Source organism: Psychrobacter immobilis (assembly GCF_904846225.1).
In the GTDB taxonomy this organism is placed as follows: Bacteria; Pseudomonadota; Gammaproteobacteria; order Pseudomonadales; family Moraxellaceae; genus Psychrobacter; species Psychrobacter immobilis_F.
The window spans coordinates 1-57,671 of record NZ_CAJGZJ010000008.1 but is presented as its reverse complement, the minus strand read 5'-3'; the positions used below and the strand labels follow the sequence as shown (position 1 = coordinate 57,671).

Sequence of the window (57,671 nt, the reverse complement as noted above, 5' to 3'; positions counted from 1 at the left end):
TTATATGGCAGGTAGTGGCGACGATACTATGTTTGTCACTCAGTGTGAGCCAGAAGGCTTTCGTAAAATTACGTTTTATCCAGACCGTCCTGATGTGTTAGCGATATTTACGACACGTCTTGAGGCGGATAAGCGCTATCCAACTCTATTGGCCAATGGTAACTTGGTCGAGGCGGGTGAAGTGGCAGACGAACCAAGCCGTCATTATGCTATTTGGCATGATCCAACGAATAAGCCAAGCTATTTATTTGCCTGTGTGGTCGCTGATTTAGATGTATTGACCGATTCTTATACAACGAGCGAAGGTCGAGATGTCCTACTTGAAATATACGCAAAGCCTGCTGATATCGATAAATGTGATGTCGGCATGCAGGCGCTAAAAGATGCTATGAAATGGGATGAGGTCAATTATGGCCGACCCTATGATTTAGATCGTTATATGATTGTCGCGGTCAGTCAGTTTAATATGGGCGCGATGGAGAATAAAGGTCTTAATATTTTCAATACCGCCTGCGTGTTATCTAGCCCTGAAACCACAACTGATAGCCGTAGTTTTAGTGTGAAAGCCATCATCGCCCATGAGTATTTTCATAATTGGACAGGCAATCGCATCACTTGTCGTGATTGGTTCCAGCTATGCTTAAAAGAGGGTTTTACCGTCTACCGTGATCAGTCGTTTTCAGCTGATCAGCAGTCGAGTGCCGTACAGCGAATTGATGATGTAGCCACCTTGCGTGCGCATCAGTTTAGCGAAGATGCAGGACCATTGGCGCATCCTGTGCGTCCTGAGAGTTTCGTTGAGATTAATAATTTTTATACGACAACCGTCTATGAAAAAGGCGCAGAAATCGTCCGTATGATTGCTAATACCTTAGGGCCAGATAATTTTCGTAAAGGGACTGATGAGTACTTCCGCCGCTATGACGGGCAAGCCGTGACGGTTGAGGACTTTTTGTCTGCGCTCAGTATCACTGATGATAAAATCGAAAACTTCATCGATTGGTATCGTCAACCGGGCACGCCAGTCGTATCTGGTCACCAAAATTACGATAGTGCAGCGCAAACGCTGACCATTACTCTGAATCAACAAACACGCCATGTCAGCGGTTTTGATGCACCAAAACCCTTACCAATTCCAGTAGCGACGGCGCTGTTTGACAAAGACACAGGTAACATCATCACCGAACGTATGCTGCTGTTAGATAAAGCAATGCAGACCTTTGTTTTTGAAGGGGTTGCTAGCGAGCCTGTCGTGTCTTTATTACGTGACTTTAGCGCACCCGTACAGCTCAACTATGATTATCAAGATGCAGATTTGGCATTTTTACTCAAGCACGAAACCAATGGTTTTAATCGCTGGCAAGTGACACAAATGCTGGTAAATCGTATTTTACTGCAATCTCAAGGCTCCAAGAGCAGCCCTGAAATCTATCTGCAAGCATTGGCGCAATCGTTACCAGTGCTAGCCGCCGATGATGCGATGTTGGCAGCGCGCTTGCTTGATATTCCATCAGCGCAGGAGTTGGCTTCTGCCATTCCTAAAGATTACGATCCACAGTTGGTTAAAGTACAGCGTGAAGGCTTGTATCAACAAGTGGCAAATACACTAAAAGATCAGTGGGCAACGCTTTATAAACAGCTGCCTATGCAGTCTTATGAAGATAGCGCTGAAGCTCGCGGCAAACGTGCTTTGCGTAACGTTGTACTAGACATGGCATTGACTGCTAACGTTGATGGTGCAGTAGAATGGGCCGAGCAGCAGTATGACAATGCCAGCTGTATGACTGAACGTTTTGGCGCATTAAAAGCAATGGTCAATCATCAAGTGGCAAAAGCGAATGATTATTTGACAGATTTTTATCAGCGCTTTCAAGCGAATGATTTGGTTATTGACTTGTGGTTCAGTGTGCAAGCGTCTGCCGATGACGTGAGTGTTGGGGCTATCCAGTCATTGCTTAATCATGAGGACTTTGATTGGAATACGCCAAATCGTGTGCGCTCAGTGATTAGTGCCTTTAGCGCACAGCCGACAGTATTGTGGACCCAAGACGGTCTCGATATCTATACTGGGGTGATTAAAAAACTGGACGATGCCAATCCTGTATTGGCCTCACGCTTATTGCAAGTGTTGGCACGATGGAACACATTGGCTGAGCCGCGTCGTCAAATGGCGCATGACAGTCTTTTAGATCTGCAAAAGCATGCCGCTTCTAAACATGTACTTGAAAGTTTAGATAGCGTACTAAAGGCCGAAAATAGTTAATGGTAGATAGACTTACTTATAAATGAGTAGATAATAAAAAGCCCGCCTAACATTAATCATGTCAGGCGGGCTTTTTGCGATTGACGTAGAATCAATTCATGATAGCCAATATCTACTAGCGGTTAGGCAATACGTCTTTGACCATATCACGTAAACTATGTATAGCAGTAACCGTGCTTTCCCAATCTAGACAACCATCAGTGATTGATACACCGTATTCGAGTGCTTCTAAATCAGCGGTTAATTCTTGACGACCACCTTTTAGATGACTCTCAATCATCATGCCGATAATAGACTTATTACCGTTTTTGATTTGTTCGGCCACGTTATTGATGACCATTGGCTGTAAATAAGGGTCTTTGCCTGAATTGGCATGACTTGAATCGATCATAATCTTGCTATTGGTTTTGCCTTTTGCCAGCTCATTTTCAACCTGAGCAACAGCTGTTTCGTCATAGTTCGGTTTACCGTTACCACCGCGTAGTACCACATGGGCGTAAGGGTTGCCTTTAGATTTGATGATACAGACTTTGCCATCTGATGACAGACCTAAAAAGCTATGACCGGCTTTTACTGCTTGCATGGCGTTGACAGCGACTGTCATACCGCCGTCAGTACCATTTTTAAAACCAACAGGACACGATAGGCCAGAGCTCATTTCGCGATGCGTTTGGCTTTCAGTGGTGCGTGCGCCAATGGCTGACCAGCTGATTAAATCCTGCATGTATTGCGGGGTATTTGGATCCAATGCTTCGGTCGCACAAGGCAAACCTTTTTCATTCAAATCAAGCAGTAGCTTACGAGCCGTACGTAGACCTTTTTCGATATCGAAGCTATCATTCATATCAGGGTCATTGATCATACCCTTCCAGCCAACGGTCGTACGCGGTTTTTCAAAATAAACGCGCATCACGACAAACACGCTGTCTTCGATCTCTTTTGCCAACACGGCCAAACGATCGGCATATTCGTGGGCGGCTTTAATGTCATGAATAGAGCATGGGCCGATGACCACAAACAGGCGCTTATCTTTACCATCTAAGATATCTTGGATGGTATTGCGACCTTTTAGTACCGTGTCATACGCTTTTTTTGATAAAGGCAGCTCGGTTTTTAGCTCATCGGGGGTGATCAAAGGAATAAATTTTTCAATATTCACGTCATCAATATCTGCATTATGGGTAGCTGGTGTTGTCATGATTATATGTCGTCTAGCTAATGTATGGGAATATTCATTATGAGGACAAAAATGCTGATTGACAAGGGTTGTCGCGCAGTTAATTGATTCATAACTGGAATATCTAAAACAAAACATCGTTATAATGTTGATTCAAAATAAAAGAAATCGCTCTGATTTCGCTATTTGTATCTGCGTCAAGTATGATGGCAACATAAGTAGTATGACGTTGTAGTTAATTTTAAATAAATAGTGCGCCTTTTGTAATTCTTATTATTAATATTGAGAGCTTGTCATGACAGATTCTGCTACGCCTGATGAATATACTGATTTAACACAGCAGACGGCGACTAACCATCGATTGCTTGAATCAAAAAGTGCATCGCTTATTATAGGCATAGTCGCAGGCGAGGTGTCAGGGGATAGCCTGGGCGCAGACTTTATGAGACAGATGAATAATCTACGTGATGATATTGTTTGGGTGGGCGTTGGTGGTAGCAATATGCAAGCGCAAGGATTACAAAGCATTTTTCCATTAGAGCGTTTGGCAGTGATGGGATTGGTGGAAGTCATGGCGCAGCTGCCCGATTTGCTCAAAGCCCGCCGTGAGTTATTAACCGCATTTAAGGCAGCTAATATTGATTGGTTTATTGGGATTGATGCGCCCGACTTTAACCTAAGAGTCTCCAAAAAACTGAAGCCTCAAGGCATCTTTTGTGTGCAGTATGTCAGCCCCTCTATTTGGGCATGGCGTGAGTCGCGTATTCATAATATTAAAGCCGCGACCAATCTAGTATTGTGCTTATTCCCATTTGAGCTGCCCGTTTATGAGCGCCATAATCATCCGGCAATATGTGTCGGTCATCCGCTACTTCGCACCATTGATCAAACGTTATTAGATACGCCAATCAATCAGCGACGTAGCGAGCTTGTTTGGCACAATGATGGTTTGCAGCAGTTTTTTATCGAACGATTTGACGACGTCAGCCAGCTCATTTGTGTGATGCCAGGTTCTAGACGTGGTGAAATCACAGCGATCTTGCCACTGATGTTGGATGGTATCCAAAAACTCATATTATTAGATCCTAAGCTGTGCTTTATCATTCCAACTGTTGATCAAAACCATCAATATATTGTTCAAGATGTCATTGATCAACGCTCAGAGCAGCTGCGAGCCGCTATCGTCGTGGTTTATGATGACAGCCAGCCAGATTTTAGTCAGCAAGCGATGGCAGCATCCGATGTCATTATGCTTGCCTCTGGTACAGCAACTTTAGAGGCGATGCTACTTGAGCGGCCCATGGTAGTGGTTTATCAATTAAACCAAATGACCTATCAAATTGCCAAGCGTTTGGTAAAAGTACCGTATGTGGCATTACCCAATATTTTAGCGAATACCGCGATCGTACCTGAGCTTATTCAAGAGCAGGCAAGTGGCGATAATATTTGCCGTACAGTCATGCGGCTCATGCAGCCCAGAGCCTACGCTGAGCAATTAAAAGATTTGGTAGCCACTAAGCAGGCGTTAGAACAGCAAAGCAATCATGAGCCTGCCAACAGTGTGATTGAACAGTGGTTTGTTCAAGACAGTCGTAAAATCTAATTAACAGTTGCTCAAAATTATCCTTATCTTCTTAATAAAAAGACATTTTAACGCTATGAGTAATCCGCATTTTATAAAAAACTGCATGACACCGATTGAACTCAGTATTGAGCAAGTTGATATCAAAGGGCAATACATTCAACTGGCTGAGTCCGTCCATTTATTTGGTCAACTGAATGTTTCTGAATTACTCACTCAATACTCGAAAAATAGAAGTGAAGATCTGCAACCAACAACGCTACAGATTGGCGTTGACGAAGCAGGGCGCGGACCACTATTGGGCAGTGTCAATGTCGCTGCTGCGATATTACCAGCGGCTTGGTCAGGCCTGATTGAGAATCAGCCACTCAAGGACACTCCATTATCTATATTGACGGACTCAAAGCAGCTGAGTGAAAAAAAACGCGATGTTTTATATCCGTTGGTTCAGCGCTATGCCATTGGTTATGTTGTCGCTGAAATCCCAGCCGCAGTCATCGATCAAGTCAACATCTTACAAGCGACGATGCTTGGCATGCGTTTATGTGCTGAAGCATTGTTGGAGGATATTGCCAAGCATTTGATTACTGATACGATTGAAACGAACTATATAGCCTCTCAGGTGAGCTATGATTCGCACTTTCAACTATTATTTGATGGTAATCGCTGTCCTAATTTAGACTATGTCATGCTTGAGAAAGTAGGTATCGAAAAATCAGCTATTGACTCTCAAGCTTGGGTAAAGGGCGATGCGCGTCATACCAGTATCGCGGCAGCCAGTATATTGGCAAAAGTGAGTCGTGATGAAGCCATGTATGCTCTTGATGTCAAGCACCCAGAATACGGTATCGCCAAACACAAAGGTTATCCAACCAAGGCGCATATGGCAGCGATTGAGACGTACGGTGTATTATCTGCCCATAGACGCAGTTTTGCACCCGTTAGAAAAGTACTTGAGAACGAATGCTAAATTAGTAGTAGTCTCTTTTACAAATAGCCTAAGTAAAAATAAAAACTATAAAATAAGCAATAAAAAACATCTACTCATAAATGATAAGCAGATGTTTTTTTAAAGATTATAACGAGAATTTAAATTTAAAATGCCCTAAAACGACGAGTTTGGCTCCTGCAAAAAAGCTTCTTCTTTATCAGTTGACTCGCGATCTAACGTATCGTTACGATGAGGATAACGGCCAAACTGTTCAATGATATCCTTGTGGCGTTGTTCAAAATCTAATGTTTCCGCATCATTCAATTGTTCAAACAGTGGCAGATACCGCTCGTGAATCATCAATGATTCTGAATGCATAAATGGCATGATTATAAACTTGCGCCACTCTACTGGCAGGGCGCCAAAATGTGGTTGCTGAATGGCTTCTTGTGCCAATACCACTGACATACTGTCTTGCGCAAAGGCACGCGCTTGCCCGCGGCATAAATTACGTGAAAACTGATCTAAAACAATAATTTCTGCTAAACGCCCCGCTAAAGAAGTGATTGAGCTATTGCTATCTTTTGGTGTATTTGCATTTCGCCACGTCACGCATTCACCTCGTCTTGCCATCTGCCAAATTTTGCCAAACTTGTCATTTATTTGTTGATCAAAATTATCATTTTTTGCAAACCAATATTGTTCATTGTCTTTATCAAACCAAAAAGCCAAAACGGCACAAGCATCAGGATCAAGATGCTCTAAACTAATATTTTGTGAATCAAGTTGCGATAATTTGGTTTGGCTACGAGCAGTAGAATAATCGGTTGATAATGACATAAGATATTCTAATTATAATGAATTTAGTCTACTATAGCGCAAATATTTACATCTGTCATGATGCCAATAGCGGCTATTAGGTAACCTCTTATGAATTCAAAAAACTCAGTAAAAAACACACGATTATCACTGCCGCCGACGCCATATTATCTCCTTGACGAAGCGGCAATCGTTGCAAATATGCAGATTATTGCACGACTGTGCGAGCTGTCTGGTGCAAAAGCATTGTTAGCACTTAAATGCTTTGCCACGTGGGGTGTGTTTGATGTTATGCAGCCTTATTTGCATGGTACTACCTCGTCTTCGTTGAATGAAGTGCGTTTGGGCTATGAGACTTTTGGCAATAATAAAGAAGATAGCAAAACAGAAGAAAATGCCGAAAATAAAAAAGAAACCCATGCTTATAGCGTGGCCTATAGCGCCAATGAGATTGCTGAAGTATTGAGTTATGCGGATAAGATTATTTTTAACTCAATCTCGCAGCTAAATGCTTTTAAAGATCAAGCGGTGGCAAAAAATGTTCCAGTCGGATTGCGTTTTAATCCTAAAACTAGCAATTCATCGTTTATTATTGCAGATCCCGCTCGTCCTTTTAGCCGCCTTGGTGAGCATGATAAGGATAAGATTATAGCAGTACTGGATGACATTACCGGCGTAATGATTCATAACAATTGCGAAAATGACAGTTTTGAGGCGTTCAGTGAAAGCCTGGCTGACATCGAGTTGCGATTCGGAGATATTTTGCAGCAGCTTGAGTGGGTCAGTTTGGGTGGTGGTATTCATTTTATTGCGCCTGATTATCCACTAGAAAAACTTGCCGACAGATTAAAAGTATTTAGCGAAACTTATGGTGTACAAGTCTATCTTGAGCCAGGTGAAGCGAGTATCCACGGTGCTGGCTCGTTAGTCACAACGGTGTTAGATACCATGCACAATGAAAAAAACCTTGCCGTCGTTGACGCCTCCATTGAGGCGCATATGCTTGATTTGCTTATTTACCGTGAGTCCGCACCCATTGCAGCTATCAATGAATCCACCCTTGATATTACTCCTGTTATTTCTTCTGTCAATGCCTCAGAGTTGCAGGAGCAAGTAACAGGCACACCAGAAGAAGCGACAGAAAACACGATTATTTATGGTCGTTCCTGTTTAGCAGGCGATATATTTGGTGAGTATGTGTTGTCAGACAACTTAAAAGTAGGAGATACCGTTACCTTTGGTAATGCCGCAGGTTATACCATGGTCAAGAAAAATTGGTTTAACGGTGTCAATATGCCAGCCATTGTTATTCGTCGTCTGGACGGCAATATCGATGTGCAACGCGAGTTTGATTATCAAGATTATAAGGCAAGCTTATCGTAATTTCAGTCTTATGATTTTTGATAGATAAAACTATTGGTTATCTTATCTGTTAATTATTGCCGAAAGGCATGTAAAAATTGTTATAATCTCCACGGGCAAAAATAGTGATATTTGTCCGACGGGTGCGTGGGTTTTCCTCGGTCTTCCTTTTTAATTCACGCATATCATTCACTCGTTTCTGTTTTGCATAGCCACTATTGATGGTATCGACAGGGGCACAAAGGAGGATTGTTCATTGAACACAAACCAAAAAACTAAGCACAACAAAAAAGACGTACTCATCATCGGAGCTGGCGGTGTCGCTCAAGTGGTTGCGCATAAATGTGCAATGCATAATGATGTGCTCGGCAACATCCATATTGCCTCGCGCACTTTAGATAAATGTGTCGCCATTGCCCAAAATGTAATAGACAAAGATAGCTTTAAAATGCCTGCGGTATTTCACACGCACCAAGTCGATGCAATGGATACCCAAGCGTTGATAGAACTGATAGAAGCTACAGGCGTTCAAATCGTTATTAATGTTGGCTCGGCATTTATTAATATGACTGTGCTTGAAGCTTGTATCGAGACCGGCGCGGCATACATCGATACCGCTATTCACGAAGATCCACGCAAAATCTGCGAGACGCCGCCATGGTATGGTAATTATGAATGGCAACGCCGCGATCGCTGTGCAGACAATAATGTCACGGCTATTTTAGGTGCAGGATTCGATCCCGGAATGGTCAATGCCTATGCGCGTCTTAGCTATGACATGATGGATGCAGGCTCAGTGACTGATATTGATATCATTGATATCAACGCTGGCAGCCATGGCAAGTACTTCGCTACCAACTTTGACCCTGAGATTAACTTCCGTGAATTTACCGGTACAGTTTACTCGTGGCAGGATAGCACGTGGCAGTCTAATGAGATGTTCGAAGTGAAGCGTACTGACGATCTACCTGTTGTTGGCGTGCAAAACAGCTACTTAAGCGGCCACGATGAAGTTCATTCGTTATCTGCTAACTTAGATGTGCCAAACATTCGCTTTTGGATGGGCTTTGGTGAGCATTATATTAATGTCTTCACTGTCTTGCAGAGTTTAGGTTTGTTGTCTGAGCAACCTGTCATGACAGCCGAAGGTCAAGAAGTAATCCCGCTAAAAGTGGTCAAAGCAGTACTACCAGATCCAAGCTCGTTGGCACCTAACTATACAGGTAAGACCTGCATTGGTGACAAGGTCAAAGGCAAAATCAATGGCGTCGAGACCGAGTTATTTATCTATAATATCTCAGATCATAAAGACGCTTATAACGAAGTGGGCAGTCAAGGTATCTCTTATACCGCAGGCGTGCCACCTGTCGCGGCTGCCATGTTAGTCGCTACTGGTGAATGGGATGCGGGCAAGATGGTCAATATCGAAGAGTTGGATGCCAAACCATTTATCAATCTACTAAATAAGATTGGTTTGCCAACACGTATCAAGGATAGCGAAGGTGATAGAGCGCTTGAGTTTGATATTTAGTCAGCGAGTTTAATTTAATAAAAAAGCTTATCTTTTATAGATAGGCTTTTTTTATGTTTGACTATATTAGGAATGAGGATAGCTACTAATCCTAGCGGTAACATCATGTTCTTGCTACTATCTATCGTGGTTTGAATTAAAGTTGCTATATCAGCTACTAAACTACCTCCGCTATAGATAACCTAAGTTTGGTGGTAATAAATGAATCTAAATAGTATAAAAAAATTAAAGAAAGGAGAGCTTCACGTTCATTTGAACGGTTTAGTAAGCACTGAAGTAATTAAAATGCTAATTCGGCATGAACATTGTGATATTCCTAACGATTTTGATTTGAACACAGACTTGACTATTTTGAAACCAGCTAATTCTCTTATTGAATATCTAAAGCCATGGCAAGTGTTGAGATTAATACCAAACAACAGAGAAAGTCTTAAACTTATTGTAAAAAGTGCATTCATAAATCTAAAAGCAGATAATGTTGATTTTGTTGAAATCCGTAACAGTGTAATTTATATAGCTTTACTGAACAAAATTACAGTAAAGGAAGCTTTGCTTTGGTTAATTACAGAGATAGAAGATGCATCTTATAGATATGATATTAAAGCAGGTTTAATCCTAACGGTATCTAGAGGTGACTATGCTTTAGAACATCTTAGAGCCTTATTGAAAGCATATAAATATCTTGGACTACATAAGTGTATTGTAGGACTAGATCTGGCAGGTAATGAAGACATTGATTCTCCAAAAGGAACAGGTCAATTATTTCAAAAGGCTAAGGCTGATTTTGGACTTAATGTTACCATTCATGCTGGTGAAACGGGAAACTGTGAAAATATAAAAAAAGCTATAATAGACTTTGGAGCAGATCGAATTGGACATGGAACAGCTGCATCAAAATCAAATGAAGTAATGGATCTACTTAAAGAGCGAAATATATGCCTTGAGATATGCCCTATTAGTAATAGACTTACAAAAGCAGTTGCTGAGCATGAGCATCATCCAGTAAAAGATTTCATTGATAACGATATACCATTTGTAATTTGTTCTGATAATCCGGCAATTCACTCTTCTTCTCTTAGCTTTGATTATTATGAATTTTTGCTTGAAACTAAAAATACACTATATCTGAGTAATATGTATTCAAATCAAAAAAAGTATAGTTTTCTCAAGGGGTTGTCATGAAGATCAGATTTATTACTAAAAATAATCATAAAATTTATGAAATAAATAAAATCCTTTCGGAAACGGGCTTCGAGGTTATAGCGGTCAATTATGCTATCAATGAAATTCAAACCGAAGATGTTGATATGCTAGTTAAAGACAAACTCTTGAAAGCTTTTAAGCTCGTTGGACGCCCAGTATTTGTTGAACATACTGGATTGTATATTGAAAACTTGAACGGGTTTCCAGGTGGTCTAACCCAAATATTTTGGGATAAATTACAAGCAGACAAATTTACAAGATTTTTTGGCTCAGATAACAATAATAAGCTCTCAGCGAAAACAGTTATTGGCTACTGTGATTCAATGCAAGTATACATGTTCGAAGGAAGTGTAAGCGGAAAAATAGCGCCCGAACCAAGAGGCAATCGTGACTTTCAATGGGATTGTGTTTTTATTCCTGATGGCGAGACAGAAACATTTGCTGAAATGGGTGATAGAAAAAATGAGATTTCAATGAGAAGAATTGCTTTTGAAAAATTTAAGGACTTTTTAAAGGGAGATTTGAGGTAATGGAGCAGCTTTTATCTTCATTTAGACAAGGAAATGTAATACTTTTTGTTGGCGCAGGAGTCTCTATGAATCTTGGCTTACCTTCATGGAAGTCATTGATAGATAAAATTTCGGAAGATTTAGGTTACGATCCTGAGATATATCAGACCTTTGGAGAAAGTCTATCTTTAGCTGAGTATTATATACTCCAGAAGGGTAATATTGGTCAGTTGAGAAGCTGGATGGACAGGAAATGGCATGCGGATCATATCGATATATCTAAATCAAAAATCCATGAATATATTGCAAAAGCTAAATTTCCTATTATCTACACAACAAACTACGATAGATGGATAGAATATGCTTTAGACCATCATAGTATGCCATACACCAAAATATCCTCTGTTTCAGATATGACAAAAATAAGAAATGGTAGCACGCAGGTGATTAAATTCCATGGTGATTTCGATGATGATGAATCAATAGTATTAGGTGAAACAAGCTACTTTGAGCGTTTAGAGTTCGAGTCGCCATTAGACATAAAACTACGAGCGGATATACTGGGAAAATCGGTTTTGTTCATAGGGTATAGTTTGAACGATATAAATTTGAGGTTTTTATTTTATAAACTATCTAAACTATGGAAAGATAATCCAAAGGGAGATGGGCAGCCAAAATCATATATTTTCTCTTCTAAACCGAACCCTATTCAGGAAAAAATACTTGAACAGTGGGGAATAAGTATGATTTCTTCAGAGATAGATAATGCAGGCGAAGCACTAAAAGAATTTCTCAGTGAGTTTCAACGAATTTAGTAAAATGACAAAGCTCATTAACGAGAGTAAGCGCTAAGTTATTTGATTTTAAATGACAATGACCTTAAAGGCACTGTCAATAGAAACAAAAGAACAATTAAAAAGAGAACATCACATGCAATTAGAGATAAACGTTGTTGACGCCTTCACTGATACTTTGTTTAAAGGTAACTCCGCTGCAGTCATCATTACCGATGATTGGCTGGCTAACGATTTGATGCAATCAATTGCTTTCGAGAATAATTTATCTGAGACGGCATTTATCGTCTCAGATGACAAAGGTATTTATCACATACGATGGTTTACACCTTTCACTGAGGTTGCTTTTTGCGGGCATGGTACATTGGCCTCAGCGTTTGTTTTATTCAAGAAAAATCCTACGTTAACATCGATCAAATTTTCGGCCAAAGCTGTTGGAACTTTTACTGTCATAAAAACTGACTTTGGCAAAATTCAAATGGATTTTCCAAACACAAAGCCTAAAAAAGTTGATGATATTCCGGACAGTTTATTAGCGGGTCTCTCTATTGTACCTATTGAAGTTTACCGCAACGAAAAAGCCTATTTCGTCGTTTATGACTCTGAGTCTGATGTATTCAATGTCAGTCGTGATAATGAGAAATTAAAAGAGCTGTTACCATTAAATGTGGTGGTGACTTGTCAGGCTGAGTCGGATATTTATCATCAGTATGATTTTATATCACGCTATTTTTGGTCAAATAATGGTGGCGGGGAAGATCTAGTAACTGGTTCGGTGCATACTGGTCTTGCGCCTTTATGGGCGGAGCGTTTAGCTAAAAATGAATTGGTTGCTTATCAAGCGTCAAGTCGAGGCGGAGTTCTAGACTGTGCGGTTGTAGATGATAGAGTACTTATTTCTGGCAATGCCGTGCAATATTTGACTGGATTTATTACGATCGAGGAGTGATGCGCGTTGACTGAATTAAAGACAGTTGGGCTTTTTGCCCTTACTGCACTAGCAGAAATTATCGGTTGTTATTTGCCATATCTATGGCTGCGAGAAGGTAAGTCAATTTGGCTGCTTATTCCCAGTATAATTAGTTTGGCAGTATTCGTATGGCTGCTAACGCTACATCCAACGGCTGTAGGTAGAGTCTATGCCGCTTATGGTGGGGTATACGTCGTTATGGCAATTATTTGGCTATGGACGGTAAATGGTATTCGGCCAACCACGTGGGACATGTTAGGTTCTGCGGTGGCACTACTCGGAATGGCGATTATTATGTTTGCGCCGCGTAGTACGTGATTATATGATATGAAAATGCCAATCAAACCGTGAGGTCGATTGGCATAGATTCAATTAGCGTATATTCAATTAAGATAGTAACGCACTTAATCTTTGAGTCTTCAACAGACCTTAGTGTTTGCCTAAGATACTGCCATTGTCATCTTTTTTTGCTTGTTTGGCAGCTTTTTTCTCTTTTGCGGTTAAAAGTGGTTTCTTCTTAACGTTCTTCTTACTATCTTGACCTTTGCTCATTATTTTTTCCTCTTGAGGTAACATATACTGCCGTTTTTTAAGTTAGATTGAAATGACTTAAAGACGGTATATTGATACAGTTAATGCAGACACTGCGTATTGAATTGAGTATAGGCTTAAGACCGCACAATAGATAGCGCTGGCACAATTTACCTACGATGCAGATAAATTTTTTTTGCTAAAATTTATTTATCTACTACTTTATAGACAATCTTCATATTGATATTTAATCTATAGTCGATACTGAATAAAATGGATACATAACACTATATTGCGTGACTGGGATAAATTTTTCTTGCCTGCTTGCCTGCTTGCCTGCTTGCCTGCTTGCCTGCTTGCCTGGGCAGACAGAAGCGACAAACAACTTATCTCAGCCCCGTTGTCTCTTCTTTATATTGACCTGACTATATCTCGTTTAGGTTTTTTAGCCAACATCGCGTCTAGAAACTGTCTCTGAAAACCGCCTTTGAAAATAGCCTTAGTTGATTCGTTCAATAAATATGAGTATTCATAAGTCCTTACTTACGGATACACGGCAATTTGCTATAATGATCAACAAGCCGATGAGTAGACGCGGCAAACTCTTATTTAGCACAAAGATGCTTACTGTTTTGGTTGATGAATTATTATGCGTATCCGTAAATTATTTAAATTTGAAAATGCTCACATCGTTCGTAACTGTAGCTCTGAGCGCTGCAAACACTCTATCCATGGCCACAGCTATCAGATCGAATTGATTCTTGAGGCTAAGCGCTTAGACCACGGACAGATGGTTTATGATTTTGGTCTGTTAAAGTCTTCGATTAAAGACATTATTGATAGTTTTGATCATGCTATTTGTTTTTGGAGTAAAGACGATCCTGAATATATTGCCGCTTGTAAAAAGTTCAGTGCGCGCTGGATAAGTTTGCCAGTGTCACCATCAGCAGAGCAGTTTTCGCGAGTGATATTCTTTTGGGCGCAAGAGATTTTGAAGCAAACTCAAATGCAAAACGGTGAGACAGACGTTAGTGTTTACTCAGTAATTGCGCATGAAACGGCAACGGGTTATGCGCAGTGTTTTGCTGATGATGTTGCTAATGAGCAAATGGGTAAACTTGTTTTAGACGCGTTTGAATTCAGCGAGCAAGTTCGCGCTGAGTGGGACGATTCGGAGCTGTATGCCAAGCTGATTCGCGGTGAAAATTTCGTGAATCCATCGGTAACGATGCAAGTAAAGGCAGATTAAGCCCGATGTCTAATGACAATAGTATAAAAGATAATAAAAACGCGAAAATGTTGATACTACATTCCGAAGCAGATACGCAAGCTTTAGCCACGCAATTGGCTGCTTTGCCAATCGTTGGTAGTGTCTGGCTATCAGGGGATTTGGGTGCTGGCAAAACCACGTTGACTCGCTATTGGTTGCAGGCGCTGGGTCACAAAGGCGCAGTGAAAAGTCCGACTTATACCTTGGTTGAACCTTATAGTATTCAACAAGAAAATGGGTCAACTAAGCCTGTCTATCATGCTGATTTGTATCGCTTGCAAGATCCAGAAGAACTGTCTTTTATCGGCTTTGATGAGTATTTGGATGAGCCAAATGCGCTGGTTATTATCGAATGGGCCAGTCGTGCTGACAGCTATTTACCACCGCCGTCCCTGTTTATTGATATGACTCAAATTGACAACGGCAATAATGATAAAGCAGCGCGTCAAATTGAGTTGCAATTATCCAGTGTAGGACAAGCGCAAGGGTTAGATTTGTCTGCACTTCACATTTAGTTTTTATCAAACACACTGCAAACAACACTAAAGATTCATGATATTTATCCATGTCCAATAACCACTCTGATATACGCATCAAAAAACTATCGCCGCTGCTGATCAATCAATTAGCAGCTGGCGAGGTTGTCACACGTCCAGCTTCTGTGGTCAAAGAATTGCTTGAGAATGCTATCGATGCGGGTGCGACTAATATTGAGGTGCATATCACTCAAGGTGGTATGGGCATGATTGAAGTGATCGACAACGGTATCGGTATCCACCCTGATGATATGGTGATGGCAATTACCCGTCATGCGACCAGTAAAGTCGCTGATGTGGCCAATCTGCACGGTATTATGACGTTGGGTTTTCGCGGTGAAGCACTGGCAGCTACGGCTGCTGTTTCTCGTCTGACACTGACCAGTAGCCATGACTACAGTGGTATCGGTCGCCAATTACAAGTTGCTGGTGTATTGGATGATATACCGAATCTGCTACCTGTTGTGCATAATCGTGGTACGACGATTACAGTAAGAGATTTATACTTTAACGTGCCAGCCCGTCGCGGCAATTTAAAATCTATTGCAACCGAGTTTGGCCATGCTGAGACGATCATTCGTGAGGTAGCATTAGCACGAGCAGACATTACGCTGACGCTTTTTCACGACAATAAAAAACGGTTATCATTATTTGCAAGTGACATTGACAACAGTAATAACAACCGTCTGCCTTTATCGCGTCTTGAGCAAGCTATTGGTACCTCGTTGACGAAGAATGCAGTTGATGTAGCGGTGAATTTATCTAGCTTAATACAGCAGTCAATCGAATATGGCGATAACAAAAAGGCTAACAGTCATGCAGGTATTAGTGGTTGGTTATGGCCTACGCATAATCAAAAAGAGCTATTGCCAAAGCTGATTTATGTGAATGGACGGCTGGTCAAAGAGGCGTTAATCAGCAATCAGCTTCGCCAGCTGGCTCAAGGTACGCAGCTTACGGGCATCGGTTATGCACTCTATTTTGATTTGCCAACGCAGTGGCTTAATATCAATGTACACCCGTCCAAACAGCGTATTAAAATCAGTCCATTAAATAATATCATGGCACATCTAAGCCATGCGCTTCGTGCAAAGCTAAAAACGGTTAATACAACGGAAATTGCTGGCGAGCAAAATACAAAAATACCAAACCGTCCTATTTCTATAAGCGAATCCCTCGATACAACATTGCCTCAGACATCTTCTGCCCATGATTTCACACAGAGCAGGCAAGTGCAGTCAACTAAACAATCTTATCAGCTGTCAGCAGCTGCGCAGTCATTCGAAAATGAAGCAGAATTCCATTTTGATAGGCAATCAGATCAAGAGATTAACACGCTGAGTTTTTCTTCAACAGATACCATTAGGCCTTTGAATAATGCGCCTGTATCGACATCAATAAAAATTTTACCGTACTGTTTAGATATCATTGCTCGCTTAGATGAATCAATATTTGAGTCTTCTGTTATGCAGTATCGTGAGGATAAAGCGTTGCCTTGGTTACTTTTTTATCATCAAGGACAGTGTTTACTTGTTAGTGCAGATGATTGGTGGTTAAAGGTCAGCTTGTTATTTGAATCACATACACTTAACGACCAGACATTTGGCAACGAGATAATTAACAAAGATAAAATGCTCAACAATGTTAATAATGCTAGTAATATTAATCAGAAACTTGCCAGCGTAATCGCTCAAATGTCAGTGCAAGATTCGGCGACATTTATAGCAAATATCGAGGAATTACTGATCAAAAATGCCATGAAAGTCGTAGACAGCAATCGACTGGTCACCTTGATGCTCTCATCTGCACACTAACCGCGCTTAAGCCAGTCTATGTGCTAGGCTCTAATGACTCACCATATAAATACTATAAAAGGCAATTTCATGAAAAATTCGTCTGATACCGTAACTGATCATCTGGCGGATAATAGTGTGGTGTGCTTGATGGCGCCAACAGCCAGTGGCAAAACGGCGCTCGCGTATGAGTTATACGATACAGGACGTTATGAGCTAATATCAGTAGATTCAGCGCTGATATATCGCGATATGAATGTCGGCACGGCTAAGCCGACGGCTTCTGAGCTTGTGCGTTATCCCCATCATTTAGTTGACATCGTTGATCCCATGCAAAGCTATAGTGTCGCTGAGTTCGTCAATGATGTTGCGCGCCTGATTGATTGCTGCCATAAAAATGGCAAAATACCGTTGCTTGTGGGTGGCACCATGATGTATTACATGGCGTTACTTGATGGCTTGTCTCCGGTGCCTGATAGTGACGACACTGTTCGCGCGCGCGTAGAGCAATGGCGACAAGATGAAGGTATTGGGGCATTGTATGATTATCTTGGCAAAGTGGATTCGATTAGTCATCAGCGTCTTAATGCCACTGATACCCAGCGCATTACTCGTGCAGTTGAAGTTTATCTACAAACAGACATTCCAATCAGCGATTGGCAGCGTCAACCCAAACAAGCTTTAGCCCACAATCCAAATCAGCAATGGCATGTATTAGCGGTCATGCCTGATCGTCCATGGCTGCACGAGCGTATAGAGCAGCGTTTAGATATCATGTGGTCTGAAGGTTTGGTGGCCGAGGTAATCAGTTTGCTTGAGCGCTATCCGCTGACACCTAACTTACCTTCTATGCGTTGCGTTGGCTATCGGCAAGTATTAGAATATTTGGTACAGATCAAACGCCCTATATTTGAAAAACCACATCTCGATAAAGCACAATTTTATAATGCTTTTGAAGTACTTGAAGACACCGCTCATAAAAATTCAGAACGAAATGATACGCTTTCGCCGCAAGTACAATCAGGTATGGCTGATAGCCAAAACGAGGCACTTGCTTGTCAGCAAATGCGAAATAAGGCATTATATGCGACAAGGCAATTAGCAAAGCGTCAGTACACTTGGTTGCGAAAAATAGTGCAACTGCCTTCTGCTTCAAGCGAGGCGTCAATAACATCTGGTTTATTGATTGATAACGAGTATCCTGTCAATAATGATATAAAAATAAAAACATGTGATACGATGGCGCAGGCAAGAAATTATTTACTATAAAAGCGGTGGCTTGTTAGATATTTGGTCATAGCAATCGACAATGATTGTCATAAATATTCGATATTTAAGAATACGTTAAAAACAAGTTACATAAAAAGCTAAATTTATTAACAATACAGTTAGCGAAAAGCTTTATAAGTATATAAGAAAGCAATGACAATTAGTTTCAAAGTATAATGTAGATAGCTGTTATAATTTGTAATTATTAGAATAATATACCTCTCATTATTATTGCTGTTTCTTAGTCATTCTATTGACTTTTGTTTATAAAAATACTATTGAAACAAGTGGTTACTTAATGATTTACAATAATAATGAATTCACAGTAAAGTATAATCAGTTAAGAACAATAAGTATGTATTTGGATACGTTTTAAAAAGAAAGCTTATTATTGTATCTACTTTTAGCCATTATAATTAAAGCAACACTTAAAATAATTGGCACTTAAAATATAACTATATAGAATTTAGGAGAGATTTCATGTCAAAAGGACAAACTTTACAAGATCCGTTCTTGAACTCGCTGCGCAAAGATCGTATTCCCGTTTCTATTTTTTTGGTCAACGGTATCAAACTGCAAGGTCAGATTGAGTCGTTTGATCAGTATGTTGTATTGCTTAAAAATACAGTCAGTCAAATGGTATACAAGCATGCCATTTCAACGGTAGTCCCAGCACGTAACCCGCGTACTAGTACGACAACAGGAGCGACTACCCAAACGCCAAGCACAGCGCCCACTGGTTATCAGGGTAGCGGTTTTGAGCGTGGCAGCAATCCAGCCAACGCTGGCGGCGGTTTTGAAGAACGTGGTTTTGCCTCTAACCGTAGTGGTTTTAATCGTGGCGGCTTTAGCCAAGGTCAGGAACGCGGTTTTGAGCGTGGCAGCTTTGGTCAAAGTCAGGAACGCGGTTTTGAGCGCGGTGGTTTTGGTCAAGATCGTGGGTTTGAAGCGCCAGCAGATGGCACAGGCTTTGAAAACAAATCAAATGATGGATCTAACGATAACAATGAGTAAACGCTTAAATATATAATTGAAAGTGCATCATTGAGACATGATTGATTCGATCAAAACCTGCTATTATAGTGGGTTTTTTTTGTCTAAATAAACGTATACATAATAGGGCGTATTGAACATTTAGCATAGCCTCTACGACTGTGATAGTCGAATGTTCCGCATGGCTTAATGATCTAACAGTAAGCACTGGATCAGCAGCTATGGTTTATATAGATTATTATTATGAGACTATTATTATTGTGAGAGTATTATTAATATGAGTCATAGTATAGTAAAATACTATATTGATTTATTAAAATAATAGAGTGGATTCATGAGTAATACCCAAGTCAATTTGACCCATGAGAAATTTACAAGTAATGCGATCGAAGCAATTAATACAGAAATTCTTGCGTTATCGCTATTGATAGAGCAGATAGACGATAGGTTTGCGCAAGCTTGTGATGTTATTTTGGCATGTAAGGGCCGAGTGGTTGTCACTGGCATGGGTAAGTCAGGATTGATTGGGCGTAAGATAGCAGCGACTTTTGCCTCTACTGGTACGCCAGCCTTTTTTATGCATCCTGGTGAAGCAGGGCACGGCGATTTGGGGATGTTGGTGAAGGGCGATGTATTGCTTGCCATCTCTAATTCTGGTGAGTCGGATGAGATTAAAATGCTGCTGCCTGTGGTCAAGCGTTTAAATATACCGCTGATTAGTATCAGCCGTGATAAGCGTGGCATGCTACCACATGCCGCTGACATTATATTGACGCTTGGCAAATCGCAAGAAGCTTGCCCACTTAACCTTGCTCCTACTTCAAGTACCACGGCGACTTTAGCGCTTGGAGATGCACTGGCCGTCGCATTGGTGCATGCACGCAACTTTACTTCAGAAGATTTTGCTTTATCGCATCCAGCAGGCGCGCTAGGTCGTCAGCTGCTCACTCGAGTTGAGGATTTGATGCACAACAAGTCTGAATATTTACCGCTGATTCATCAGCACGCGCCTTTACAAGAAGCACTATTCACCATGTCTGCTGGGCGCTTAGGTATGACAGTGGTGACCGATGATAGTGACAAAGTCGTCGGCGTGTTCACGGATGGTGATCTACGCCGTAGTTTGGAAAAAGGCATTGATCTACAAACGCCAATGCGTGAAATGATGGTTAGCAATCCGCGCCATGTTAATAAGACCATGCGTGCCTCAGATGCCCTTAGTGTGATGAACGAAAATGGTATCAGTCAATTGTTAATTATTGATGACGAAGGTCGTTTAGAAGCCGTTATTACCGTACATGATTTGCTACAAGCGGGTGTAAAGTAAACGTCACATTAAACATAGCTATTAATTAATAAGAGATAAGTGATGCAAGATTTAATTAAAAAAGCGGGACAAGTAAAGCTGCTAGTCATGGACGTCGATGGCATTTTATCAAATGGTCAAATTATTTATGATGCCAATGGTATCGAGACCAAAGCATTTTCAGTTCATGACGGCGTTGGTGTCAAATCTTTAGCGCGTTATGGTATTTTGACAGCAATTATTACCGGTCGTAGCAGCGCCATGGTTGATAAACGCGCCACAGAAATGGGTGTCAATTATGTTGTACAAGGCCGTGATGACAAATTAATTGCCCTAAATGAGTTGTTATCTATTCTTGATCCAGCCCTTAATATTACGGCGGCTGATTGCGCTTATATGGGTGATGATTTGCCAGATATTAAAGCGATGCAAACGGTAGGTTTTGCGGCAACAGTGCCTAATGCACATGCGGAGGTCATCAACCGCAGTGATATGGTAACGACGCGTGCTGGCGGTACTGGCGCTGTACGCGAAATATGTGACCTCATTTTAAAAGGTCATGGACATTATCAAGACTTTATCGCGCATTACACGCTTGATGAAGCCAAAAATCAGGATAACTTGTCGTGAATACTCGTGTTTTAATAGTCCTTGCATTGATTATCGCTGGTGTTGCAGGCTGGTTCTTTCAGCAGCAAGGAGAAGTATCACCGCCAGTGAGTATGGAAGCGACTGACGTTGATTATGAAGCAACAGAAATAAAGGCTGTGCAGACTAACGATAAAGGTGAAACTGAATATGAGCTGACTGCTGAATCTTTAACGCATAATCCTGAAACCAATAAAGATGAGATGTTGGGAATCAAAATGAATTGGGAGCCGTCAACAGAACAGCGCTACCATATTGAAGCGGGTAGTGCTGCTATTAGTCAGGAGACAGGAGATCTCAGCTTGTCAGGTGGTTTTTCATTGGTCAGTGAAGGCAATAAAGACAAGTCTGATATTGAGCCAATCAAGGTGACTGGTAGTGCTCTTAAGGGCAATACTAAATCAGGGCAAGTATATAGTGATGCACCTGTTAAGATTGAACAAGGGCTGAATCGGTTTGAGGCCTCTAGTATGAAAGCCAATCTTGAGACAGGTGAGTATGAGTTTGGACAAGTTGCTGTCGGTTTTACACCCGCTGATCGCAAAGATAAAGCGTTGTTCTGATTATAATTGTTTTCAGCCACTATATTTTAGCCTCTAAAAACAGTGGCTAGCACGAAGTTTGCAAATCCTACTACCCATTATAAAACGAGTAATTTTATGACATCTACATTTTTGCCTACTTTGCGCTCATCATTGATACGCTTTAACCTAACCTCGAATAGCTTACGTCAATGGCACAAATTACCGATGGTTATGTTGTTAGCGCTACCCATTTATAGTCATGCGCTTCCATCAGATGCCAATCAGGAAATCAAACTGTTGGCTGATAAAGCGACTTATAGCGAGCGTACAGGCGTTACCAGTTACTCAGGCGGTGTCATTATTACTCAGGGCACGTTTAAGATGACGGCTGATAATATCACGGTCAATTTGTCACAGCAGCGTAGTATTAATTCAGCGGTAGCGACTGGACGCCCAGCGACCATGCAGCAGATTGTCACGCAAGAAAAAGGTGTAGCAAAAGGTCAAGCTAACAAAATTGATTATAATGCGGTCACAGGTATTATTACTTTAACAGGTAATGCCAAGCTGGTTCAAAATGGTGCCAGTTTTGCAGGTAATGTCATTCGCTATAGCCTAAAAGCAGGTGATGTTGAAGCGACTGCTGGTGGCAATCAGCGAGTAGAATTGGTATTTCCGCCGAGTAATAGCGGTAGCCAAAGTGGCATACGCTAAAAATATTGACAGTTAACTCATCAATATGAAAATAAGTCCTTATTAATGTATCGGTCCTTGAATGACGCAACAGTAAGAGTAAGTTATGAGTGTTAATAAAAATATAGAGTCTTTAGCAGCAAGCAATAACACAGCACCCGTCGCACGCTTAACGATGCAAAACCTAGGCAAACGCTACGGTAAGCGCTGGGTCGTTAAAGACGTCTCTTTTTCTGTTGAGCAAGGTCAAGTTGTTGGATTGTTAGGCCCAAATGGTGCCGGTAAAACGACCAGCTTTTATATGGTAGTAGGGCTGGTTAATATGGATAAGGGGCGTGTGACCTTAGGAAAAATGGACTTGTCTAAATATGCGATGCATGAGCGCGCTCGTGCGGGTATTGGCTACTTGCCGCAAGAAGCGTCTATTTTTCGCAAATTGTCTATCGAAGACAATATTTTGGCTATTTTGCAAACGCGTAAAGAATTGAGTGCAAGCGAGCAAAAACAAGAGCTTGAAAAGTTAATCGGTGAGTTCCATTTAGAACATGTCAGAAAATCATTGGGTATGAGTGTGTCAGGTGGTGAGCGTCGTCGTTGTGAGATTGCACGCGCTTTGGCAGCCGATCCCAAGTTCATTCTATTAGATGAGCCTTTTGCAGGAGTTGACCCGATCTCTGTTGGCGATATTAAAGACGTTATTTTGTCGTTAAAAAACCGTGGTATTGGTGTGTTAATTACGGATCACAACGTCCGTGACACGTTGGCCATTTGCGAAAAAGCTTATATTGTGTCAGAAGGTGCTATCATTGCTGAAGGTACTGCATCCGAAGTCTTAGAAAATGAATTGGTTAAGTCCGTTTATCTAGGTAAAGACTTTCAAGTATAAATCAGCACTTCAATATTTTTTTTACGCTTATATTTACGCGGGATGCTGGCATCAGATTTTTGCAAATCCCTGAGCCAGCTATCGTTCGCTTTCTTGTATCTAGACTTTCCTTACTGACATTTAGTTTTACCTCTCCTATAAAACACTGCCTGTTACATTGACAGCAGGTTTGTCTTAAAATAATTTTCAAATTAACGCTTATCAAAGCATCACAATACTCTATTCATTATTCTCGATTAATCATCTGAATAAGGCTGTATGTTATGGCAAAAAATAAAAGCAGTTATGTCTGTCAACATTGCGGGGCGCATTTTGGTAAATGGGCAGGGCAGTGTACAGATTGCGGAGAGTGGAACAGCTTAGTTGAAGCGCCAAACGTCAGTATGCCGCATCATAATAAGAGTACGAGCAAACCCAATGCCAGTCGAGCCACACCTCGTAGTAATGGTGCGCCCGCTGGTAATTATTCTGGTACTCATAGTGCGGTCATGCCTCTAAACGCGGTTAGCGTAACGTTGGATGCTCGCTTGCCAACGGGAATAAGTGAGTTTGATCGCGTATTGGGTGGTGGATTGGTCGCCGGTTCTGTCGTGCTGATAGGCGGTGATCCTGGTATTGGTAAATCAACCATATTATTGCAGACAGCGACTAATATGGCACGTGCGGATTCACTGGCAGGTAGCGCGTTATATGTGACTGGCGAAGAGTCGCTCGCACAGGTGGCCATGCGTGCTAAACGCTTGGATTTGCCCGCTGATAGGCTGCGAGTGCTGGCCGAAACCAATGTTGAGACTATTTGTGCGGCCTTGACTCAAGAGCAGCCCGCCATTGCTATTATTGACTCTATTCAAACTATTTATACCGACGCAATTAATTCGGCACCAGGTGGGGTCAGCCAAATTAGAGAGTCAGCTGCAATTTTGACCCGCTATGCTAAGCAAACGGGGACTGCGCTATTTTTAGTGGGTCATGTCACCAAAGAAGGTACACTGGCGGGGCCTCGCGTACTTGAACATATGGTTGATACGGTGTTGTACTTTGAAGGTCAATCTGACTCGCGTTTTAGGATGATTCGTGCGGTCAAAAACCGTTTTGGTGCGGTTAACGAGTTAGGAATTTTTGGTATGACGGATATGGGGCTCAAAGAAGTCGCCAATCCGTCGGCTATATTTTTGAGCCGTTATGACAAACCTGTTGCTGGATCCGTTGTTATGGTTAGCCGCGAAGGTACAAGACCGTTATTGGTCGAAGTACAAGCGTTGGTTGATGATTCCCAAGGACAACCGAGGCGGATGGCGCTAGGACTGGATTTTCAACGCTTATCCATGCTACTGGCAGTAATGCATCGCCATGGTGGTATTCATACTAGTGGTCAGGATGTCTATGTCAACGTAGTTGGCGGGGTCAAAGTTATAGAGACAGGCTCTGACTTAGCAGTGCTATTGGCATGCGCCTCCAGTATTAAAGAAAAAGCATTGCCATCTTCATTGGCCGTGTTCGGTGAAGTAGGGCTATCTGGTGAGATTCGCCCTGTCCCTAATGGGCAGGAACGTCTAAAAGAAGCCATGAAACATGGATTTAAACATGCCATTATCCCAAAGGCCAATGCACCCGCTAAGGATTCTCCTCAGTTTAAAGGCATCAATGTGATTGCCGTTGAGCGTCTTGATGATGCGATTGAAAGTGCATTTGAGTTATAGAAAATTATATTTACAATGTTAACTTTTGGCGTAGTAAAGAGACTTACTATAGTCAAAACGCCCTAAAAAACGATAGAGTACTGCTGATGTCAATTTTTTGCTGCCTCTGTCTGCGAAGGCACAGCAAGCAAAAAAAATTGATATCAGCAGTGCGTAATGTATTGATATTATTTTTCACTAACGATACTTTAATAAAATCGATAAAATTAAGTCATAAAAAAAGCGCTTAACTATGGAAAGAGTTAGGCGCTTTTTTTATTTGATCTGACTAAACTAAGCTCTGATTAAATTAGCTAATGACTGGTTTAAAACTATGGGCCTGAAACACGCTCGATAGAAACGTTACCAACACCTTTACTGGTAATGCCTAGGCGTTTGGCAGCACCATAAGATAAATCCATAACGCGGTTACCATGGAATGGACCACGATCATTAACTTTTACTACAACGCTTTTACCATTAGTTTTGTTGGTCACTTTAACATAACAGTTTAATGGTAACGAGCGATGCGCTGCAGTCAAAGCATTCATATCGAATGTCTCACCACTGGCAGTTTTACGACCGTGAAACTTGCGACCGTACCAAGAGGCCAGTCCTGTTTGCTTAAACTTGCTTACTGAATTAGAAGCTACTGCTGTCAGACGCTCTAATACATCTTCGTCATCGGTTACTTGCGCCGTGTCACTGGCTAACAATGAGCTACTAAGCGCTAATGAAGTAGGTTGACGTGCTGATTTAACTAAACTTGATGCACCATCATGCTGACGGCTGAGCTCGCTGAGTACACGATCGATATGGGAGGTGTTATCTTGTGAGATCATCGCAAGAGAGGTTTTTGCTTCTACAGCATTTACATTAGTAGCGATTGCAGAGCCAGCAAAAAATACTGCTGACATAGTAAGTAGACCAGATAAACGCTTGTTCATAGATACCTCTATAACTTATACATTAAAATCTAATTCTAATAATTCTAGATTGAGTGTGATCGCATTAGACCAATCTAACTGCGTCAAAAACTCTAAAGTCTCACCATCAATCTGCCGTTCATATAACAATTGATGTAAAACCGAAACTTTTATAGATTTTAATATATGGTAATTTTTCATTTCATAATCATAAGCGGGTAACGGTAATATGACCGACAGTACTTATGAAACGCTTAAATGATAGTTAATAATATTCGTAAAGCACATTATCTAAAGTTAAAAACTGAGTACTGATTCAACTATATATCGTATTTACAAAATTTCATTCATTGCTAAATTAATAAAGGTTTTAAAGAGTGTTACGTGTTTCTTTGTTGTTAAACCGTTAATTAAGTAGTGTATTTGAAATCTCGGAATCTGTAAGCTGCTAACTATACGTAAGGGCTATAACCAAAATATAATTAAATGCAAAGTTATTTAGCAGCTATGTAGGGGTTATGTATCAAACTACATTCAAACGAGGTTAACGCAATTATTTGTAAAAAACAAGGATTAAAAGTTTTCAGAACTAAATAACAGCGACTTAGTTCTAATGATATAGCTACCGATCTTCTTTAAAAACAAGCGATATATGAGTAATTATTCGTAATAATAATTGAGTAGATAGAGAGTTGTAGATACTTCTGATTATAGAAAAATATTAGCTATATTCGATCCACTATAAGACAAACTCAGTAATACGGGGATAGGTTTTTTGTCGCCTCTAGCAGCAACGGCACAGCAAGCAAAGAAAATTGATACCAGTCGCGCGTGATAATATTTGACTTTAATTTGGCATTATTTTATTTAGAATTAACTATATCAGGAAAATAGCCTAAGCAAAAAAAATACATCTATTAGCGTATTTTAAACATTAGAATGTTGTCAATAATAGAGTAAGGCATTGATTTAAAATTTAATTTTATTTTAACAGCTATCTACCTTTATGGGTATGAATGGACATAAGCAGGCCAAATCCAGCCATTAAGGTGACGACCGCAGTACCACCATAGCTGATAAAAGGTAAAGGAACCCCAACGACAGGCAAAATACCACCCACCATCCCAACATTGACGAATACATAAACAAAGAATGACATCGCAATAGCACCTGCTAACAATCTGCTATAGACATCAGGATGAGTAAAAGCAATATACAAGGCGCGCATCAGTAAACAGGAATAAATAAATATCAATAAAATCACGCCTAGCAGACCAAACTCTTCTGAAAAAGCAGCGATAATAAAGTCAGTGTGGCCTTCTGGTAGGAAATGTAGATGTGATTGTGTGCCATCTAAATAGCCTTTTCCAGTGAGACCACCAGCACCAATTGCTATCTTTGACTGAATTATATTCCACCCAGCACCCTGTACATCCGCTTCTGGATTGAGTAGTGTTAGTACACGCATACGCTGGTAATCATGCAACAGAAAATTCCAAGCAATGGCGATCAAAGGTATTGCTAAAATTACGGCCGCTGAAATTAATCGCCAAGATAAACCTGCTAAAAAAAGCACAAAAATGCCACTGGCTGCTACCAGCAGCGATGTACCAAGATCCGGTTCTTTAGCAATCAATAACACAGGAACAACGATTAAGGCCAAGGTTATGGCGATACTGGATAATGAGGGCGGCAAATCACGCTTTGATAAAAACCACGCGCACATCATTGGCATACCGAGTTTCATAAACTCTGAAGGCTGCACGCTGCCAAATCCTGGCAAATTAATCCAGCGCTGAGCACCCATACGTACTTCACCGATGATATCAACCAACAGCAATAAGATTAATCCTAGTACATAAAATATAGGCGTAAAGGTGCGATAGATATTAGGCGGTATCTGCGCCATAGCGAACATAACTGCGAAGGCCACACCATAGCTGACCATTTGGCGTAAGACCATATTCACATCTTGGCCGGCAGCACTATATAAAATAGTCAATCCAATACAGCAAACTGTTAGTAAAAGAAGGGTCAACCATGGATCTATATGGATACGTTGCCACAGCGTCGGTGCATGGTCTTGACCCAAATGGTGGCTTTGGCGTGAGAAACGATACTGCGGGTTAAAAGACATAAGCAAATGTGGCTGGCAATTGATGTAAAAGTGAGGTTTTATCTAAAAATATAGTTCTAGACGTGATTTTGCTACGGCTATTCTAATGGAATTGTGCTGACAAAGTAACATGTAAGTAATAAACTCACGTAATTATAAAAATTGTGAGGATAAGTGTTAATTACGAATATCATGACTAAAATTAGAGGCGATAGTTTAGCCTGCCTATCAAAAATTTGATAGTATCGATAAAACCTTTTTAGTGGTAGTTTCTTGCAATGATGAATACAAAAAACCATAGCTACAGGCAAATCCACAAGCCTATTATTGCACTGCTTGTATATACCAGCAGTATCTCAGTTCATGCCGCTATTATCAGTGATAATAGTGAGCGCCGTGTCCAAGTACGTCAGGATAGTAGCAATGCTTATATTGCGCCTTCTACCAATACCTCGAGTTATCGGGCTGGTGCGACGATATTGAACGATACAAATGCCGATAGTATGCAAGGACTAATTGCCCAAAAACAGCGCGATTATCCACTCGATGCCAGCGTATCTATCAAAGAAAATAAACAGGTAAGTATCACTCGACGTGCTCCTATTTATAAAACGACTGATAGTAATAACCGATATAACACAGCCAATAATACTTATAACAGCACGAATAATGACTCTAATAATATGGATTTCAACGCGTGGCTAAATAGCAATAGCTACCGTGCTAAACAAGTAGGAGAGTATCAGCGTTATTTGGCATCAAGAATTGGCGCACAAAATGTACCGCCGTTGTCTCAGCTACTCACTACTGCCCGCAGTTGGAATGAATGCGGCTATGAGCCTTACCAGCTACCACCGCAGGAACTATGGCCAAATGTTGTGCCGACATTACGCTTATACAACGACTTGAAGCAACAAGGCGTTCTGCCAGCAAGCAGTGAGATACGCTCCGTGTATCGCAGTCCTGGCCTCAACGACTGTGCAGGCGGCGCTGCGAGTAGTAAGCATATGAATGGGAGTGCCATAGATATTTGGGTGCCAGAATATGAAGACAATTTATGGCAGCGGAGCACTTTACAAGATGGTTTGTGCCAATTCTGGCAATATCAGGGTCAATCGCATAATTTTGGTCTAGGTTTGTATGCGACCGGTGCCATTCATTTAGATACAGATGGTTATCGCAAATGGGGTTTCAATCATGCTAGTAGTAGCTCTTCTTGCCGTTATTAAATAATCGTAAGAAAAAATATAAACTAATGTTTATATTTTAGATTATAATTAACGGTTCAACAGACCCTAGAATATAGATATAAAACTCATCAGTTTTCTTTGGCATTGATAATCTGTGTTCTAATAAGGATGATTTTGTCATTCATCTTTATATGATTGAATTTATAAAGTATAAAATAGCGTTTATTATGAGTAGAATCCATGAAAAAGCGGTATTCAACAGTAGCAAAAACTGATAAATCAAAAAAAAGTTTTTTACAGTCAAACAATACATATATAGCGTTGGTTAGCTTGGTTTTTTTGGCTCTGTTATTTATCAGTGCTTGTAGGCCAAAGCCATCTTCTGAAGACATTCTAATGAGTGACGAGGACTCTGTTTCCGCTCTTGATAAAAAACTAAAAAAAGCTGAAAATATTGAAGAAAATATCAGAAACTCTTATGCCAGACTGGCTGCTGAGCGCTCTGATCTCTGTCCCAAACTGATACAAGAAGAGGTAGGTAATCAGGTCATTGAACGTACCAAAGAAGTGATGACGGATAACCATTGTGATTATTTTTTGTATCTGCGAGAGGGTCAAAACATTTCGGTTAGCGTTAGTGATAATCAAATTGAAGCGCTATTAATAGTGCCAACATTGCACAACTTTGCCAACGGTGATTATCGAGTAGACTCTTACGACAAACATATCATTCGATTGACGTACAACGGGGCAACTTATAAGCCTAAAAACCTAGTCTATGATGTTGCAGTGACAGTTTATGATTGAATGACTGCCTATAATTGAATGACTGTCTGTAGTTGAGAAGCTTACTCTTGATTGAATCAATGATTAGTTGTATCTCTTATAAACAGCAATGATAAATAACAATTACGAGCTAAAAATAAGGGGCGATACCACTTGGTATCGCCCCTTATTCATATAACGCTTACTATTTATACGGGTATTTTAAAAAGTGAGTCTATCACTGCTATTTTTTAGCCTTTTTATCTGTCCAAGGATCATCCTGCCCAACGGTGACAATCAAAAAATCCTCTGGCTTTAACGTATCACGCATGGTTTTATTGACGCCTGCTAGCTGCACTTGGTCGATACGGTTTATATAATCGGTCAAATAATCATTTGGTAACTGATAAAAATTCATCATTCCTAATAAGCCATTGATGCCTGCATTACTGGCAAAACCCATCGGAAAGCTGTTTTTGAGATTGTCGGTGGTTAGACGCATCTCATTGCTGGTAATGCCTTTGTCTAAAGTATCGTTGATGACATTTAAGCTGGCATCAATAGCAGCGCGTGCCTTATCATTACGGGTTGAAAAACTAATTTGATAGGGACCTCGCGCCAGCATCGGATTCATAGAACCTGATATGCCATAGGTGTAGCCAAGTTTTTGCCTAACCTCAGTCATTAGACGTGCGTTAAAATCACCGCCAGCCATCACTTCATTGCCGACTGCAAAATTGGTTTGCTGCTGCTGATCTTTTGGATTGGTAGCGCGTTTACTACCTAATTGACCCATCAATATAGTTGTCTGAGTACTTGGGAACGGAATGTGAATATGCTTTGTGTGGTTAAGTGGTTTTGGCTCAGGTAGGGCCGCTGCAGCCTGACCTGCGGGTAATTGAGTGGTTATATCCTCAGCCAGTTTTTTTGCTTGGTTTAACGTCAGATTGCCTGTCATCGCAATAGACGCATTGGCCGCGACCAAATAGCGATTTTTAAAATCTACTAGCTGTTGCTTGTTGATCTTGGATACACTCTCAAGAGTACCAACTGATTGATGGGCGTAAGGATGCTCGCCATATAATGCTTGATTAAAGGCGATGCTTGCAAGGCTGTTGGGATCTTGTTTTTGCTGTTGCAAACCGACCAATAGTCGTGCTTTATTGCGTGCTAGAATTTGATCATCAAAAGCTGGCTCGCTAAGCATTTGAGTCATCAAATCGACGGCAGGCAATAGGTGCTTATCGTCAGATAAACTGCGTAGCGACACGATAAACATGTCCTTATAAGCGCTGCTATTTAGATCAACGCCCAAGGTTTCGACTAACCGCGTAAATTCATTTTCATCTAATTTTTTAGAACCTTGCGTGAGCATGGTAGCGGTCATATTGGCAATGCCAAAAACGTCTTTACTTATACTACTATCACGGGCGCTACCAGCATTAAAGCGCAAATCGATATCGACAATCGGCAATGCGGTTGTTTGCACAAAGCGTACGGGTACGCCTGCTTTGGTTTTGAATTGTTGAATGGTTGGTACGGTGATTTCTAAAGGTTTGACGTCATCAAGGCTAGTCAGTTTTGATAATGCGACAATTGGAGCGCTCGTATCCACTGAAGCGGCAGAGCCACGAGACTCTTCAGCACCCGTTGTGTCTGCTTGTGCTGTCATCGTTAAGGTCGTCAGACCTAACAGTATACTGATGCTAAGATAGGATAGCTTTTGACATATAGGATAGGCTGTTGGTGTTGAAAACAGAGTATTATTTACAGGTTTTTTTCTCATTTGACATAAATCGCTATTTTGAGTCATAGTTTTCTTCTTATTAATAAGGTCGTTATAGTCAAATCCTTATAAATCCGCTACATCGTCACCCACGCTTAATGTACTACTTGTACTATCTGTGCGTGGCTTCCTTGTATCGAAATTATTTGGCTTCGACTATATAGTCGGCTTTTTTGTCAGATAAATAACGGTTCACTATTATTTCTCTTTGTCGGCTTGGTCTTTAGGGGGTACGACATGCATCACCGTCAAATTATCCTTCACTAAATACTTTTTGCTGGCAGCTTGTATATCGGCGATTGTAACGCTATCAAGTTTGGCTGGTAGCTCAGCAAGTAGCCTGTCATCCAGACCAATGGACTGTAATGAGCCAATCATACGTGCTTGACCTTCCATGCTGTCTTGCGCATAAACAAGACCCGTGACCGTATTGGTTTTGGCACGGCTAATTTCATCTTTGGCAATTGGATCGGTCTTAAGTTTTTCTATTTCAGCGATAATGGCTTGTTGTGCTTGTTCTAAACTCACGCCTTCACGCGGTGTCGCTTGAATCAAAAACAGACCGTCGCCACGATCGAGTAAATCATAAGAGGTGCCCACCGTAGTAAGCAAACCTTGCTCACGTATCAATCGACTCTCTAAGCGTGCAGACAGTCCACCATCCAATACGTCTTGAGCGAGTGAAAGTGCATAAGCCTGTTTCTCGTTACTCGCGCCCGCAGTCAAAAGGCTCGGTACGTTATAACCCATCAATAATACGGGCACTTGTACCGCTTGCTCAGAGTCGACTTGCTGATAACCACGGAACCCTTTTTGACTGACGGCAGGGCGTTTGGGCAGCTTGCTTGGCGTCAACTCACCAAAGTAACGTTTGACCTGAGCCAATACGTCTGCTGGCTCTACATCACCAACGATTACCAAGGTAGCATTGTTTGGTGCATACCATGTTTTGTACCAGTCTTTTAAGTCTGAAAGCGTAACTGACTCAATCTCTTCCATTGGGCCGATGACAGACTCGCCTTTAGGACTATCAGGTAAGGCCAATAAACGAAACGATTCATAAGCTTTGGCAAGTGGATTGTCATCGGTACGCTGACGGCGCTCTTCCATCACAACCTGATGCTCTTTGACAAACTCTTTTTCATCAAACATTAAGTTTTTCATACGATCCGCTTCTAGCTCTAGCGCCAAAGGAAAGCGGTTGGCAGGGAATAGCTCGTAATAACCCGTATAATCGTAGCTGGTAAAGGCATTATTGACGCCACCGAATTTAGCAATTAAGCGCTCATAGTCGTCGCTCGAAACGTCAGTAGTGCCTTTAAACATCATATGTTCAAGCAAATGAGAGATGCCACCTTTATCTGCTTGCTCATCTGTTGAACCGACCTTATACCAAATCTGTGTCATAACGACAGGCGCGCGATGGTCTTCTTTTACCACTATTTTTAGACCATTTTCTAACTGGTATTCATGTCGACCTGACATATCTATGGCCAGTGTTGATGACGGTTGAGTATCTTTGACTTTATTGTCTTGGCCTGTTTTACTTTGACCATTGGTGTTCTGAGCCGCTGGGTTTTTAGTCGTAGCAGATGAACTAGAGCCAATAGTATTGGTTTGGCAAGCGGCAAGGGTCGTCGCCATGGCTAACGCACAGGCAATACGTAGCGAGATCGTAGATAGTGGTAAAGACGAGGGCATGGTATGTTCTACTTATATAAAATGACGAATTGTAGATGAATGAATATATCAACTTCAATTATAATAGAAGGCTTTATAAAGGTTTGTGTGCCCCAACCAGCACACTGGCAGTTGGCTTGAATCCTTGTGTGGTCGTGCAACCTGATACCGCTGATAAGGCAACCGTCGTTAGTAATAAAGCCGCGCTAATATTGGCTGTTTTTTTACCATATTTTTTACAAGTATTGGATAGTGATGACATGGTTAATTCCTATAAAAGTTAAGTCGTAAATAATTTGTAAATTATTGAATAAAGAGAGTTAGAGTAGGCGAAGTTTGACATACAAAAGGTCAGATTTTTGTGTCCAAATCTTAAGCGAAGATTGCACAGATAATTGCAGTGACTTTTAAACTTGTAAATTTTGAGTACAGTCTACGTTGGTAGGGTCTGAGCACCACTTGAATTATGCTAAACTAGGCCGAAAATTGTCTGTCATGTGATAGTAAGATCATGACGATGTGTAGATCTATTTAAAATAAACGAATAACGAATCGTGATAACTTTTAGGGCGAGCTTATGAATAACCCAAATAATAACAATCGTGTGGTCATCAATCTTGATGGCAATCTTGACGACTTAGATGACGATGATATTACCTTACCCAGTCTGTCAGCGCAATCTGTGCCCATTATTGATGAGATTGATATCGACGAGACTGAGGATGAGATTTCGGCACCTAATGATGAAAGTGTCACAGAGCAGCAAACGAGCGATAACGTTAATCAAGATATTTTAAGCGCTGATGAATCCAATCAAATTGCGTTGGGCACGTCAGTCGGTACAGTACAAGAGCAAAACGCAGTTGATAATACATTTGAAAGTTTTTCGACTGTCAAAGAAACAGATGCCGCGACCAAATCTATTGATATGTCTGCTATACCGCCCATGCCGTTACAAGATCAATTAGGCGATACCCCAAACGTCACTCCTGCTGGCATTAGTAGAAAAAATAACAATCAGCCAGCAGCAGAGCCAGCAACTCAACAAGTAGCAAAACCGGTAACAGAGTCGCAAGAGACTCAAGGTACTAAAGATACTCAGGAAAATAAGAAAACAGGCAGCTGGTTTAATCGTATGAAAACCGGTCTTAGTAAGTCACGTAAGAACTTGGCCGAAGGGATGGCCAGTATTCTTATCGGTGGCAAAGAGATTGATGATGAGCTGTTAGAAGAAGTTGAAGATCAATTGCTGGTCGCTGATATCGGTGTCAATGCAACCAACCGTATTATCAAGAGCTTGACCGAACAGACAGCACGTGGCGATCTGATTTATGCGCATTCATTATATAAAGCGTTGCAAACTGAGCTGGTCGATATCTTAACGCCAAAAGTTGCCCCATTAGTCATTGATACCAGTAAAAAACCCTTTGTTATCTTGGTGGTTGGCGTTAATGGAGTGGGTAAAACAACGACTATCGGCAAACTTGCCAAGCGCCTACAAAGTGAAGGCAAATCAGTCATGCTAGCGGCGGGTGATACCTTCCGCGCGGCTGCCACTGAACAGCTACAGATTTGGGGCGAGCGCAATAGCATTCCAGTCGTCGCGCAAGGTCATGGTTCGGACAGTGCCTCTGTCATCTTTGATGCCATGCAATCAGCCAAAGCAAAAAATATCGATGTGCTGATAGCAGATACTGCTGGACGCTTGCAAAATAAAACCCATCTCATGGCGGAGCTGGAAAAAGTAGTACGTGTCATGCGTAAAGCGGATCCGAGCGCACCGCACGAAGGTATGATCGTCCTTGATGCTGGTACAGGTCAAAATGCCATCAACCAAGTAGAGTTATTCAACAAAGTGGTACCATTAACGGGTATTACTATTACTAAGCTAGATGGTACTGCGAAAGGGGGTGTGGTCTTCAATATTGCTGAAACCACAGACGTGCCCATTCGCTATATCGGCGTAGGCGAGTCGATAGATGATTTACGCGCCTTTAGTCCAAAACAATTTGTCGCCGCATTGTTTGAGACAGATGATAAAGAGTAGCCCTCGATAGTTTAATTTGGTTGATGAGTAAGTCTTAAAAATCTAACGATTTAAAAGGAAAAAGTTATGATAGTCACCACAGCAGCTTTTGGATCTCACCAGTTAACGTTAATTGCGAGCGTTAATGAGCACAGCAGTCCTAAACTGGTTGAAGCTAACTGGCTGCTGGCAGGTAACTCTTGGCACCGCTCGAAATCTATTCCCAAACTTAAAAAGCACTATGGACTTGTTGATGAGAGCTTTACGTTCATAAGTAAAGATGACTTAAGCAAAAATGAACCCGCTCAAGCTCTGTTAATCAATGCTATAGAACAATTGAACGAGTATTTTAAGGGCGAGCGTCAAGCGTTTGACCTAGCATTAGATCTGTCTTTGGGTACGCCATTTCAGCAACGAGTATGGCGGGCATTGCAAGACATCAATCACGGTGAAACTATCAGCTATGCAACGCTGGCACGAAATGTGGATAATCCCAAAGGATTTCGTGCGGTTGCGAATGCCAATGGTAAAAATCCATTCAGCATTATCGTGCCTTGTCATCGAGTCATTGCGAGTGATGGCAAGCTTGGTGGCTATACAGGTGGGCTGGATAAGAAAGAATACTTATTAGCGCTCGAAGGTGTGGTTTGCAAAGCTTAATTGATAGTAAGTAGTTGTCTCACGCTCCAAACAGAAAAAGACCAAACGTTTTTAGCGTGTGGTCTTTTTCTGTGTAGATAACCAAAAAAATTACTGCTCGAGCTGAGCCATTACATCAGCAGAGAAATTCACATTGCTATAAACCTCTTGCACATCGTCAATGTCCTCCAGCATATCGATCATCTTCATGACTTTTTCGGCATCATCAATATTGTCTATTTCAGCAATAGTTGATGGTGACATGGTCACTTCGGCATTGTCAGAGACAAGACCCGCCGCATTAAGCGCATCTTTGACTTGACCAAAATTTTCCCATTCGGTAATGACCAGTAAGCTTTCACCATCATTTTCGATATCAAGCGCGCCTGCATCTAGAGCGGCTAGCATCACTTCATCTTCTAAGCTTATATCATCAAAAGTGATTTCACCGCGCTTGGTAAACAGATAAGCCACTGAGCCTGCGGTACCAAGATTACCCTCATACTTGGTAAAAGCGTGGCGCACTTCGCTGACGGTACGGTTAAGATTGTCAGTCATGGTTGCGACCAACACCGCCACACCGCCAACGCCATAACCCTCGTAATTGACTTCTTCCATGTTTTCGTTATCACCGCCGCCCGTACCGCGATCGACAGCACGATTGATTGTGTCCCGGGTCATGTTGACTGACAATGCTTTTTCAATCACGGCACGTAGGCGTGGGTTTTTATTCGGATCAGGGTCACCTTGTTTGGCAGCAGAAACAATTTCACGAATAATCTTGGTAAATACTTTACCTTTCACCGCATCCTGACGGGCTTTACGGTGTTTAATATTTGCCCATTTTGAATGGCCTGCCATATAACATCCTTAATTTTTGCGTATTATTTTTTATGCTTAAAAAAAGTGTTTAATCACACCCTTTAGTACTTGATTACATGCTTTTATCATAGGATTGCTCTGTTTACATAGCGTAATAGAGCTACCTATACGTTAACGATTTGTGTGTTGCTAGGAGTGCTTTTTTGCTACACTGTGGCAACTTATAGGCGATATTCACTGCGATCAGTGAGCAATATTATAAACCAGTTTTGTGTGTTTTAACTAACTTGGTCTTATCCATCCCATTTTAAGTCATTGGATACTATCAAGCCATTGATTTTATAAAGTTACTGATTCTATGAAGCAAACAACCAGCGAAGCCGTGACACATTTACGTAACCGTACCCATATTATTATTGAGGGTACAGATACCCGTATGGGTAAACTGTTTGATATTGTGTTGTTGATTGCGATTTTGGCCAGCGTAGGCGTGGTCATGCTAGATAGCGTGTTGTTTGTGCGTTTACAGTATGGAACCATATTCTTTTATGCAGAATGGTTTTTTACCATTTTATTTACTCTTGAGTATATTTTACGACTATTTTCGGCACCCAATCGCTTTCGTTACATATTTAGTTTTTTTGGTGTAGTGGATTTACTGTCTATATTACCCAGTTATTTGAGTCTCATATTTGGCGGCATACAGTATCTCATTGTCATACGTATATTGCGTATTTTGCGTGTATTTCGAGTCCTCAAACTTAAAGGATATATGCAGCAAGCAGGCTTTTTGGCTGCTGCCCTTAGAACCAGTCAGCAAAAAATCACGGTGTTTTTCTTGTCGCTGGTGCTCTTGGTTACTATTTATGGATCAATCGTTTATGTGGTAGAAGGTCCAGAAAACGGATTTACCAGTATTCCGATCTCCATTTATTGGGCGGTTGTGACCTTGACCACGGTTGGTTATGGTGACATCTCGCCAAAAACACCGCTCGGTCAGGCCATTGCAACGATGGTCATGATTACTGGTTACGCAGTCATCGCGGTACCAACTGGTATTTTTACCTCAGAGCTGACACGTAATATGCGTCCGCAGCTTAATCCTGTTACTTGTCCGAACTGCGGTAAGTTTGGTCATGCAGTGGGGGCGGAGTTTTGTGATCGCTGTGGACATGCTTTACACGTATAAACGCTATTAAATTAATAGCCATTCATATAAACGAATGGCTATTTTTATAATTTAATGTATTCATCAACGAGTGGAGACAGGTCAATCTCAACGCCCAAATTCACCAAATTCCAATATTGTCCTGATATAGTTCGATCTAGCATCATGGTACTCGCAGAAGGCTGAAATTGACCAAAATATTTTAAAGAGGTACGCATTTGTGCAATGGCTTCATGATGTACTTGGCTGCTACCAAAATCAAAAGCACCGTCTTGATAGGGTTTAATAGATAACGGTTTTAGACCAATGGATATCCATTTTTCATAAAATTCACCTGGAATATTTTTATTATCCTCACGGCGAATATCCAGAGCGATTAAGTCTTGCTCAAGTGCTGTCACATCATCTTTAATGGCGTGTTTGGCAAAACGACGAAATAATTGAATTTCGCTGTCACTGTAACTACGAATGCCACCAAAATCGTAAGCCACGACGCTGCCATCTTTACGAAAAGCAAAATTGCCTGGATGTGGATCACAGTGCATACGGTACAAGCCAAATAGCTGTCCTGCGGTAAAGTGAAACAAGCGCTCGGCTATTTTTTGTTTGATATCATTATCCCACGTCGCAGCCACTGTCAGCGTTTCTCCCATCTCCTCTGTCAGCGTCAAAATCCGTTTAGAAGAGTGACTGCTAATAACTTTGGGAATGATAAGTCCTTCGTCTTGGGCATGAAAAGCACCAAACACTCGCAAGTTGTGCGCTTCTTTAATATAGTCCAATTCATCATGTAGGCTTTGGCGAATCTCGTTAAAGAGTTGCTCTTGCAACTGTTTACTCATATTCAGTACACCCGCGATTTTCAAAGCCATGCGTACTTGTTTAAGGTCACTATCGCAATTTTCATCGACATCAGGATACTGAACTTTTACCACCACTTTTTGTCCTGATAGCAAAATGGCTTTGTGCACTTGTCCAATGGATGCGGCGGCAAACGGGATTTCTTCAAATTCGCTGAACAACTCTTTCACAGGCGCTTTGAGCTCACGTTCGATTTGTGCACGTATCTGCGCATAAGGCATGGCCGGCGCATCTTTTTGTAGCTTCTCTAAAGCCAGTGCGACTTCAGGTGGGAATACATCTTTATACTGCGAGGCGATTTGTCCCACTTTCATCACTGCGCCTTTCATTTCACCAAGCGTTTCGGCTATCTGAATACCTACTTCTTGCATCAACTCCGAGCGCGCTTGCAAACGTTTTTCTTCGTCACTTGAGAGATGCTTAAATGAGTTTTTAGCTGCTTTGCCGGCAATACTTGCTGTCATGCCAGCGAGTTTCATAAAGCGCTTTCCAGACGATTTTGCCATTCATATCACCATGTAGTGGGTTGTTTGCTCAGCCGCAATTCTAGTATTTTAATCAAACAATTGCTGTTTAACTCGTGTGCTGATGATTACACTATCTTTCTCGTTTGACTGCAATTTATCTCATTTTTATTACCATTTTTAAAATGAGGACACAGCCTAACAAGTAAAATCCGTGCTCAAATCAGCTCTTAAAATTATCATTCAAAAAATTCATCACATAACGTTAGTCAGCAAGCTCTACAGAGTAGAGGTTTTCTAGCCAATACGTCAATGCCATTTGATACCCTAAATGTCCCAAACCACAAATCACACCGACGGCGACATCGCTCAAATAAGAATGATGGCGAAAAGACTCACGTGCGTGAACATTGGATAAGTGTACTTCTATAAAGGGCTTTTGTGTGGCCAGTAGCGCATCACGCAGAGCAACTGAGGTGTGAGTGAACGCGGCAGGATTAATGATAATGGCATCTACTTGTGCTGCCGTTTCTGCCAATAGTCCATAATGCTGAATCTCATCAATCAGCGTGCCTTCATGATTTGATTGTATGCAGATCAATTCAATATCGTACTGCGCGGCACGTGTCACTAGGCGTTTTTCAATGTCTAATAGTGTTGTATGACCATAAATTTCAGGCTCGCGTTTACCTAGTAAATTTAGATTGGCACCGTTAACCAGCAATAGCTTACGCGTGAATATCTTAGTGGTATTTTGCATTAAAGGTTTCACAGCTGATGAGGATGGAGAAGGGGTCGTCATAATGATCTCTATAGCTACTAAACGCTAGTGATGGTTTATAGTTTATGGCAATGTATAAAAAGTCTAGAAAAAGAAACTGCATAATCTGATTGAACTTATGCCTTTATGATAACAGCTTGCCAACGATGTTATAAAAAATTACATGAAAAATCAACCTAAGCGCAAAAAACCATGTTAAAACGCTTTATGTTGCTAAAAACCCGTGCTATGATATTTTTTACGCAATAATTATTGCAAGTTTGTTACTATTATTATGATAGGTTAATATAGAAGAGACTAGTCTGTAAACTAATAGGTTTTCAACACAGTTATCTTTTATAAAAACTGGGTGTCAGTAATAGTCGTTAGGATAGTGCTCTTATTTTTTTGATTTCATAATCTTAGATCCCGTTTGTATGCAATTTTGCAAAGGAATTTGGGGCTAAGCGGACTTTTTTAGGAAGTAATATTATGTCAGCTCGTGAGCAAGGTATCGTTAAGTGGTTTAATGACTCAAAAGGCTTTGGTTTCATTCAACGTGACAGCGGAGAAGATATTTTTGTCCATTTTCGCGCGATTCAGGGTGATGGCTATCGTTCTTTAAAAGATGGCGAAAAGGTTGAATTCAGCGTGGTAGAAGGTGATAAAGGTCTTCAGGCTGAAGAAGTCAGAAAAGTAGAAGAGTAATCTATCCAGTCATTACAGCGGTTTAGCTATAATGTCTGTGTACACTACTGATATACTAGTGAGTCAAGCCCGTCTTATCTTACCTATGTTGGGTATAAATCAGCATATTTGGTAGGAGTAGGTGTGAGGCTTGGCTTTTTTTATGCTCGTCTATCTACCTGCTTTATATGGATCTAATGTGGCTACCGTTATTGGTTATGCTCTATGGCTGTATAAAGTTATGTTAAGACTCTATTCACGATGAATAATGTACACGCGATTAATTTAAAAGGATATTTTTTTGAGTAATTTCAAGACGTTTATTGATTTGCAACTTTCAGAACCGACCTTACGTGCCGTAAAAGATTTAGGTTTTACTGAATTAACACCGATTCAAGCACAAATACTACCCCATACATTGGCAAATCAAGACGCTATCGGACAGGCACAAACAGGCACTGGTAAGACGGCAACGTTTTTATTGACTATTATGGAAGCGTTACTAAAGCGTCCTTTTACCGACGATGAAGAGCGCTATTTGGGTGAACCACGTGCGGTCGTTATGGCACCCACGCGCGAGCTTGCTCAGCAAATATTTGATGACTGTATTGCTCTGACCAAATATACGGCCTTACATAGCGTCTGTATTATGGGTGGCACCAATTATGAAACTCAGCAGCATGAGCTTGAGCGCCAATATGTCGATATTTTGGTGGCGACACCTGGTCGACTGATTGATCTTGCCAATAAGGGTATGGTCTATCTAGATCGAGTGGAAGTACTGGTATTAGATGAAGCGGATCGCATGCTCGATATGGGCTTTATTCCAGATATCAAGCGCTTGGTCGGCCGAATGCCTGCCAACACAGATCGCCAAAGTCTATTGTTTTCTGCCACTTTTAACCAAGATGTAATGAATCTCGCCTACCGCTGGTTACATGAACCACAGTTTGTTGAGATTGAGCCTGAACATAAAACCAGTGAATTGGTGGATCAGCACTTTTACTTATTAGCAGAAGATCAGAAGTTAGCAGCCTTAGAGCGTATTATTAGCGATACCGCCGTAGACAAAGTGATTGTATTTGCCAACCGTAAAGATCAGGTAAAGCGTCTATATCATAAGCTGCGTCAAGGACATAAGATCGTCATGTTATCAGGTGATGTCATTCAACAAAAACGTGAAAAATACTTACAGCGTTTTAAAGATGGTCACGCTTCTATCTTGGTGGCGACAGATGTAGCAGGTCGCGGTATCCATGTCGATGATATCAGCCATGTGGTCAATTATACCTTGCCTGATCAACCTGATGATTATGTACATCGCATTGGTCGTACTGGCCGCGCTGGACAGACAGGCATTAGTATTAGTTTCGTGAGCGAAGATGATGCTTTTAATGTGCCTGCTTTAGAGAAGCATCTAGATACCAAGTTCACGCTTGAACAGTGGCAAGAATAATTGTTATAAACTAAGTGTTACTTTATAAAAGGCCCTCAATATCAGAGATTATATTGAGGGCTTTTCTATGTATAGTCAGTGAAAAGTAATATCCATACATCATTCACTGCTAATATCAATTTTCTTACTTGCTGTGCCGTTGCAGACAAAGGCTACAAAAAGTGATATCAGCAGTACTGTCGTGCTTTTAAGATACTTTGACTATATTTGATAAAGCTCAAAAAGTACTAGGGCGTGTCCTCATTTTAAAAATGGTCATAAAAATGAAATGAATTACAGTCAAACGAGGAAAATAGCGCAAATAATATCGCGATATTAATCAGCTATTTGACAATGTTTGGCAAAATTCAACCATTTTTAGCCCATTTAGATACGATCGTTTGAATTGAGGACACGCTCTAGGAATATTTATTAAAAGTTATTGAGCATGATGCATGGATGTGGCGTCATCGTGCATACTATGATCTATATTGTTGTCCATATCTGATGTCATATCATGATCCATTTGGCTCATATCATGAGGATTAGTAATAACTGTGTCAGACACCATAGCAGAATGGCTACTATGATCCATTTGCGCGTGTCCACTATGCATATTTGACATTATGATAGGCACAAATGCAACGGCTAAGCCAGACACTACCATCATAGCGCCATTAATCTGCCTTAAACGAAAACGTCCAATCTTGTCACGTAACCAGCCGACAGTTTCATGGGTGGCAACCAGCATTGGCATCGTTCCTAAACCAAAGACAAACATGAGCGCTGCACCACTTAATGGGTTGTGAGCGACCACTGCGATAAGTAAGGCACCATAAACCAAACCACAAGGCAAAAAGCCCCAAAGTAGACCCGCAGTTAGCGCCCGTGGGAAAGTATTCAATGGAAAAACTTTTTGACGAAGTGGGCTCAGGTATTGCCAAAAGCGCATGCCAAAACGCTCAAGCTTACTTAAGAATGGTGCGCCAAGCATGGTCACACCGACAAACACCAATACCAAGCCTAATAAGATTCGAGGCGTATTATTACCGCTCATCAATGGCTCTAGAACAGTCGTGCCAATAAGCCCTGCGATTAAACCCAAAAAGGCGTAACTGGTCAAACGACCTAGATGATAGGTGACAACAAGCGCACGACGCTTGGCTGGACTGACGTCTTTCATCGACAACCCAAATGCCGTCACAAGACCGCCGCACATACCTAAACAATGAGGTGAACCAAAAAACCCCATCAATAATGCTGCAATGAGTAGAGCTGTGGTCATTAAGCGTGTCTCCCAAAAAAGGCAAATCTCATTACTTTTGCGCATTTAACAAAAACCGAGCCTTGATTCATCTTAGCTAGGATGAATCAAGGCTCGGTTTTTGAGTTTTTATCTATACTAGAAGGATTAACGGATTTTGTATCAGCATTATTTGCTTTTTCGCTAACAACCCCAGTCGTAGCTGAATGCTCATGAGCTTGCATGGTTTGGCGACGCTCTTGACGATCGTCCAATATGATTCGCTGTGACGCATTGTCCAAATCTTCGAACTGGTTTGACTTTACGGCATAGCGTACCGCCCAAATGGCAACCACAAATAGCATGAGACTTAATGGTATTAATAAAAATATACTGAGCATAGTAAATTTCTTAGATAGCAGTTTGTTACATTATTATACACTTATAGTCATTGTGGTGATGCTCTGTAGTGATAAAAGTGAGATAGAAGCATATTATAAAATATATGCCATATATTGAAGGTTGCTGCTAAGGCATGAGTCATTTAGATAAAATCGCTTGAATTGAGAAAACGCCTAATTATTAAATGTCTTTACCGCATTACCTCGCGGCGTTAATAGCTGCTGTGAAGTCACATCTTCGGCATGACGACAATCCATCTGCGGGCGTATCACATCACGCAAATAGGCGGCGACTTCATAAACAGCACGTCGTGAGTGACTTAAGTTTTGTGCAGGTTTCATCCAATCACGGTTAACGGGTAAAGGCGCATTAAGTGGCGTGCTATTGATACCATTTAAGGCAAACTGTCTACGAGCACGCGCCATATGATAGCTATCAGTGATGAGGTAAACGTGATGCAGTGGAATACGTTTGGCGGTAAAACGCGCATTTTCGCATGTATTCATACTGGCATTTTCGCTTATCAGTCCATCGATACCATGTTCGAGAAGCCATTGACCTAACCACGGCGCTTCAGCACCGCTTAATACAATAGGCAGGGGTAAATCGTGATATGCGCTGGCAGCGGCACGGGCACGATTGAGACTGTAGCTGTTTAGTATGATTTGATTGTTATTATCATTGGTTAATCCTCCTCCCAGTACTACGTAAGCGGTGGGCGGTGAGCTCAGCGCAACAGAAGGTAGATTCGGTAATGGTAAAAGCATTAGGATATAGACAATTGCTTGAGAGAATAGTGGGGTGAACAAACTGATAACGACTAAAATAACCGTCGTTGAACCCAGCAAAAAGGTGATATTAATGATGCGAAATACTTTCACCATACGCTCAGCTGAACGCAAGTAATGCTGCCACAATCGCTTAGATAACGGCCGTTTAGGCAATGATTTTTTAGGCGACATGCTCGCCATACCCGATAGAGGTATCAGCATTCACCCAAATTGGCTCACGTGATAACTGAATGGCAAATTTTTTGTAGATGACATCGGTGATATGTTGTTGTGCATTTGCAACATCGTCTTGGGTCGCTTGATAAGGCGTATGGTTGGTCAGTACTAATGCTTGCTGCTGATGGGTGAAAATCGGTGCAATGCCGCCACCTTTTAGGCCTGCCTGCTCAATGAGCCATCCTGCGGCCACTTTTACCATGTCATTAGGCATTGGGTAGCCAACGATAGCAGGGTACGTTGCTTGTAGAGCAATAAACTGTGTTTGAGGGATAATGGGGTTTTGAAAAAAACTGCCACAATTAGGCAGCTGCTGAGGGTCTGGTAGTTTTTGCTGACGAATATCTATAATCGCCTGCATCACATCGGCAGGAATTGCCTGATTGCGTCCTTGTTGCTCAGCATAGCGCTCTGCCACTGTCTGCACATCGCCATAACTGGCTAGGATTTTATTTGGATCAGTATGTAATCTAAAACCAACGCAGCTGATCAACCATATATTAGGCGCACGTTTAAAAATACTGTCGCGATAACCAAACTTGCAGTTTGCTGAGGTTAAATGATGCCACGTTTTAGTGGGTAGATGATAAGCACGTACATATTCTAAGCAATCTTCTAGCTGGACACCATAAGCGCCGATATTTTGTACAGGCGCGGCACCAGTGAGACCCGGTATCAGCGCAAGATTTTCTAGGCCATACCAGCCTTGATTGACAGTATATACTACCAAATCATGCCAATTTTCGCCCGCCATCACTTCAATATCTACGTAACTGTCTGTTTGAGCTAATAGACTGATACCGCGCATTTTTGGCTGCAATACAGTAGCCTTTAAATGAGCTGGCAATAATACGTTGCTACCGCCAGATAACACAAATAAGGGCTTCTCGTTTTCTGTATTTTCTTCATAATTTGCCATAAAAACGTCAAGCTGCGCCTCACTTGTTAATGTCACAACCGAGTCAGCCACACAGGCCAAAGCCATGGTATTACCATGTGATAAATCGACCAATTCGCGCGTCGATAAGCTCGCTGACAAATCATTTATCGTCGTAGATTGAGCACTAAAATCAAGGCGCGAAGTGGAGGTCATAACGTAGCCTGTAGGACAAATGGATAACAAATTATGTGGTATTTATTATAAAGGATAGAACACACAAAAGTAGCAGCAATATAGCTACTATCGTTAGCAAGCCTTCCAACTTTCGATCCAAGCTTGGGCGCTTGACTCAATACGCTCAATCACTTCTTCAAAGTCGTTGTTATCACCTTTATAAGGATCTGGCACATCGTCGCCACCATAAGTAGGGTCTTCTTCACTGAATAATGCCAGCTTGGCTAAACGACTATCTGTGTTTGTTAGGCTGTCTTTGATGGCTTGTAAATCTGCCAAATTCTGTGAATCCATCGCCAAGATTAAATCAAAATTACGAAAATCATCAGCATTTACTTGACGTGCTATTAATTTATTGATTTTATAACCGTGCGATTTTGCATGGCGCTGCGCTCGCTTATCCGGCGCATGACCAACATGCCAATCCCCAGTTCCTGCCGAATCTACTTTTATTGACAGGCCTGCAATCGCGGCTTGCTGGCGAAAAACTTCTTCGGCAGTGGGCGATCGGCAAATATTTCCTAAGCAAACCAATAGTACAGACGATGGCGTACAGGTTTTCATCAGCATAATATAACCTTTTATAACGAAAAAACATGCCATAAAAGACCAGTACGGTTGGTACGGTTTTTATCAGCATGTAATCAATTAAACAAAACAGCCGCCAGCGTAACGCTTAATGCCTTGAATGGCAAGGGTAGAGACTGAACAATACGGTCATTTGAGCGCTAAAAAATTGATACGCTGGCGCTCCCGTGCTACTACCATTAATCTTGTTTACTTTTAAAGCGTTGAAGATCACGACGTTCTTTTTTATTGGGTTTATTATCGGGCCTTGCAAGATTGGCAAGTTTACGCTGCTCGGCATAATAAGCGCGGCGTACTGCGCTCTCATCAGTCTCTGAATACAAAACTTGGGCAGCAGTAGCATTACCACGTTGTACGGTTAGTGCTTCGACGACGACGGTCTTTTCGGTCATGGCAGTGGCTGAGCCTTGGCGAATGGTTAACTCATCTCCGACAGCAATCTCTTTGCTGGTTTTGACGCGGCTACCCGCATAATGTACCCGTCCACTTTCTATCGCTTCTTTGGCAAGGGTACGGGTACGATAAAAGCGTGCAGCCCATAGCCACTTATCGATGCGCATACGTACCGTATCAGGGCTGCTATGACTGGGCTGATTATGATTCTTATTATGTTTACTCATTAAAACCTCATAAATATCAATACACTAAGATAATAATGGTGGTTATTTTTCGAATTAAAAGGGCGTTCTATTGTTATGATGAGCGATTTTTTGAGCCATCGCTGTGGCATCTTCCGTATCTAATTGCACTAAATTATTGATCACCCCTGAGATATTCTCTGCTGGTTTATTTTGGCTCAATTTAAATTGGGCTTGTATGGTGTCTATGCTAAGACGGAAGCCAATAATTCCTCGGCACATAGCGTCGATGTAGGTATCAGGTGCATCCTTTAATGACCAAGGGTTGTCTGAGACAATTTCTTGTTTCGAAGTCATTGTTTCCAATAGCCACTTGAGCTGGTTTGTATCTTCAATCAATGTCATTGTAGACTGGATATGCACGCTTTGATAGTTCCAAGTGGGCACTTCTTTGTGGGTTTTGGCTTTGGTGGGATACCAATTGGGGCTGATATAATGTCCATATCCTTGAAAAATGATTAACCATGAAGTATTTGGTAAGGCGTCCTGAAAAATAGGGTTTTTACGACCGAAATGACCGTAAAGATAGCCGTGCTGAGCATTAGAGTTAACATCAGAACCAAAATCAGCATTAGGCATAAAGTTATCGTTATACCAGAATAGCGGTATATGGCAGGCTTCGATGCCATTTTTGGTTGGAGCAACCAAGGTCGCTAAGGGATTTGCTGCGATAAATTCCATAATGTTTTCTAGGTTTTCTTCGCTAAAAATGGCAGGAGTATGCATTGCTGTTCTCAGTTTATGTTTGATATAAAGTCAGTTACACCACTGCTGCTCACATGGAACACCGTCATTATTACCATCCATCCTGGTATTGGGACAGTTATTACTAAAATAAGTGGCTTCTGCGCAAGAGGTCATTTGTGAGCAGTGCTGTCTGCTATCACAGGTAAAGCTTGGTGCTGCTGGCGGTGTATTTAATACTGGTTTTACTGACGAGGCTGATGCTGTCTCTAGATCTGAATCAACGTACGTTGGTGGTATATCATCAAAGTCAGTAGATGTGGAGTCAAAAACCGTTGAGATATCAGTGACAATATTAGTTTTAGCACTATTATTGGAGCTTTCAGTTTGAAAAAATTTATAACCTGCAAAGGCTAGAACTAGCAACATTACGATCATCAATATTTTTTTCATAACTCTCCAGTGCCTGTTAATAAATGCTGAAAGCTAACCGTTACTATTAATTTATCAATGACAGCTAATTTATCAATGACAGTTTTTTAATTGATTAAGAAACTGCCACGATAAATGATGCTTTAGACTTATCTTAATTACTTCAAAAATAACTGATAGCCGATATTGTCATTTAGCATCGTACAGTCATAACCAATATCGAGAAGGGCGTCTTGTAGCTGGCGAGAATTGCCTTCAGAAGCTTGCAAACCGACTAATACGCGACCTTCAGCAGCGCCGTGGTTGCGGTAATGGAATAAAGTAATATTAAAATCGTCGCCCAGTTTTTCTAAGAACGTCAACAAGGCACCAGGGCGTTCTGGAAAAACTACTTTTAATAATTGCTCGTTTTCGATATGAGCATGACCGCCAATCAAATGACGAATATGCGATTTAGCGATATCATCATTCGTGAGGTCGTGGGCTTCATAGCCGTCGGCTGCTAACTGACTGCTAATGGTTTGACGTTCTTTATCGCCTTCTTTTAAGGCAATACCGACAAAGATTGCGGCAGGCTCCATAGAGTCTGGTGATTTTTTACTATCGGCTCTATAGTTAAATTCAGTGATGTTGCGTCCATGTAGACTACGGCAGAAGTTTAGGAAAGCACCAGTCTGCTCTGGAATAGCTACCCCAAAGATAGCTTCTTTTTTCTCACCAATCTCAGTACGCTCAGCGATATAACGTAGACGGTCAAAGTTCATATTGGCACCGCAAATGATGCCGACGCAGTTTTTGCTCTGTAGATTGTTGGCTTTGATATATTTTTTCATGCCAGCCACCGACAAGGCGCCAGCAGGCTCAACGATACTACGATTTTCCTCAAAGATATCTTTGATGGCAGCACAGACTTCATCATTGGTACAAGTAACGACGTCAGGCTCGACTACAGGGCCTGATTTATCACTTTTTTGCATACGTACGACGTCAAAAGGTAACTCGCCAATCTGTGCTACAGCCACGCCATCGACGAACAATCCTACTTGCTCAAGCTTGACGCGCTCGCCCGTTTCAAGTGCGGCTTTCAGACAAGCCGACTGATCAGCTTCTACGGCGATAACTTTAACATGCGGCGCAACTTCTCCTAAAAATGCTGCGACACCCGAAATCAGACCGCCGCCACCAACTGCCACAAAAACGTAATCCATATTGCGCCATTGCTGCGTTAGCTCTAGACCAATCGTACCTTGACCGGCAATGACCAATTCATCATCATAAGGCGGAATAAAGGTTAAGCCTTCACGCTCAGCGCGGTCGATGGCATAGCGATTGGCTTGATCAAAACTATCACCATGCAAATCGACGTTACCGCCCAGTGCTCTAACCGCATCTACTTTGATGTCAGGTGTGGTCGTTGGCATAACAATGATGTTATTGAGTGATAATTTGCGGGCAGAATAGGCGACACCTTGCGCGTGATTACCCGCTGAGGCACAAATCACACCGCGTGCTTTTTGCTCATCGCTCAATTGGCTAATACGGTTATAAGCACCGCGTAATTTAAAGGATTTGACGGGTTGTAAATCTTCACGTTTGAAGCGAATGTCATTGGCAAAACGTTGGGTCAACTTGGGTGCCGCTTCAAGTGGTGTTTGAATCGCAACGTCATAGACGGTGGCTTGTAATATGGCTCGTACCCAGTGTGACAGCATAGTAATCCCTAAACAGAATGAATATAAAAAGTATAAATTAATATAAAAAAAGAAATAGATTAGCCTATGCTGATTTTGATCGTCTTGCAAGACACAATTGCATTTTTTCGAGTAATTTAATACTTTGCTGTGCAGTAGGTAACTAGTATTGATATATTCACGGTCATTTACTACTTGTCCGATACTACTGTTATAACTGTTGCTCGCTAAAAGTTCATACCAGTTGCACCATAGCGTTTCTAAAGTGTTTAAACTATTTTGATGGATTGTTTGTGTGATTGTTTGCTGAATAATATTGAGTTATTTTCGTGCTTCTATATGATTGGCATATGAAAATAATACCAAAACCAAAAAACAGGCAAAATCGCTATGACATCATTAATTTTTCATAACCCAAAATGTAGTACTTCTCGTCATGCCTTAGCCATTATACAAGCGTCAGGTGAGAGTCCAGAGGTAATTGAATATCTTAAAACCCCACCAAGCCGTGATTGCTTGGTTGAGCTGTTGGCAAAAATGAACATCGCGCCACGTGAGTTGCTACGTAGTAAAGAGTCTATCAACGATGATTTGGGCTTAGATAATCTGGCACTTTCTGACGATGAGATTATCGATGCCATGATTGCGCACCCCATTTTAATCAATCGCCCTATAGTAGTCACCGATAATGGTACAGCGTTATGCCGACCATTAGAGCGGATATTTGGATTATTAAACACGCCAGTAAGCAGTTTTACAAAAGAGAATGGAGAGATTATTCATAGTAGCAACTTCTAATAGTAGCAACTCCTAAATGGTATCTGATTGATATTGTTTTTAGGGGGAATTACTGTTGCAAAAGCCACTTTCTTCTCATTATTGATTAATGGTTCTAGACTATGTTATTGATTAATGGTTCTAGACTTTGTTCGCTTAAGGCTATTCAATGCTTGCATTCATTATTTTTATGGTGACTTTGGTTTTGGTGGTATGGCAGCCTAAAGGGTTGGGTATTGGTTGGAGCGCACTGGGTGGAGCATTAGTCGCCTTAGTTTTTGGTGTGGTGCAATGGTCTGACGTTGGTGTCGTTTGGAATATTGTCTGGGATGCGACTTTTACCTTTGTGGCGCTAATTATTATCTCTCTCATCTTAGATAAGGCCGGGTTTTTTGGTTGGGCCGCGTTGCATGTGGCGAGACTGGGCAACGGGCAAGGGCGTTTATTGTTCCCTATGATTGTGATTTTAGGTGCATTTATATCGGCGTTCTTTGCCAATGATGGGGCCGCGTTACTACTGACACCCATTGTTATTGCCATTTTGCTGCGACTTAACTTTTCTCCACCTTCCGCTTTGGCTTTTATCATAGCGACTGGCTTTATTGCCGATACCGCAAGTCTGCCGCTGGTTACGTCTAATTTGGTTAATATCGTCAGTGCCAATTATTTTGGTATCGGTTTTGGGCGTTATGCAGCGGTTATGGTACCAGTTAACGTCGTTTCTGTAATCGCAACGCTGGCAGTATTATGGGTCGCATACTCTCGTCATATTCCAACGCTTTATTCAATTACCAATCTGAGCGCACCGACATCCGCTATTGAAGACCCATTGGTTTTTAAAGCAGCTTTTCCACTGTTGACACTGTTACTCCTTGCTTATTTTGCGACTGAGCCATTAGGCTTGCCCATCTCTGTTGTCACTGGTGCAGCGGCGTTAATGCTGATAGTCATTGCTGGTCGCTTTTGGCAAGGAGGTCGCGGTGCAGTAATTTCTGTATCCGATATTTTGCGTCACGCGCCTTGGCAAATTGTGTTGTTTTCAATTGGGATGTATTTAGTGGTTTATGGCTTGGGCAATGCAGGACTCACGAATTATGGTGCCCAAGTTTTGACTTGGTTGGGACAGCAGGGCGAGATTACGGCGACTTTAGGCACAGGATTTTTGTCCGCCATTATTGCTTCTGTTATGAATAATCTGCCTGCGACATTAGTAGGGGCACTTGCTATTGATAGCGCGCAAGTGCCTGTGGCGACTCGTGAGTTAATGATTTATGCCAATGTGATTGGTAATGATTTGGGGCCAAAGTTTACGCCCATCGGTAGTCTTGCGACCTTGTTATGGCTGCATGTATTAGCAGGGCAAAACTATAAAATCAGCTGGGGCCAATATATGAAAATAGGCCTGTTAATCACACCACCAGTCCTATTAATAACACTACTGGCATTGGTTTTTTGGTTACCATATTTGTCTAATTTCTAAAACACACTCTAAGAAATTGATGTGATGTACGATTATCAGAATAGTTATTGCGCTGACATTTAGTGAAGTCATCGGTTATAATAGCCGCGAATTTTACCTCTTTTATGTTTATCTCTTTTATAACGATACGTTTATTTTACCAAGGATTTATAATGAGTGATCAGCACGCACAAAAGCAAGCCGCCGCCAAAGCTGCGCTAAGCTATATCGAAGACGACATGATACTTGGTGTAGGAACGGGAAGTACGGTCAACTGTTTGATTGAGTTGTTGCCTACACTGAAGCTTGCTGGCGCAGTGGCTAGCTCACAGGTGACTGAGGATAGGTTGCGTGCACTTGGTATAGAGATAGTGGATTTAAATTTTGCAGGTACGCTAGATGTTTATATCGATGGTGCTGATGAAGTAAATGAGCATCTGCAATTGATAAAAGGTGGCGGCGGCGCGCTCACTCGTGAAAAAATCGTGGCGGCGGCTTCCAATAAGTTTGTGTGCATGGTAGATGCCAGTAAAAGTGTCGAGATACTAGGACGGGCGTTCCCAGTGCCAATAGAGGTGCTACCGCAGGCACGTTCTTACGTAGCGCGGCAGTTAACCCGCTTGGGCGGCGAGCCAGTATACCGCGAAGACTTTGTCACTGACTACGGCAATGTTATTTTAGATACTTACGATTTGGATGTGAGCGATCCAGTCGCGCTAGAAAAAACGCTAAATAATATCGTGGGTGTCGTATGCAATGGTATATTTGCGGCCAATCAAGCAGATATATTGTTAAAAGCCAGTAGTGATGGTGTAGAAACGCTAATACGCTAGTTGGTCTTTGATTATTGAGAAAAAACTAAAAAGGCAGAGCACAATAGATGTGATCTGCCTTTTTTATGTGTCTTATTCTATGATCACTTCATGCAGAGCTTTTTACGCAGGTAGCAATGTTTTTATGTAGGGAGCTTAATTTTGTCTTTTAACAAAAACTCCATCAAGGCTTTTTGCGCATGCAAGCGGTTTTCTGCCTCATCCCATACCACTGAACGCGGATCATCCAGCATATCGTGAGAGATTTCCTCACCGCGATGCGCAGGCAGGCAGTGCATAAATACCACTTCGGGATCCGCTTTATCCAACAATGATGGCGTGACTTGATAAGGCGCAAAACGACGGGCGCGGGTATTTTGCTCAGATTCTTGTCCCATACTTGCCCATACATCGGTGACGATTAGGTTAGAGTCTTTTGCTGCATCTTGTACGTTTTCTACCAAGCTTACGCAATGAGAGAAACGTTCCATCAGTTTTGGGTCAGGCTCAAAGCCATAAGGCGCAGCCACGCGTAGCTCAAAGCCGAACTGATGGGCCGCTTGCATGAAGGATGAACACATATTGTTGCCATCACCGACCCACGTCACGATTTTATTTTCGATACTACCGCGATGCTCGTAATAGGTCTGCATATCAGCAAGCAGCTGGCAAGGATGGAATTCATCGGTCAGGGCATTGATAATAGGCACGCTTGAGTACTCAGCAAAGGTCTCGACTTTTTCGTGACCAAAGGTACGAATCATGATGATATCAACCATGCTAGAAATCACGCGCGCTGAATCTTCTAACGGCTCACCGCGTCCCAGCTGGGTATCATTTGGCGATAAAAAGATAGCACTGCCGCCAAATTGACCCATACCCGTTTCAAAAGAAATACGCGTACGGGTAGAGGATTTTTCAAAAATCATACCAAGCGTACGACCAACAAAGGGCTGATATATCTCGCCTGCGTGTTGCATCTTACGTAATTCGCTGGCGCGCTTAATAAGGGTTTCTAGTTCTTGTTTGGTTAAATCAGATAAGGTCAAAAAATGGCGCAAACTCATAGTAATCCTAGCAGTCAATCGCAGTCAGTGAAATGTTATCAGTCTTCAATAGCATCGCATTAGTGCGCATACTGGGGTGACAACAAACTTTTAGTATAGCGCAAATATTTCCAATGTAAACGTTCAATTTGCGATGAGTGATAAGTCACCTAAGTAGACCGTAAATTCGTCATTATCTTGGGAGCATTGTATTGATTTTATAGTGGATCGACTATACGCTTCGGTCGTATACTCAGGCGACACAGTAATTCATAGCTAAGAGTGTCGGCATGCGTGGCCACTTCATCGACACGTGGTGCGTCACCCCATAGTATGACTTTGCTATTTAACAAAGCAATATCTTCTGATAGGGCGCTGACATCAATGACAATCATATCCATCGCCACACGTCCAATTACAGAACAACGGTAGCCTTGATTGCTGTCAGCATCGATGACAGTGACATAAGCATCGGCATTGACGACTCGTGGATAGCCATCTCCGTAGCCAACGCTCACCAAAGCCGTTTTGGTATCTTGCTGCGCCGTCCAGCTACTACCATAGCCGATAGCGTCATTTGCACTGACCGTTTGTAGCGCTATGATCTGTGCGCTAAAACTCATGACTGGTTGCAAGTCTAGCTCATGCGCGCTTTTATCAATGACTGGTGAGCTACCATATAAGATAATACCTGGGCGTACCCAATCATGATGATGCGCTGAGAAATTGACGATGCCAGCTGAATTACACAATGACCCTTTGATATCGGCGCTAATGTCTTCTTTTAACGTATTTAGCACGTCTGTAAAACGCTGAATTTGCATCGCATTTAATGGATGATCATGGTCGTCAGCGTTGGCAAAATGCGTGGCTAGTATCAGCTGATATCCAGCCTCATGCAGACGCTTGGCCGCTGTTATAACGCCTTCAGCATTGAAACCTAGACGGTTCATACCCGTATTGTATTTTATCCAAACCACTCTGCTTGCGCTATCAGCTGGCGGAATGTTGTCCAATGCCCATTCTAACTGCGGCTTATGATGAATCACACAGCCAATATCATGCTCAATAGCCTGCTGCCACTCATCGGCCGTGAATGCCCCTTCTACCAAACCAATGGTTTTATTCCAGCCTAATTGCCTTGCTTCAAACGCCTCTGTCAGCGTTGCCACACCAATACCATCTGCCTGTTGTAATGCTGGCAAGATCGCTGCCACACCATGACCGTAAGCGTTGGATTTTACCATGGCAAGGATTTTGGAGTGCGGTGCCAGCTTTTTAACTTGGTTGAGATTGTGAGTAAGGGCTTTTGGTTGAATGGTAATGGTACGCATAATTGGCTTCTTTATTGGCAAAATTACGAAATTATATTAAGAAAGTATAAAGCCAGTGGGCATCAATCGCACTGATGCATCACTGGCTATTTTTATTCATTATTGCTTGAGAATATTAATATTGTTTGAGAGTATTAATAGCTCATGGTTAAGCGTTAACGTTGGTTAGGCTCATTATTCATCATCATCGAAGCTGACGCCTTGATAATATTCTGGAGTCAGGTTAATAAAGCGGGTAAATTGCCCTTCAAAGCCTAAACGCAGTGTACCAATAGGACCGTTACGCTGCTTACCAATGATGATTTCAGCGACACCTTTATGGTCTGTGTTTTCATTATAAACCTCATCGCGATATATGAACATAATCAAATCGGCATCCTGCTCAATCGCACCAGATTCACGTAGATCCGACATGATAGGTCGCTTGTTAGGGCGGTTCTCTAGACTACGGTTCAACTGAGATAAGGCGATCACTGGACATTCAAGCTCACGTGCCAGCGCTTTTAAACTGCGCGAAATCTCTGAGATTTCCCCAACACGGTTACCGTCGAGATTGGGAACTTTCATCAATTGCAGATAATCGACCACGATAGCGCCAAGTTTGCCATCGTGATTTTTGGCGATACGGCGGCAACGTGAACGCATCTCAGACGGCGGCAGGGCAGTACTGTCATCAATATAAAGGTGCTTTGATTGCAAATGCTGGATAGCATTCATCATTTTTGCCCATTCATCTTCATTCATCTGCCCAGAACGCAGATGCGTCTGATTAATCGCGCCCCACGATGACAGCAAACGCATCACGATAGATTCTGCTGGCATTTCCATCGAAAACACCACGACTGGCAAATCTTCATTAAACAAAATACCTTCTGCCAAATTCATGGCAAAGGTGGTTTTACCCATAGAAGGACGGGCGGCAACGATGATCAAATCACCCGCTTGCAGACCTTGCGTTTTATTGTTCAACTCAGCAAAGGGTGTTTGTAAACCAATCATGCCGTCTGGATTGGATTTCAACTCTTGGATTTTATCGATGACATTGGTCAATACTGAGGTAATGCCAACAGGCCCGCGTTGTTCAGCGCGTTTATTATGCTGCTCGTTGATGCTAAATATCTTACCCTCGACACTGTCCAAAATATCACTGACGCTCTGGTCTTTTGGATTATAGGCAAGTGTCAACATCTCATTACCCGTGGTAATCAGCTGGCGCAGGGTAGACAATTCACGTACGCGCTGAGCATAGGCAGTTAGGTTAAACAAGGTCGCAGGACTTTGGCTCAAAATATCGGCCAGATAGCTGTCACCACCTGCGCCTTTGAGTAGTTTTTGAGCTTCTAGCCAATCATGCACCATAACCGTATCATAAGGCTCGTTAACCGCTGCTAAATGAGCAATAGCATCAAAAATATATTGATGTCGCCCCGCATAAAAATCATCTTTAGTGACGATATCTGCAATCTTGTCGTACGCCTCTTCGATACTCATCAAAGACGCGAGCAATGCCTTTTCAATATCAATATTGTGCGGCGGTGTCTGATTGAGTAAGTCGTCGGTTTTGTCGTTTTCTGCCATGAGAGCCTAATGAGTTAAAAATCGGTATAAGAAAAAAGGTGAGTAATATAGCAAAACAGAGGTGGCGCACTTCTACGATAGAAGTACCAAAACGTGGTCTCACGTTTGTCCGTAAATGCTACAATCAGAAGCGAAAGTTTAACACATAATGCACTTTTTTCAGATGCTATAAATAACTATCTGTTCTAGATTAAGGTTGTAATAAGTGAAAAAATCATTTATACAATGTGAATATAGTATAAATGATTTTTTCACTTATTACAACCTTAATC

General features: G+C 41.6%; 54 protein-coding genes (1 of these 54 running past the window's edge). 31 read left to right on the top strand and 23 right to left on the bottom strand.

The window, feature by feature from the left end; translation table 11 throughout:
• A protein-coding gene (pepN, locus tag JMX48_RS07520; RefSeq protein ID WP_265088771.1) for an aminopeptidase N crosses the window boundary here: on the top strand, window positions 1-2,263 show its 3' portion. It extends 338 nt beyond the left edge of the window; the window shows 2,263 of its 2,601 coding nt (coding positions 339-2,601); its start codon lies off the left edge, out of view; the stop codon is at window positions 2,261-2,263.
• A gap of 115 nt (window positions 2,264-2,378) precedes the next feature.
• On the opposite strand, the gene JMX48_RS07515 is transcribed toward pepN, so the two are convergent.
• Window positions 2,379-3,461, bottom strand: a complete 1,083-nt coding sequence (locus JMX48_RS07515) for a 3-deoxy-7-phosphoheptulonate synthase (RefSeq protein ID WP_201536196.1) — start codon at window positions 3,459-3,461, stop codon at window positions 2,379-2,381.
• 274 nt (window positions 3,462-3,735) lie between these two features.
• Here JMX48_RS07515 and lpxB point away from each other — a divergent pair, with 274 nt between their 5' ends.
• A complete protein-coding gene (lpxB, locus tag JMX48_RS07510; protein WP_201536194.1) occupies window positions 3,736-5,043 on the top strand; it encodes a lipid-A-disaccharide synthase in 1,308 nt (435 codons plus the stop codon).
• A 55-nt stretch (window positions 5,044-5,098) separates the two neighbouring features.
• On the top strand, window positions 5,099-5,992 hold the full coding sequence (locus tag JMX48_RS07505; protein WP_201536191.1) for a ribonuclease HII: 894 nt from the start codon (window positions 5,099-5,101) through the stop codon (window positions 5,990-5,992).
• A gap of 135 nt (window positions 5,993-6,127) precedes the next feature.
• Here JMX48_RS07505 and JMX48_RS07500 read toward each other — a convergent pair whose 3' ends face one another.
• Window positions 6,128-6,793: a DUF924 family protein gene (locus tag JMX48_RS07500; protein ID WP_201536188.1), complete on the bottom strand. Its 666-nt coding sequence runs from the start codon at window positions 6,791-6,793 to the stop codon at window positions 6,128-6,130.
• Between the two features lie 90 nt (window positions 6,794-6,883).
• Between JMX48_RS07500 and JMX48_RS07495 the strand changes: the two genes are divergently transcribed.
• The 7 genes from JMX48_RS07495 (at window position 6,884) to JMX48_RS07465 (ending at window position 13,459) form a co-directional block, all read left to right on the top strand.
• Window positions 6,884-8,155 (top strand): carboxynorspermidine decarboxylase, encoded by a 1,272-nt coding sequence (locus JMX48_RS07495; RefSeq protein WP_201536186.1) that lies wholly within the window; start codon window positions 6,884-6,886, stop codon window positions 8,153-8,155.
• Window positions 8,156-8,390: 235 nt separating this feature from the next.
• On the top strand, window positions 8,391-9,665 hold the full coding sequence (locus JMX48_RS07490) for a saccharopine dehydrogenase family protein (RefSeq protein WP_201536183.1): 1,275 nt from the start codon (window positions 8,391-8,393) through the stop codon (window positions 9,663-9,665).
• A 201-nt stretch (window positions 9,666-9,866) separates the two neighbouring features.
• The gene (locus tag JMX48_RS07485) at window positions 9,867-10,847 is read left to right on the top strand and encodes an adenosine deaminase (protein ID WP_201536180.1); all 981 of its coding nucleotides are present in this window, start codon (window positions 9,867-9,869) and stop codon (window positions 10,845-10,847) included.
• The gene (locus JMX48_RS07480; RefSeq protein ID WP_201536178.1) at window positions 10,844-11,398 is read left to right on the top strand and encodes a non-canonical purine NTP pyrophosphatase; all 555 of its coding nucleotides are present in this window, start codon (window positions 10,844-10,846) and stop codon (window positions 11,396-11,398) included. The genes JMX48_RS07485 and JMX48_RS07480 overlap by 4 nt, the downstream gene beginning before the upstream one ends.
• The gene (locus JMX48_RS07475; RefSeq protein ID WP_201536176.1) at window positions 11,398-12,192 is read left to right on the top strand and encodes an SIR2 family NAD-dependent protein deacylase; all 795 of its coding nucleotides are present in this window, start codon (window positions 11,398-11,400) and stop codon (window positions 12,190-12,192) included. Before JMX48_RS07480 ends, JMX48_RS07475 begins: the two co-directional genes overlap by 1 nt.
• Before the next feature lie 115 nt (window positions 12,193-12,307).
• The gene (locus JMX48_RS07470) at window positions 12,308-13,120 is read left to right on the top strand and encodes a PhzF family phenazine biosynthesis protein (RefSeq protein ID WP_201536174.1); all 813 of its coding nucleotides are present in this window, start codon (window positions 12,308-12,310) and stop codon (window positions 13,118-13,120) included.
• Window positions 13,121-13,126: 6 nt separating this feature from the next.
• Window positions 13,127-13,459, top strand: coding sequence for a YnfA family protein (locus JMX48_RS07465; RefSeq protein WP_201536172.1), 333 nt, complete (start codon window positions 13,127-13,129; stop codon window positions 13,457-13,459).
• Between the two features lie 111 nt (window positions 13,460-13,570).
• Here JMX48_RS07465 and JMX48_RS14165 read toward each other — a convergent pair whose 3' ends face one another.
• Complete coding sequence (locus tag JMX48_RS14165; RefSeq protein WP_021815223.1) at window positions 13,571-13,693, bottom strand: hypothetical protein; 123 nt, start codon at window positions 13,691-13,693, stop codon at window positions 13,571-13,573.
• A 628-nt stretch (window positions 13,694-14,321) separates the two neighbouring features.
• Here JMX48_RS14165 and JMX48_RS07460 point away from each other — a divergent pair.
• From JMX48_RS07460 to radA, 11 genes are all read left to right on the top strand, one after another.
• Window positions 14,322-14,921 (top strand): 6-pyruvoyl trahydropterin synthase family protein, encoded by a 600-nt coding sequence (locus JMX48_RS07460; protein WP_201536170.1) that lies wholly within the window; start codon window positions 14,322-14,324, stop codon window positions 14,919-14,921.
• A gap of 5 nt (window positions 14,922-14,926) precedes the next feature.
• A complete protein-coding gene (gene tsaE, locus JMX48_RS07455) occupies window positions 14,927-15,457 on the top strand; it encodes a tRNA (adenosine(37)-N6)-threonylcarbamoyltransferase complex ATPase subunit type 1 TsaE (protein WP_201536168.1) in 531 nt (176 codons plus the stop codon).
• Window positions 15,458-15,507: 50 nt separating this feature from the next.
• Window positions 15,508-17,292 (top strand): DNA mismatch repair endonuclease MutL, encoded by a 1,785-nt coding sequence (mutL, locus tag JMX48_RS07450; protein WP_201536166.1) that lies wholly within the window; start codon window positions 15,508-15,510, stop codon window positions 17,290-17,292.
• Between the two features lie 69 nt (window positions 17,293-17,361).
• A complete protein-coding gene (gene miaA, locus JMX48_RS07445) occupies window positions 17,362-18,540 on the top strand; it encodes a tRNA (adenosine(37)-N6)-dimethylallyltransferase MiaA (RefSeq protein WP_201536163.1) in 1,179 nt (392 codons plus the stop codon).
• 480 nt (window positions 18,541-19,020) lie between these two features.
• Complete coding sequence (hfq, locus tag JMX48_RS07440) at window positions 19,021-19,554, top strand: RNA chaperone Hfq (RefSeq protein ID WP_201536159.1); 534 nt, start codon at window positions 19,021-19,023, stop codon at window positions 19,552-19,554.
• A gap of 313 nt (window positions 19,555-19,867) precedes the next feature.
• Window positions 19,868-20,860, top strand: coding sequence for a KpsF/GutQ family sugar-phosphate isomerase (locus tag JMX48_RS07435; protein ID WP_201536143.1), 993 nt, complete (start codon window positions 19,868-19,870; stop codon window positions 20,858-20,860).
• Between the two features lie 42 nt (window positions 20,861-20,902).
• The gene (locus JMX48_RS07430) at window positions 20,903-21,469 is read left to right on the top strand and encodes a KdsC family phosphatase (RefSeq protein WP_201536141.1); all 567 of its coding nucleotides are present in this window, start codon (window positions 20,903-20,905) and stop codon (window positions 21,467-21,469) included.
• Entirely contained in the window at window positions 21,466-22,050 is a 585-nt protein-coding gene (gene lptC, locus JMX48_RS07425; protein WP_201536139.1) for an LPS export ABC transporter periplasmic protein LptC, read from the top strand. Before JMX48_RS07430 ends, lptC begins: the two co-directional genes overlap by 4 nt.
• A 186-nt stretch (window positions 22,051-22,236) precedes the next feature.
• Window positions 22,237-22,725: a lipopolysaccharide transport periplasmic protein LptA gene (gene lptA, locus JMX48_RS07420; RefSeq protein WP_201536296.1), complete on the top strand. Its 489-nt coding sequence runs from the start codon at window positions 22,237-22,239 to the stop codon at window positions 22,723-22,725.
• Window positions 22,726-22,810: 85 nt separating this feature from the next.
• Window positions 22,811-23,590: an LPS export ABC transporter ATP-binding protein gene (lptB, locus tag JMX48_RS07415; protein WP_413786353.1), complete on the top strand. Its 780-nt coding sequence runs from the start codon at window positions 22,811-22,813 to the stop codon at window positions 23,588-23,590.
• A gap of 263 nt (window positions 23,591-23,853) precedes the next feature.
• A complete protein-coding gene (gene radA, locus JMX48_RS07410) occupies window positions 23,854-25,290 on the top strand; it encodes a DNA repair protein RadA (RefSeq protein ID WP_201536137.1) in 1,437 nt (478 codons plus the stop codon).
• 311 nt (window positions 25,291-25,601) lie between these two features.
• Here radA and JMX48_RS14245 read toward each other — a convergent pair whose 3' ends face one another.
• Window positions 25,602-26,216, bottom strand: coding sequence for a septal ring lytic transglycosylase RlpA family protein (locus JMX48_RS14245; RefSeq protein WP_201536135.1), 615 nt, complete (start codon window positions 26,214-26,216; stop codon window positions 25,602-25,604).
• A 973-nt stretch (window positions 26,217-27,189) separates the two neighbouring features.
• Window positions 27,190-28,332: a rod shape-determining protein RodA gene (gene rodA, locus JMX48_RS07400; protein ID WP_201536133.1), complete on the bottom strand. Its 1,143-nt coding sequence runs from the start codon at window positions 28,330-28,332 to the stop codon at window positions 27,190-27,192.
• Between the two features lie 257 nt (window positions 28,333-28,589).
• Between rodA and JMX48_RS07395 the strand changes: the two genes are divergently transcribed.
• Window positions 28,590-29,540, top strand: coding sequence for a D-Ala-D-Ala carboxypeptidase family metallohydrolase (locus JMX48_RS07395; RefSeq protein ID WP_201536130.1), 951 nt, complete (start codon window positions 28,590-28,592; stop codon window positions 29,538-29,540).
• 357 nt (window positions 29,541-29,897) lie between these two features.
• A complete protein-coding gene (locus JMX48_RS07390) occupies window positions 29,898-30,308 on the top strand; it encodes a hypothetical protein (protein ID WP_201536127.1) in 411 nt (136 codons plus the stop codon).
• Window positions 30,309-30,510: 202 nt separating this feature from the next.
• Here JMX48_RS07390 and JMX48_RS07385 read toward each other — a convergent pair whose 3' ends face one another.
• The 3 genes from JMX48_RS07385 to JMX48_RS07375 form a co-directional block, all read right to left on the bottom strand.
• Window positions 30,511-31,938, bottom strand: coding sequence for a M16 family metallopeptidase (locus tag JMX48_RS07385; RefSeq protein WP_227687944.1), 1,428 nt, complete (start codon window positions 31,936-31,938; stop codon window positions 30,511-30,513).
• A gap of 312 nt (window positions 31,939-32,250) precedes the next feature.
• Window positions 32,251-33,753 carry a M16 family metallopeptidase gene (locus JMX48_RS07380; RefSeq protein ID WP_201536121.1) on the bottom strand — a complete coding sequence of 501 codons (1,503 nt, stop codon included), beginning with the start codon at window positions 33,751-33,753 and terminating at the stop codon, window positions 32,251-32,253.
• A 73-nt stretch (window positions 33,754-33,826) separates the two neighbouring features.
• Window positions 33,827-33,994, bottom strand: coding sequence for a hypothetical protein (locus tag JMX48_RS07375; protein WP_201536118.1), 168 nt, complete (start codon window positions 33,992-33,994; stop codon window positions 33,827-33,829).
• A gap of 873 nt (window positions 33,995-34,867) precedes the next feature.
• Between JMX48_RS07375 and ftsY the strand changes: the two genes are divergently transcribed.
• Together ftsY and JMX48_RS07365 are read left to right on the top strand one after the other, a co-directional pair.
• Window positions 34,868-35,779: a signal recognition particle-docking protein FtsY gene (gene ftsY / locus JMX48_RS07370; RefSeq protein ID WP_227687948.1), complete on the top strand. Its 912-nt coding sequence runs from the start codon at window positions 34,868-34,870 to the stop codon at window positions 35,777-35,779.
• A 66-nt stretch (window positions 35,780-35,845) separates the two neighbouring features.
• Window positions 35,846-36,418 (top strand): methylated-DNA--[protein]-cysteine S-methyltransferase, encoded by a 573-nt coding sequence (locus JMX48_RS07365; protein WP_201536116.1) that lies wholly within the window; start codon window positions 35,846-35,848, stop codon window positions 36,416-36,418.
• A 90-nt stretch (window positions 36,419-36,508) separates the two neighbouring features.
• Here the strand turns inward: JMX48_RS07365 and JMX48_RS07360 are convergent, their stop codons facing one another.
• Window positions 36,509-37,258 carry a YebC/PmpR family DNA-binding transcriptional regulator gene (locus JMX48_RS07360; protein WP_201536114.1) on the bottom strand — a complete coding sequence of 250 codons (750 nt, stop codon included), beginning with the start codon at window positions 37,256-37,258 and terminating at the stop codon, window positions 36,509-36,511.
• A gap of 319 nt (window positions 37,259-37,577) precedes the next feature.
• On the opposite strand from JMX48_RS07360, the gene JMX48_RS07355 reads away from it, so the two are divergent.
• Window positions 37,578-38,408, top strand: a complete 831-nt coding sequence (locus JMX48_RS07355) for an ion transporter (RefSeq protein ID WP_201536112.1) — start codon at window positions 37,578-37,580, stop codon at window positions 38,406-38,408.
• 44 nt (window positions 38,409-38,452) lie between these two features.
• Here the strand turns inward: JMX48_RS07355 and JMX48_RS07350 are convergent, their stop codons facing one another.
• Together JMX48_RS07350 and aroQ are read right to left on the bottom strand one after the other, a co-directional pair.
• A complete protein-coding gene (locus tag JMX48_RS07350; RefSeq protein WP_201536110.1) occupies window positions 38,453-39,754 on the bottom strand; it encodes an ABC1 kinase family protein in 1,302 nt (433 codons plus the stop codon).
• A 223-nt stretch (window positions 39,755-39,977) separates the two neighbouring features.
• Window positions 39,978-40,472, bottom strand: coding sequence for a type II 3-dehydroquinate dehydratase (gene aroQ, locus JMX48_RS07345; RefSeq protein ID WP_227687947.1), 495 nt, complete (start codon window positions 40,470-40,472; stop codon window positions 39,978-39,980).
• 492 nt (window positions 40,473-40,964) lie between these two features.
• Here aroQ and JMX48_RS07340 point away from each other — a divergent pair, with 492 nt between their 5' ends.
• Both JMX48_RS07340 and JMX48_RS07335 read left to right on the top strand, forming a co-directional pair.
• Entirely contained in the window at window positions 40,965-41,180 is a 216-nt protein-coding gene (locus JMX48_RS07340) for a cold-shock protein (protein WP_011513806.1), read from the top strand.
• Between the two features lie 280 nt (window positions 41,181-41,460).
• Complete coding sequence (locus JMX48_RS07335) at window positions 41,461-42,615, top strand: DEAD/DEAH box helicase (protein WP_201536106.1); 1,155 nt, start codon at window positions 41,461-41,463, stop codon at window positions 42,613-42,615.
• Window positions 42,616-43,033: 418 nt separating this feature from the next.
• Here the strand turns inward: JMX48_RS07335 and JMX48_RS07330 are convergent, their stop codons facing one another.
• The 9 genes from JMX48_RS07330 to ilvA form a co-directional block, all read right to left on the bottom strand.
• On the bottom strand, window positions 43,034-43,879 hold the full coding sequence (locus tag JMX48_RS07330; protein ID WP_201536105.1) for a sulfite exporter TauE/SafE family protein: 846 nt from the start codon (window positions 43,877-43,879) through the stop codon (window positions 43,034-43,036).
• A gap of 86 nt (window positions 43,880-43,965) precedes the next feature.
• Entirely contained in the window at window positions 43,966-44,238 is a 273-nt protein-coding gene (ccoS, locus tag JMX48_RS07325) for a cbb3-type cytochrome oxidase assembly protein CcoS (protein ID WP_201536102.1), read from the bottom strand.
• 174 nt (window positions 44,239-44,412) lie between these two features.
• Window positions 44,413-45,201, bottom strand: a complete 789-nt coding sequence (locus tag JMX48_RS07320) for a YdcF family protein (RefSeq protein WP_201536099.1) — start codon at window positions 45,199-45,201, stop codon at window positions 44,413-44,415.
• Window positions 45,191-46,339, bottom strand: a complete 1,149-nt coding sequence (murB, locus tag JMX48_RS07315; RefSeq protein WP_201536097.1) for a UDP-N-acetylmuramate dehydrogenase — start codon at window positions 46,337-46,339, stop codon at window positions 45,191-45,193. Before murB ends, JMX48_RS07320 begins: the two co-directional genes overlap by 11 nt.
• A 93-nt stretch (window positions 46,340-46,432) precedes the next feature.
• Entirely contained in the window at window positions 46,433-46,930 is a 498-nt protein-coding gene (locus JMX48_RS07310) for a low molecular weight protein-tyrosine-phosphatase (RefSeq protein ID WP_201536095.1), read from the bottom strand.
• Window positions 46,931-47,127: 197 nt separating this feature from the next.
• A complete protein-coding gene (locus tag JMX48_RS07305; protein WP_201536093.1) occupies window positions 47,128-47,568 on the bottom strand; it encodes an RNA-binding S4 domain-containing protein in 441 nt (146 codons plus the stop codon).
• Window positions 47,569-47,622: 54 nt separating this feature from the next.
• Complete coding sequence (locus tag JMX48_RS07300) at window positions 47,623-48,312, bottom strand: FMN-binding negative transcriptional regulator (protein ID WP_201536091.1); 690 nt, start codon at window positions 48,310-48,312, stop codon at window positions 47,623-47,625.
• A gap of 30 nt (window positions 48,313-48,342) precedes the next feature.
• On the bottom strand, window positions 48,343-48,723 hold the full coding sequence (locus JMX48_RS07295; protein ID WP_201536089.1) for an excalibur calcium-binding domain-containing protein: 381 nt from the start codon (window positions 48,721-48,723) through the stop codon (window positions 48,343-48,345).
• Window positions 48,724-48,860: 137 nt separating this feature from the next.
• Window positions 48,861-50,414, bottom strand: a complete 1,554-nt coding sequence (ilvA, locus tag JMX48_RS07290; protein ID WP_201536087.1) for a threonine ammonia-lyase, biosynthetic — start codon at window positions 50,412-50,414, stop codon at window positions 48,861-48,863.
• Window positions 50,415-50,783: 369 nt separating this feature from the next.
• On the opposite strand from ilvA, the gene arsC reads away from it, so the two are divergent.
• The 3 genes from arsC to rpiA all read left to right on the top strand — a co-directional run bounded on the left by arsC (window position 50,784) and on the right by rpiA (window position 53,462).
• Window positions 50,784-51,191 carry an arsenate reductase (glutaredoxin) gene (gene arsC / locus JMX48_RS07285; protein WP_201536085.1) on the top strand — a complete coding sequence of 136 codons (408 nt, stop codon included), beginning with the start codon at window positions 50,784-50,786 and terminating at the stop codon, window positions 51,189-51,191.
• A 148-nt stretch (window positions 51,192-51,339) separates the two neighbouring features.
• Complete coding sequence (locus JMX48_RS07280) at window positions 51,340-52,650, top strand: arsenic transporter (RefSeq protein ID WP_201536082.1); 1,311 nt, start codon at window positions 51,340-51,342, stop codon at window positions 52,648-52,650.
• Between the two features lie 152 nt (window positions 52,651-52,802).
• Window positions 52,803-53,462 (top strand): ribose-5-phosphate isomerase RpiA, encoded by a 660-nt coding sequence (gene rpiA / locus JMX48_RS07275; protein WP_201536079.1) that lies wholly within the window; start codon window positions 52,803-52,805, stop codon window positions 53,460-53,462.
• 122 nt (window positions 53,463-53,584) lie between these two features.
• Here rpiA and argF read toward each other — a convergent pair whose 3' ends face one another.
• From argF to dnaB, 3 genes are all read right to left on the bottom strand, one after another.
• Entirely contained in the window at window positions 53,585-54,508 is a 924-nt protein-coding gene (gene argF, locus JMX48_RS07270; protein ID WP_201536076.1) for an ornithine carbamoyltransferase, read from the bottom strand.
• 197 nt (window positions 54,509-54,705) lie between these two features.
• Window positions 54,706-55,821 (bottom strand): alanine racemase, encoded by a 1,116-nt coding sequence (gene alr, locus JMX48_RS07265; protein WP_201536074.1) that lies wholly within the window; start codon window positions 55,819-55,821, stop codon window positions 54,706-54,708.
• 174 nt (window positions 55,822-55,995) lie between these two features.
• Window positions 55,996-57,399 carry a replicative DNA helicase gene (dnaB, locus tag JMX48_RS07260; protein WP_201536072.1) on the bottom strand — a complete coding sequence of 468 codons (1,404 nt, stop codon included), beginning with the start codon at window positions 57,397-57,399 and terminating at the stop codon, window positions 55,996-55,998.
• Window positions 57,400-57,671: the final 272 nt, after the last annotated feature.

Bases quoted from the DNA above. Each gene is read 5' to 3' on its own strand.
- hfq (WP_201536159.1), top strand. From the start codon at position 19,021: ATGTCAAAAGGACAAACTTTACAAGATCCGTTCTTGAACTCGCTGCGC.
- JMX48_RS07515 (WP_201536196.1), bottom strand. From the start codon at position 3,461: ATGACAACACCAGCTACCCATAATGCAGATATTGATGACGTGAATATT.
- lpxB (WP_201536194.1), top strand. From the start codon at position 3,736: ATGACAGATTCTGCTACGCCTGATGAATATACTGATTTAACACAGCAG.
- JMX48_RS07355 (WP_201536112.1), top strand. From the start codon at position 37,578: ATGAAGCAAACAACCAGCGAAGCCGTGACACATTTACGTAACCGTACC.
- miaA (WP_201536163.1), top strand. From the start codon at position 17,362: ATGAAAAATTCGTCTGATACCGTAACTGATCATCTGGCGGATAATAGT.
- lptB (WP_413786353.1), top strand. From the start codon at position 22,811: ATGAGTGTTAATAAAAATATAGAGTCTTTAGCAGCAAGCAATAACACA.
- JMX48_RS07375 (WP_201536118.1), bottom strand. From the start codon at position 33,994: ATGTCATCACTATCCAATACTTGTAAAAAATATGGTAAAAAAACAGCC.
- JMX48_RS07475 (WP_201536176.1), top strand. From the start codon at position 11,398: ATGGAGCAGCTTTTATCTTCATTTAGACAAGGAAATGTAATACTTTTT.
- alr (WP_201536074.1), bottom strand. From the start codon at position 55,821: ATGCGTACCATTACCATTCAACCAAAAGCCCTTACTCACAATCTCAAC.
- murB (WP_201536097.1), bottom strand. From the start codon at position 46,339: ATGACCTCCACTTCGCGCCTTGATTTTAGTGCTCAATCTACGACGATA.
- dnaB (WP_201536072.1), bottom strand. From the start codon at position 57,399: ATGGCAGAAAACGACAAAACCGACGACTTACTCAATCAGACACCGCCG.
- JMX48_RS07480 (WP_201536178.1), top strand. From the start codon at position 10,844: ATGAAGATCAGATTTATTACTAAAAATAATCATAAAATTTATGAAATA.
- JMX48_RS07300 (WP_201536091.1), bottom strand. From the start codon at position 48,312: ATGCATACTCCTGCCATTTTTAGCGAAGAAAACCTAGAAAACATTATG.
- JMX48_RS07330 (WP_201536105.1), bottom strand. From the start codon at position 43,879: ATGACCACAGCTCTACTCATTGCAGCATTATTGATGGGGTTTTTTGGT.
- ftsY (WP_227687948.1), top strand. From the start codon at position 34,868: ATGAAAACCGGTCTTAGTAAGTCACGTAAGAACTTGGCCGAAGGGATG.
- JMX48_RS07495 (WP_201536186.1), top strand. From the start codon at position 6,884: ATGAATTCAAAAAACTCAGTAAAAAACACACGATTATCACTGCCGCCG.
- JMX48_RS07305 (WP_201536093.1), bottom strand. From the start codon at position 47,568: ATGAGTAAACATAATAAGAATCATAATCAGCCCAGTCATAGCAGCCCT.
- JMX48_RS07385 (WP_227687944.1), bottom strand. From the start codon at position 31,938: ATGACAGCACAAGCAGACACAACGGGTGCTGAAGAGTCTCGTGGCTCT.
- JMX48_RS07280 (WP_201536082.1), top strand. From the start codon at position 51,340: ATGCTTGCATTCATTATTTTTATGGTGACTTTGGTTTTGGTGGTATGG.
- JMX48_RS07340 (WP_011513806.1), top strand. From the start codon at position 40,965: ATGTCAGCTCGTGAGCAAGGTATCGTTAAGTGGTTTAATGACTCAAAA.
- aroQ (WP_227687947.1), bottom strand. From the start codon at position 40,472: ATGCAAAATACCACTAAGATATTCACGCGTAAGCTATTGCTGGTTAAC.
- lptA (WP_201536296.1), top strand. From the start codon at position 22,237: ATGGTTATGTTGTTAGCGCTACCCATTTATAGTCATGCGCTTCCATCA.
- JMX48_RS07430 (WP_201536141.1), top strand. From the start codon at position 20,903: ATGCAAGATTTAATTAAAAAAGCGGGACAAGTAAAGCTGCTAGTCATG.
- JMX48_RS07320 (WP_201536099.1), bottom strand. From the start codon at position 45,201: ATGTCGCCTAAAAAATCATTGCCTAAACGGCCGTTATCTAAGCGATTG.
- JMX48_RS07395 (WP_201536130.1), top strand. From the start codon at position 28,590: ATGATGAATACAAAAAACCATAGCTACAGGCAAATCCACAAGCCTATT.
- ilvA (WP_201536087.1), bottom strand. From the start codon at position 50,414: ATGCTGTCACACTGGGTACGAGCCATATTACAAGCCACCGTCTATGAC.
- rpiA (WP_201536079.1), top strand. From the start codon at position 52,803: ATGAGTGATCAGCACGCACAAAAGCAAGCCGCCGCCAAAGCTGCGCTA.
- JMX48_RS07295 (WP_201536089.1), bottom strand. From the start codon at position 48,723: ATGAAAAAAATATTGATGATCGTAATGTTGCTAGTTCTAGCCTTTGCA.
- mutL (WP_201536166.1), top strand. From the start codon at position 15,508: ATGTCCAATAACCACTCTGATATACGCATCAAAAAACTATCGCCGCTG.
- ccoS (WP_201536102.1), bottom strand. From the start codon at position 44,238: ATGCTCAGTATATTTTTATTAATACCATTAAGTCTCATGCTATTTGTG.
- radA (WP_201536137.1), top strand. From the start codon at position 23,854: ATGGCAAAAAATAAAAGCAGTTATGTCTGTCAACATTGCGGGGCGCAT.
- argF (WP_201536076.1), bottom strand. From the start codon at position 54,508: ATGAGTTTGCGCCATTTTTTGACCTTATCTGATTTAACCAAACAAGAA.
- JMX48_RS07390 (WP_201536127.1), top strand. From the start codon at position 29,898: ATGAGTGACGAGGACTCTGTTTCCGCTCTTGATAAAAAACTAAAAAAA.
- JMX48_RS07460 (WP_201536170.1), top strand. From the start codon at position 14,322: ATGCGTATCCGTAAATTATTTAAATTTGAAAATGCTCACATCGTTCGT.
- tsaE (WP_201536168.1), top strand. From the start codon at position 14,927: ATGTCTAATGACAATAGTATAAAAGATAATAAAAACGCGAAAATGTTG.
- JMX48_RS14245 (WP_201536135.1), bottom strand. From the start codon at position 26,216: ATGAACAAGCGTTTATCTGGTCTACTTACTATGTCAGCAGTATTTTTT.
- JMX48_RS07365 (WP_201536116.1), top strand. From the start codon at position 35,846: ATGATAGTCACCACAGCAGCTTTTGGATCTCACCAGTTAACGTTAATT.
- JMX48_RS07350 (WP_201536110.1), bottom strand. From the start codon at position 39,754: ATGGCAAAATCGTCTGGAAAGCGCTTTATGAAACTCGCTGGCATGACA.
- JMX48_RS07310 (WP_201536095.1), bottom strand. From the start codon at position 46,930: ATGCTGATGAAAACCTGTACGCCATCGTCTGTACTATTGGTTTGCTTA.
- JMX48_RS07360 (WP_201536114.1), bottom strand. From the start codon at position 37,258: ATGGCAGGCCATTCAAAATGGGCAAATATTAAACACCGTAAAGCCCGT.
- JMX48_RS07485 (WP_201536180.1), top strand. From the start codon at position 9,867: ATGAATCTAAATAGTATAAAAAAATTAAAGAAAGGAGAGCTTCACGTT.
- arsC (WP_201536085.1), top strand. From the start codon at position 50,784: ATGACATCATTAATTTTTCATAACCCAAAATGTAGTACTTCTCGTCAT.
- JMX48_RS07500 (WP_201536188.1), bottom strand. From the start codon at position 6,793: ATGTCATTATCAACCGATTATTCTACTGCTCGTAGCCAAACCAAATTA.
- JMX48_RS07470 (WP_201536174.1), top strand. From the start codon at position 12,308: ATGCAATTAGAGATAAACGTTGTTGACGCCTTCACTGATACTTTGTTT.
- JMX48_RS07435 (WP_201536143.1), top strand. From the start codon at position 19,868: ATGAGTAATACCCAAGTCAATTTGACCCATGAGAAATTTACAAGTAAT.
- JMX48_RS14165 (WP_021815223.1), bottom strand. From the start codon at position 13,693: ATGAGCAAAGGTCAAGATAGTAAGAAGAACGTTAAGAAGAAACCACTT.
- JMX48_RS07380 (WP_201536121.1), bottom strand. From the start codon at position 33,753: ATGCCCTCGTCTTTACCACTATCTACGATCTCGCTACGTATTGCCTGT.
- rodA (WP_201536133.1), bottom strand. From the start codon at position 28,332: ATGTCTTTTAACCCGCAGTATCGTTTCTCACGCCAAAGCCACCATTTG.
- JMX48_RS07505 (WP_201536191.1), top strand. From the start codon at position 5,099: ATGAGTAATCCGCATTTTATAAAAAACTGCATGACACCGATTGAACTC.